Origin of the sequence: Paracoccus cavernae (assembly GCF_042430175.1) — a bacterium.
In the GTDB taxonomy this organism is placed as follows: Bacteria; Pseudomonadota; Alphaproteobacteria; order Rhodobacterales; family Rhodobacteraceae; genus Paracoccus; species Paracoccus cavernae.
On record NZ_JBHMDZ010000046.1, the window covers coordinates 111710 to 155319 of the forward strand.

The window sequence follows — 43610 nt, forward strand, 5'->3', positions numbered from 1 at the left end:
CCATCCACCAGTAGCGCGAGCCCTTCGGGGCCGTCGTCGAATTCGTGATTGCCGACCGCCATCGCGTCAAAGCCGATCGCCTTCATGAATTCGACGGTCTCTTTGCCCTTGTAGGTCGTATAGAAAAGGCTGCCCTGAAATTGGTCGCCCGCATCCAGAACTATCACGTTCTGGCCATCCGCCTTCAGCTGGTCGCGCAGCTCGCGCAATTTGCTTGCAAGCCGCGCCACGCCGCCAAAGCACTCGCCCTTGGCTTCGGTCTCGGCGTCACAGGTGCTGTCGAAGCTGTTGATCGCCTCGATCCGACTGTGGAAGTCGTTGATATGAAGGATATGCAGCGTGTAATCGGCCTGCGCCGCACCTGCCCAAAGAGCGATGCTCGCGGCCGAGACCAGAAACCAGCGTTTCATCGTTATGTCCTACCTTCAGATACCGAATTTCAAAGGCAGATTGGTTGAAGCCCGTGACGTGGTCAATCGCTGGTGCATGACTTCCCCGACAGAAGTAAGATAACGGCGCGACTTTCGTGCCATGCCGAAACGCGACTCGCCCTTGACCCTGCCACCCGCTCAAAGCAAGAAACCGCCATGCTGATCTATAAAGTCCTTCGTGAACCGGAATTCCGCGACTTCGACACGGCGGGCCGCACTGCCGGCTCTGCGGTCGATCTTGCCGATGGCTACATCCATTTGTCGACCGCCGACCAACTCGCCGGCACGCTCGCCAAGCATTTTACCCGGGAAGAGGGGCTGGTGCTGCTCGCGCTCGAGGCGGATGCTCTGGAGCCGCTGAAATGGGAGCCCTCGCGTGGCGGGGCGCTCTTTCCCCATCTCTACCGCGAGATGACGCGCGCCGACGTGCTCTGGTCGCGCCCCCTGCCCCTCGGCCCCGACGGCCATGATATCGGAGAGATCGCATGAAGCTGATCGAGAAACTCGGCCTGAGCGCGCTGCACAAGTTCAAACCCGAGACCGCGCATGACCTGTCGATCAAGGCCTTGGCCATGGGCCTCGTGCCGCTTCCGGGCGCCCCTTTCGGCACCGAGCGTCTGGCCTGCGAGATCGCGGGGCTCAAACTTGCGAATCCCTTGGGACTGGCGGCAGGTTTCGACAAGAACGCCCGCGTGCTCAAGCCTTTGATGGGCGCGGGTTTCGGCTTCATCGAAGTCGGCGCCGCCACGCCGCGGCCCCAGCCGGGCAATCCCAAGCCGCGGCTTTTCCGCCTGTCGGCAGAACGCGCGATCATCAACCGTTTCGGCTTCAACAACGAAGGGGTCGAGGCGATTGCCGCAAGGCTCGCCGCGCGTCCCAACGCCTATCCGTCGGGCATTCCGGTCGGCCTGAATATCGGCGCCAACAAGGACAGCACGGACCGCAGCGCCGATTTCGCCGAAGTCGTGCGCAAAGCCGGCAAGCATTGCGATTTCGTCACGGTCAATGTCTCGTCGCCCAATACCGAAAAGCTGCGCGATCTTCAGGGCCCTGCCGCATTGGCCGCACTGCTTGACGGGGTGCTGGCAGCGCGCGACGCCATTGGCAAACCCCTGCCCGTTTTCATCAAGATCGCCCCCGATCTCGAGGCCGATGCGCTCGCCGATCTGGCGGGCGTGGCGATGAATGCGGGGATCGATGCGATCATCGCGACCAATACGACGCTCTCGCGCAGCGAAGTCGCCGATCTTCAAGCCCGCGAGACGGGCGGGTTGTCCGGGGCGCCGCTCTTTGACCGCTCGACGATGATTCTCGCGCATCTCTACAAGCTGACCGGCGGCACCATTCCGTTGATCGGCGTTGGCGGGATTACTTCTTCCGATGATGCCTGGGAAAAGATCCGCGCCGGAGCAACTGTCCTGCAGATCTATTCGGCGCTGGTTTTCCAGGGCTTCTCCCTGATCGACGAAATTCTGCAAGAGCTCGACGAGCGCCTCGCCCGCGAGAAAATCTCGCTGCAGGAGCTGACCGGCAGCGGGGTCGAAGACTGGCTCTGAGATCCGGCTCCGATGCGTTGTCCGGGCTTATGAACGACAAAAACGCGCGCGGGACATCCCGCGCGCGTTTTTGATTTCACGGTGAATGAAAAGGCTCAGAACAGCCCTTCATGCCCCAAAAGCTGGTTCATCGACCCCGACGGGTCCGAACAGCCCGCATCGCCGACGATCCGCGCCGGAACGCCCGCAACCGTCTTGCCGGGCGGCACATCGCTCAGCACGACCGAGCCGGCGGCAATGCGCGAATGCGCGCCCACGCGGATATTGCCCAGAACTTTAGCCCCCGCGCCGATCAGAACGCCGTTGCCGATCTTGGGATGACGGTCGCCGTCTTCCTTGCCGGTACCGCCAAGCGTCACCGAATGCAGCATCGAGACATCATTACCGACCACGGCCGTCTCGCCGATCACGATGGAATGGGCATGGTCGATCATGACTCCGGTGCCGATTCTCGCGGCCGGATGGATATCGACGCCGAAGGCCTCCGAGCAGCGCATCTGCACGAAATAGGCCATGTCGTGACGCCCCTCCTGCCACAGCCAATGACCGATCCGGTAGGCCTGCAAAGCCTGATAGCCTTTGAAGAACAGGATCGGTTGCATCATGCGATGGGTCGCGGGATCGCGGTCGAACACCGCCTCGATATCGGCGCGCGCCGCAGCCGCCAGCTCGGCAGAGCTCGCATAGGCCGCATCGGCGATTTCGCGCAAAATCTGTTCGCTCATCTCGCGCGAGGCCAGTTTGAGCGAGAAACGATAGGCCAAAGCGGCCTCGAAAGTGGCGTGGTGCAAAAGTCCGGCGTGAATCAGCGCGCCAAGCAGCGGCTCTTCGCGCACGGCAACCCGCGCTTCGCGCTGGATGCGGGTCCAAAGCGGATCAACCTCCGCTGCGCCGTGCGATGTTGCCACTGCACCCATTTCTCCGTGGAGGTTCATTCGATATGCCCGTCCTGTTTCACATTGTTCTTAACGGAAACGGACGGGCACGGAAAGTCACTGCTCAGTCAGGGATGCGCAGCTCCAACCAATGGGCGACCAGACGGACCTTGCCGGAGGCGAAACTGCCCCCCGTCGCGCCCAGCCTGATGGTGGCGGGATCCCAATAGGTCATGGGCTGGGACAGGATCCCGCGCCCCCAGGACCCGAGCCCCTTGCCCAAGCCCTCGCCAAAGCGGTTTTCGGCCCCGACCGTCCCCAACCGCCACGAGGTCAGGCTGCCGGTGATCGCGCCGGTGACCCGCGCCGTCACGCCGAGGACCATCGCTCCCGCCGGAATGATGAGCGTCGAATCCATCGTCGTGCCCGCCGCCAGCGTGACCTCGACGCTGTCTTGCCGCGCAATCAGACCCGATCCGTGCGTGCCCATTGTCAGCGCACCCGTCACCCAGATCTGGCCGGTATGAACAGCCTGCACGCCGCGGTCTGCGACAAAGGCGCGGCTGCCCATGCGCGGCGGCACAAAGACCCAGCCGCCATTCGCGCCGATCGCGATCTGTCCCGCGCGGCCCTCCCAGGCATTGACCGCGCCCTGCGGCACCGCCCAGCACAAGCCGTCCGCGACCGTGGCGGGCGGCGTGCTGCGCTCGGTGCTTTGCAGGACCAGATCGACCATCCCGTCGAGGCGCTGCAACGCCTCGTTCACGGTGACATGCTTTTGCGCCTGCGCCGGCATCAGCAACGGCAAAGCGTGATTCGAGGTCGCGTTCTCAGACATTGATCATTCTCCCGATAAATGGACCCGGCCCGTACTCGTCGGACAATTGGGCAACCTCTGCATGGAAAGCGCCGCCGGCGACGGCCGCCGACCAAAGTGCTGCGGGAATGCTCCAGCGTGGTTCGGGCAGCACCGCCTGCCCCAGAACCGAGCCGTTGCGCACGAGCCGCGCCAGATAACGTTCGCGCGACTCGCCCAGGGGAATATCCGGCCCCTCCCAGCCATCGGCCGCAATCCGGCCGCGCCTGATCCAGCTCATCTCCTGCCCGCTGATCGCGAGATGGCAAGGCGCAAGCGGACGCAGCCCCGCGCCGCGGAAGGCTTGCTGGATATGGCGGTAGCTCGGATCGTCCGGCCCCCGTACCGCCGGTCCGATCCGCCAATGCCGCGACTGGTTGCGCACCGAAGGTGCCAGATCGACCTGCTTGGCATTTCCGTCGAGCAGGACGACGAGGCTGCCGACAGGCCAGACCGCCGGCATGAAAGCATCGGTCCCGCCCTGTCCGCGCAGCCGGTGGCTGATTTCCCACAGCCCCGCCGAGACCAGCCGCGCCTGGGAAAACTGCATCAGCTCCCAGCCCTCTGCCGTCCCGTCCCCGATCGCGAGAAGGTTCGCCCCCGCCATCAGCGCCCCCTCGTTTGCCGAACGAAGCGCACCGCCCTTGACCCGCACACGCAGGGCAGGCCCGCGATCCCAAAGACCCGCGCGCGCGGCATCGAGCGGCGTTTCCGTCACCCCCATGACCGAGCGTGCCGCGATGGTCGTGTTGAGCTGGTAGCCCCCGCTCGCCTCCTCCGACATCCAGACCGCCGCCTGCCCCGGCCAGGGCGTGGCCGTTACGGCAAGATGCGGCGCATGCGGGCTCTCGTCGCCCCGCATCAACGGCAGGTCCAAAAAGACCGGCCAGACCGGAATCGCCGGTTTGAAGGCGCGCAAAGGTGCCGCTTCGTCGATGCCGCGCGCGGGGCGGTAAACTCCGCTTTCGACCCTCACCGCATCGACGACCGTCACCGCGCCGCGCTCGATCCGGTCGACCCGCCAGCGGCGCGGAACGCCCTTGCCCTCGTCGACCCGCAAGACATCGCCAGCGCCGATCCCCCTGCGCGAGGGCGCCAGCGCGAACCGCATGCTGTCGCGCGCAACTCCTGCCTCGGAAAGCCAGCGCTCGGCCATGGAGCGGCCTTCGGCACGGGTCAGCGACATCGGCAATTCGCTTTCCGAGATAGCTGCGAAATCCGCGCCAGGCAGCATGGCTTCGACGGTCGAGGCCGCGTAATCCGCGCCGTTCTCGACATGGGTCAGACGGATCCGTCCCGCGAGTTCGGCATCCGGCGCGCGCAGGACCTCGATCCCCTGAACATCCTGCGAAAGCGCGAGATCATCGACCCCGACTTCGCCTGCGACCCGTGCATCGCGCATGCGAAAACACAGCGTGCCGTCGCGCTCGACCGCATCGAAACCATGGGCCAGCATCAAAGGCTGAAGCGCTGCACGACCGCTTTGCCCGCCCCCCGGCGCATAGCCGCGCACCAGACCCGAAAGCCCCCCGGTATCAAGATGGACAATCCCCGCCTCGCGGCAGATCTCGGCCACGACATCGGCGAGAGGCACCGCGCTCGCGCGACCGTTGAGCCAATGGCCTCGCTCCCAAGCAGGGCCGTCCGACCACAGGTCGGCACGGCCGGGAAAGGCCGGATAGGGCCGCGCGTCCCAGCACCAGACATGGGCCCGCGACATGTCGATCATCCGCCCCGCGCCCGTGCGCCCATGGGCCGGACGCGACGGGTTATGCGCCGGATCGCCCCAATACTCGACCATCGCGCGCAGATAGGCCGCCTGAATGGCGTCATCGCGCCGACCCTCGGAGAAATGGGGCAGCACCGATTCCGAGCTCATCGCGTCAAGAAACTTGTTCGGCTGGTTGGTGGCCTTGTCCAGGGCCGCACAGCCCATTTCGGTGAACCAGATCGGCTTCTTGCCCGGAACCCAAGCGGTGGGCTGGGTTTGACGGATGCCGTCGATCCGGTCGTGATGCGGGTTCTGCCACCAGTTGCGGATATCCTTGTAGCGCCAGACCCATGCCTCGCCATATGCGCCATCGGTGATCGGCTCGCGGCTCTGGCGCTCGCGGTCGATCTCGCGCGGGTAATACCAGTCATAGCCCTCGCCACCTGCGACATTGGCGCGCAGATAGGCGGGGTTGTCGATCCGGCCCCAATGGGCGTCGCAGTGCTCTTCGCCGTCGCGCCAGTCGGACAATGGCATGTAATTGTCGATGCCGATGAAGTCGATATTGGCGTCCGCCCAAAGCGGATCGAGATGGAAATGCAGATCGCCATTGCCGGGGTGATGCCCGAAATACTCCGACCAATCGGCAGCATAGCTGATCTTGACACCATTGCCCAAAATCTCGCGTACATCCGCAGCGAGCCTGCGCAACTCGGCGACCGCCGGAAAGCTGTGACCTGCGCCCCTGATCCGCGTCAGCCCCACCATTTCCGAGCCGATGAGGAAGGCATCGATCCCGCCCGCCTCGGCGCAAAGATGCGCATAATGCAGAATGAAGCGACGATAGGACCATTCCTGCGGGCCGCTATAGCGGATCTCGCCACCGCTGCGCGAAAAGTCCGAGGCCCCGGCCGTGCCGAAAAACGCCAGAACTTCGGCCTCCGCCGCAGCCGTACCGTCGGGGCTGCCCTGAACACCTGCCGCGACCGAGCTCGTGATGCGCCCGCGCCACGGCATGACGGCTTGCGCCCCGGCCCCGCCCCATGGATCGGGCAAGGCATTGCCGCGCAATTGTTCCATCAGGATGAAGGGATAGAACACCGCTTTCTGACCCGCAGCGGCAATCGCACGCAAAGCCTCGATCACCGAAGCATCGGCAGGTGTTCCGCCATAGATCGGACGGCCGTTGTTGCGCGCAACCTCCCTTGCTTCGCCGCGGGTGATCCCGCCCGCGCGCCATGCCATCTCCTTCGCGCCAAAGTCGCGATCCTCGACCTTGGGGCGGATGCTGCAATGATTGGCGCGAAGATCGTCTCCGAACCACGACACCACAAGTGAAACCGAGCCGACCTTGGGCAGTTCGCGGCGCAAGCTCCGCATGGAAACCGCGAAATCCGTGACGCCCGCGGGCAGGTTGCGGTTGATGACGCGGGTCTCGCCCAGCCCCAGATCGACGCTGACCGGCGTGGTCGCCAAAGCATATTCGCCCGTCGCGGGGATCAGCGCGACCGCCTCTACCTCGCGGGCCAGACCACGGCCGCCCTTGGCCTGACGCAGCACCTCGAAGCTCAGCTGCGGCACACGATTGCCCCAGCGCTCGAGCGCCAGATCCTCGAGCACGACATAGGCAATCCCGCGATAGGCGGGCGCGAAATCGCCCTCTTGCGCGGCAATCGCCGGATCGGGAAGCTGATCCTCCGAGCCGGTATAGACCCGCATGTCAAGGTCATCGACCGAGATCTCCTCGCCATCCGCCCAGACACGCCCGACCCCGAGGATCGGTCCCTCGCAAAGCGCGAGGGCGACATTGAGGCGATAGCTGAATTCGGTGACGCGCGGCCCCGCTCCCTTGCCGCCGCGCTGTTCGCGCCGGATCTCGGAGAGCGGGCTGGCCCAGATCACATGGGCAGGCATGCGCATCTGACCCCAAAGCTTGGCGATCGGCGTGCCCTCGCCCGCAGTCTGTATGCGCAGGCGGTCGACGCGGCCTGTCTCGACCGCTTTCGAGCCCTGCCCCAGAATGCGCTGGTCAATGGCGCGTCCGATCGTCGCGCCGACCGCCCGACCGATGACCGCGCCGGAAAGCCCGAGCACCGTTCCGCCAAATCCCGCGCCGAGCGAAGCCCCGACCGCTGAAAGCAGTATCGTTGCCATTGCATCCCTCCTTTTCGTTGATCGCTAGAGACGCGGAAAGGCAAAGCGCCCCGCGATTTTCGCCCGCCACGGCCCCGTCAGCGGGCTCTCGACCACGCCATGGCGCTCGTAGGCGTGGACAAAGCTGGCCTCGGGACCGGTTTCGGCCTGAATGGCCAAATGTTTGGCCACCGCCCCGCTGCGCATGGCAAAGACCAAAACGTCACCCGCCTGTTCATGCACGCTCTGTTCAAGAAAGCGCTGTGCACCCGCGAGCAAAAGCTCCTCGCCCCCGACCTCGCCCCAGTCCGGCGTATAGGCGGGGACCACCAGCGGCTCGGCCCCGTAGAGCGCGCGCCAGACGCCGCGGATCAGCCCGAGGCAATTGCTGCCCGCACCAAGGCTCGAGGCCTGATGCACATAGGGCGTGCCGAGCCAGCCACGCGCGGCGGCGACGACATCGGCCCTCATGTCCGCGCTCCCGCCGCAAGATGGGGCGCGAGCAGCCAGTCTTCGGTGGGCAAATGCGGAAAGCCGCGGAAGTTCAGGAAATTGGCGAATTTCAGGCGGCATGTCTCGGCGCGTTTGTCGCAACCCGCGCTCAGCCGGACCTGATCGCCCGCGACAGGCGCAATCCCCAAGGCCGCCCAAAGCTAGATGTCGCGTTGCCCGCCGGCAGTCGGCAGATCGTTCTTGACCATCCCGCTCAACCCCTTGGCCGCGCCGCTGAGAACCTCGAACCGGCCGCGCTCGAACCAGCCCGCATCATGGCCGGAAAAGCCCGAAAGCCGGAAGCGCTGGCCCTCGCCGCCCGAGATGACCCGCCCCTCGGCGCGGTAGCCGGGACGGCCAAGGTCCATGCGGCAGGCGCCGTCTCCCAGATCGGCGGCGCAGCGCGGATGGAAGACCCGTCCCTGAACGCGGTTAAGCGGCTCGGACAAGCCGCGCAATTCGGCGCGAAAGGCGGCACCATTACGCGAAATTTCGCCCAGATGGCCGCGAAAGACGAGGTGACGGTCGGCGGGGTTGGCCCAGTCGAGCTCCCACAGACGGACCTCGGCACCATCCCAACGCCCCGCCATCAGGTCGATCTCGGTGATCGCATCATCCGAAAGGATCCCCGCGGCTTCGGTATTGTCGACCGAAAGCCCCGCCCCCTGCACCACGGCCGAGGCGCTCAGCCCGCTGTCGGGACGAAAACGCAGCCCCTCGAAGTCAAGGCTCCGGTCGTGGTCGGTAAAGCCCAGCACGAAGCCGTCCTTGCGGGTCACGGCCCAGGCACGCGCCACGGTTTGCGCCACGGTTTGCACCGTCGTTAGGCCTGCTGTTTGAACCGTGCTCATAGCCGCACCTCGATGATCGGAACCTGCGGCAGATCGCCCGCGCGAAACGAGGCGACCGAAACCGCGATGTGATCGGCGTCGAAGCGCACCGGAACGTCGAATTCGAACCCTGCCGTCACCGCCGCCCCCTCTCCCGGAGGCGCGGCAAAGGTGATTACCCCCTTGTCGTGATCGACGGTGAAATCCACCGCCTCGCGCATCTGGTCTGCACCGATTCCGACCAGAACCGTGCCCTCGACCGGCTTGGAGATCGGACGCGCATAGCGTCCCGGCCCCGAGGCATAGGTTTTGCTCAGCTGGAAGCTGACGCGCCGACCGTCGCCATAGCCCAGATGCTGGTCTTGGAAATGCGGCACACCGTTGGGCTGGCCGCTTTTGAAATCCGCCCAATCCTTCCAGCGAAAGCCGTGAAGCTGACCCGCGCGTGCCTCGAAAAAGGCGATGAGGGTCGCAACATCGTCCAGCGAGCGCAGCCCGAGCCCCGCATCATAACGCCTGCGTGAATGGGCCCAAGGCGTGCGCCGCTCCTCGTGGCCGTTGACCATGGCGACGATTTCGGTGCGCCGCTCGGGGCCGCCGACCGAGCCGAAGGACAGGCTCGCGGGAAATCTGATCTCGTGGAATGCCATGGTCTCACCCGTTTCTGTCGCCGCGCGCCAAAAGGCGGCCCATCTGGGCGGCGATCTGGCCTTGGCTGCGTTGGAACCCCGCGACATCGGGGGTCGAAATATTGATCGTGACATTGGTCGTGCGCGCGCCGCCGCCGTCCATCGAGACGCCCAGACGGCCATCCGCCCCGCGCGAAAGCGGCATGATCGCCTCGGGTCCGGCCTCGCCCATGAGCCCAGTGCCGCCGCGCATCGGAAAGGCCGTGGCATGCGTCACGACGCCGCCGCGCGCGAAAGGCGTGACACGCCCCTGCACGAAAGCCCCGCCATTCGCGAAAGGCATCATTCCCGAAACCATTCCGTTCACACCCTGCGCAATTGCGCCGGCAAAGGCCTGTTCGATCGGCTTCATCGCCACCGAAAACGCGCTTTGCGCGATCGACTGCCCGACGGATTTCAGCGCATCGCCCAGCTTCATCCCGTCAAAGGCCAACCCTTCGAAGGCGCGGCGCAACCCGCCGCTGATGCCCGCGCTCAACGTGCCGACCTCGCGGCCGGTATAGAGCATAGACTGGCGCAGCCGCGCGAGCTCGGCCTCGAAGGCTGCGGTCATTTTGCTGCTTTGTTCGAGCCCCGCCCCGATCGCCTCACCGGAGTCGTCGAGCCGGTCAATCCCGTCCTTGCTTGCCACTCTGGGCCTCCTTTCGCTCAAATAAGATCAGTCAGAAACGTCCTCCCTCCGATCCGGAGGTCGCGGCACGGGTGCGCCAGCCGGCCCCGCTCCGGCGACCTGCCGGTCGGGAAACCGCGCCGAAAGCGCCGCAAGCCGGTCGCGGGTCATGGCACCCGTTCCGGCCGAAACGCCCAGCATCAGCGCAAGCTCGGCCGGGCTCAACGTCCAGAAATCGCCAGGATTCAGCCCCAGCCCGCCCTGCCCGCGCGGCCCCATGCCAACCCGCATGAGGCCCGACCAGTCGAGACTTTCGGCCGGACCCGCCGCAGCCCCTTGGGCGTCGCGACTCATGGTGCAGGCACCTGGAAGGCCCGCGCCAGAAGCTGGGCCGCAAGCTGCGCCGCCTCAATCGGGCCGCCGCGCAGATCGGCATGAGGCAGGTCCGAGGCGCAGCCCTGCCAGCCGCCGCCGCGCAGCCCCGCCGCCAGAACCGCCATCACGTCGCGGCTGCCGAAACGCCCGCTCTCGAAGCGCTCGACCAGCGCGATCATGCTGCGCTCGCCCAGATCCTCCTCGAGCTCGGCGAGCGTTCCGAGCGTCAGTTTGGCGCGGTAGCGCCGCCCGCCCAGCCAGATGCCGACCTCGCCCGCCAGCGGATTGACGGGCGAATTGCCCGCCACCGCGCCCCCGCCCGCCACCGTCTGCGCCCCCGTCACAGCGCGACAAAGCTCAGCGCGCCGGCGCTTGCCAGCGACAGCTCGTAGCTCGCCTCGCCGTTGTAATTGCCGGCATATTCAAGGCTGGTGACCTGAAACGGCCCCTCGATCGTGCCGAAATCGGGAACGACCACCTGAAAGCGCGGCACTTCGCCGTCGAAAAAGACCTGCCGCGCGCGCTCGTCGGTGGTGGCATCACGAAAGACACCCGAGCCCGAAATCGCGGCCGAGCGCACCCCTGCGCCGCCCAGAAGCTCGCGCCAGCGGCCTTCACTTTCAAGGCTCGTGACATCGACCGTCTCGGCGTTGAAGGCGATACGCGACCTCATCCTGCGCGGCGCAGGCAAGCCAGGCGGCGCCCGATTTCGTCTCGTGCCGCGTCAAGGTCGAGCGCGCCTGCGCCGACACTTCCGGCAGCGTCCTTGCGAAGTTTGTCAACGCGGTTCCTTTCTTCCAAAACAAGCTGCGTTGCCGCCCGCAAATCGCGAACCAGCTTGGCGCTTTCCTTGATCTCGTCGGTCTCGCCCGCCTGGATCTTGCGGCGCAGCCGCGTCAGATCCGCCGCGCAGGCGTGGAACAAATCATCCGCGATGGTCACAACATCCAGCGCGGTCTCGGCCTCAAACGGGCCCTCCGAAGGTCCTGCCTCCGGATCGAAAATGATCGTCATGCAAATGCCCTGCCCCGGTGCCTGTCCGCACGAGCGAGCCATGAAAAAAGCGGCCCGGGGTCAGTGACCCGGCCGCTTGCCCATTTCTCCCAGCATGTAGAAAATCTACTTTCGACCGTTCGCCAAGTCAAAGCTTTCGCCAAAACCCCGTGGCGCATCCGATTATTTGTAAATATTTTCAATACGATAAAACGCGCAACACCCGATGCGCGCGTAGCGCCTTTCTGTTGCGCGCACCTGCGGGAATCACCCTTTCGCGCAACGAAAAGGCCCGCTCCTTGCGGAACGGGCCTCTCGCATCCGATGATCGAAAGAGCCTTACTGCGCGCCCTGAACCGGAGAATCGACCGGCTGGCCGCGCTGCGCCTCGATCTCGCGCCAGCGCGCGACATTGGCGTTGTGCTCCTCCAGCGTGCGCGCGAAAGCATGCCCGCCCGAACCGTCCGCCACGAAGAAGATGTAATCGCTCTCGCCCGGATGAAGCGCCGCCTCGATGGCTGCACGGCCGGGGTTGGCGATCGGGGTCGGCGGCAGGCCCTCGATCATATAGGTGTTGTAGCGCGTGCGCGTGCGCAGCTCCGAGCGGCGCAGCCCGCGATCGAGCACGCTTTCGCCGCGCGTCACGCCGTAGATCACCGTCGGGTCGGTCTCGAGGCGCATGCCGCGTTCAAGCCGGTTCACGAAGACCGAGGCCACCACCGGACGCTCGTCCGCGACACCGGTTTCTTTCTCGACGATCGAGGCCATGATCAGCGCCTCTTCGGGGCTGGCATAGGGCAGCCCCTCGGCGCGGCTGTCCCATGCGGCTTGCAGGATGGCGGCCTGGCGCGTGCCCATTTCGGTCAGCAAGGCCTGCCGGTCGGCATCCTTCTTGACCTCGTAGGTATCGGGGGCAAGCGAACCTTCCGCCGGAACCCGCGCGATCTCGCCGCTCATGAAGGTCGCGGCTTTCAGCCCCTCGGTGATCTGCCAGCTGGTGACGCCTTCCGCAATCGCGATGCGCAGACGGGCATCGGGCTTGCCGGCGGCGCTGGTGATGGCCTCGGGCGCGGGCGTGCTTGCGGGATCGTATTTCATCAGCTCGGCATATTCGCCGGTTGCCGGATCCATATCGCGCAGAATGACCGAGTTCTCGCGCACGCCGATGCGCACGGTCACTTCGGTGCCGCAGGTGCTGGGACCGCCCGCCGTGATCGTGGCGACGACCTGCTCCATCGTGGCGCCCGCGGGCATCAGATAGGAGCCGAATTTCAGCCCCCGCGCCTTGCCCGAATAATCGGCCCCGGCGCGGAAGATATAGGCGCTCGAAACGACGCCCTGATCAGCCAGTTGCTGGCTGATCGCATTGAGACTTGCCCCTGGCGCCACCTGCACACAGGAGGCAACCGTGCTCGGGCCGGTCGCGGAATATTGGTGTTTGGCCCAAGCAATCGCACCGGCCGCCACGACCAAGACCAAAACCAGAAGCGACAGCAGGTTGGACGCCAGGTTCCGCCACATCAGTCGGCAACCTTGCCCATGACCAGGCTGGCATTGGTGCCGCCAAAGCCGAAGCTGTTCGAGAGAACATAATCGACCTTGCGACGCACCGCCGCATTCGCGGCCAGATCAACCGGCGTTTCGCGTGCCGGATTGTCGAGGTTGATCGTCGGCGGGCAGATCTGGTCGCGGATCGCGAGGATGCAGAAGATCGCTTCGACCGCACCGGCCGCACCCAGAAGGTGGCCGATCGACGATTTCGTCGACGACATCACGACGTTTTTCGCGTCATCGCCCAGCAGCCGCTCGACCGCGCCAAGCTCGATCGTATCGGCCATGGTCGAGGTGCCGTGCGCGTTGATGTAATCAAGCTGGCCCGGCTCCAGACCCGCACGTTTCAGCGCGGCTTTCATCGAGCGGAAACCGCCGTCGCCGTCTTCGGAAGGCGCGGTAATGTGATAGGCATCGCCCGTCAGACCATAGCCGAGGATTTCGGCATAGATCTTGGCGCCGCGCGCTTTGGCATGCTCGTATTCTTCCAGAACGACGACACCCGCGCCTTCGCCCATGACAAAGCCGTCACGGTTTTCGTCCCACGGACGGCTTGCCTTCTGCGGCTCCGCCTCGCGGTCGGTCGACAGCGCCTTGCAGGCGTTGAAGCCCGCGATCCCGATTTCGCAGATCGGCGATTCCGTGCCGCCAGCGACCATGACATCGGCATCGCCCCACATGATCAGACGCGCCGCATCACCGATCGCATGCGCGCCGGTCGAGCAGGCGGTCACGACCGCATGGTTCGGACCCTTGAAGCCGAAGCGGATCGAAACCTGACCCGATACGAGGTTGATCAGCGCGCCCGGAATGAAGAAGGGCGAGACGCGTTTGGGGCCGCGTTCCTTGATCAGAACGGCCGTATCCGCGATCGAGCGCAGACCGCCGATCCCCGCGCCGATCATGACGCCGGTGCGCTCCTGCTCTTCGACCGTCTGGGGCTCCCAGCCGGAATCTTTCACTGCTTGCGTTGCAGCAGCCATTCCGTAAAGAATGAAATCATCAACCTTGCGGCGATCTTTCGGTTCCATCCAGTCGTCGGGGTTGAATGTCCCGTCCGTCCCGTCACCGAAAGGAATCTCGCAGGCATATTTGGTAATCACGTCCTTCGCGTCAAATCGCGTGATCGGACCTGCTGCGGATTGCCCTGCAAGCAGCCTCTCCCACGTCTCTTCGACACCTGACGCCAGCGGCGTGACCATCCCCAGACCGGTGACGACTACTCTGCGCATTACGGTTCCTTCCACGTTTCGACCCGCGTTTTCTACACGTCACCCGCCTGTCACGCAACGGACAGCCTCTGGCAAGACGGCAACACAGGAACTTTAGCTTTTCCGATGTCGTTGAACTGACTTGAAATCAGCCTATTCTCTGACCGCCGATCGCCCTGAAAGGACCACCGGAATGACCACTGAAACCCAGCGCAATGCGCAGGCCGCACTTGACGAGATCCAGACCGTGACCGCCGTGATCCTGCCCGAACCCGCGTCCCAGGTCGTCCCGCTGGAGCAAGCCGATCAGCCGGTCGCCGAGGAAATCCGCAAGCGCATCAACGAGATCGACCTGCGCGACACCGCCTCGATCGTCCATTTCGGCGCCCGCGCCCAGAACGAGCTTCAGGAAATCAGCCAGGCAATGCTGGCCGATGTGAAGAACAAGGATGTCGGCCCCGCCGGTGAATCCCTGCGCAATATCGTCACCACCATCCGCGGCTTCTCGGTTTCCGAGCTCGACGTGCGCCGCGAGCGCAGCTGGTGGGAGAAACTGCTGGGCCGCGCCGCGCCCTTCGCGAAATTCGTCGCGAATTACGAAGAGGTCCAATCCCAGATCGACAAGATCAGCATGGATCTCGACCAGCACCAGCATGTGCTGCTCAAAGACATCAAATCGCTTGACGTGCTCTACGAGCGCACGCTCGACTTCTATGACGAGCTCGCGCTTTACATCGCTGCGGGCGAAGAAAAGCTGCGCCAGCTCGACGCGACCGAAATCCCCGCGAAGGAAGCCGCCGTCGCCGCCCTCCCCGAGGCCGAACAGGTCATGGGCGCGCAGGAGCTGCGCGATCTGCGCTCCGCGCGCGACGATCTCGAGCGCCGCGTCCACGACCTCAAGCTGACCCGTCAGGTCACGATGCAGTCGCTGCCGTCGATCCGTCTGGTGCAGGAAAACGACAAGTCGCTGGTCACCAAGATCAACTCGACCTTGGTCAATACCGTGCCGCTGTGGGAAACCCAGCTGGCGCAGGCCGTCACCATCCAGCGCTCCTCCGAGGCGGCGAAAGCGGTGAAACAGGCCAACGACCTGACCAACGAGCTGCTGACCGCCAATGCCAAGAACCTGCGTCAGGCAAACCAGCAGATCCGCACCGAGATGGAGCGCGGCGTTTTCGACATCGAAGCGGTCAAGACCGCCAATGCCGAGCTGATCGCCACGATCGAGGACAGCCTGCGCATCGCCGACGAAGGCAAGGCGCGCCGTGCGGCCGCCGAACAGGATCTGCAGGCGATGGAAGTCGAACTGCGCAATACGCTGGCCGCATCGCAGGCCAAGCAAATTCCTCAAACCGGAAGTGCCCCGCGACCGTGACACAAACGCCCCTCTTGACCGCAACCCTGCCGGCTTTTGCCGGCCGGGTCCGTTATTCAGTCGCGGCCACGCTGGCTGCAACCTTGTTTCTGGCCGGTTGTGCCGAATTGAACACGCCTCCCGAGGCGCCGCCGATTTCGGCAGTAGCGCCCGCCAAACGCCCCGATCGCGCCTCGCTCGATCAGGCGCAGTTGCGGCGCGAGCGGGCCGAAAAGACCAAGGCAGCCAACGCCGCCGCCCAGATCGCGGTCGCGACCCCCGCCAGCACCAATATGCGCGGCTATCTGACCAATATCGAAGCGGCTCTGCTCGCACGCGGCAAGCTGCGTACCGATGACGGCAGCTCGGTCGGCCCGATCCGCGCCGAACAGCTGGTCGAGGATTTCATCCAGACCGCGCTGCGCGACGAATATTCGCGTCAGGGCGGCAAGCTCGTGCAGGGCAGCACGCCCGCACCGCTGCGCCGCTGGGAAAATCCCGTCCGCATGCAGATCGAGTACGGCACTTCGGTCGCGCCGGTCCAGCGCAGCAACGACCAGCGCTCGGTCGCGGCCTTTGCCGCGCAGCTGCAGGCCGCCACCGGCCATCCGGTCTCGCTGGCCTCGGGGACGGGCAACTTCCACGTCCTCATCCTCTCAGAAGACGAACGCCGCGCCATCGGCCCCCGCCTCGCGGCGATGGTCCCCGGCATTCCTCCCAGCGACATCTCGGCGCTGACCGATCTCGCGCCGCAGAATTACTGCACGGTTTTCGCCTATTCGCGGGGGAACGGCGCGACCTATGTGCAGGCCGTGGCGCTGATCCGCTCGGAGCTGCCGGCCAAAATGCGGTTGAGCTGCTTCCATGAAGAGCTCGCCCAAGGTCTGGGTCTGGCCAATGACAGCCCGACGGCGCGCCCTTCGATCTTCAACGACGACGAGGAATTCGCGCTTCTGACCAAGCATGACGAATTGCTGCTCAGGATGCTTTATGATCCCCGCCTGCGCCCCGGCATGACCGAGACCGAGGCCCGCCCGATTCTCGAACAGATCGCGGCCGAACTGGTCGCCGGCCAGCCCGCACTGGCGGCCAATGCCTCGACCCCGGGCGGCGTCTGAGCCGCCCGCGACCCGACGCGGATGTGACGGAACCCTGTCCGCCCGCCAAGACTTGTTAGGGTAAACCGCCCCGCCCCTGCCCCCACGAGGAACCCCATGGCAATTTTCGACTTCCTCTCCGGCGAGTTCATCGATGTCATCGAATGGACCGATGATACCCGCGACACGATGGTCTACCGCTTCCCGACCGTCGGCCATGCCATCAAATACGGCGCAAAGCTGACCGTGCGCGAAGGTCAGGCGGCCGTCTTCATCCACGAGGGCCAGCTCGCCGATGTCTTCGGTCCGGGCCTCTATATGCTCGAAACCAACAACATGCCGATCCTGACGCGACTCCAGCATTGGGATCACGGCTTCCGCTCGCCCTTCAAATCCGAGATCTATTTCGTCAATACGACGCGCTTCAACGATCTCAAATGGGGCACCCGCAACCCGATCACCCTCCGTGATCCCGAATTCGGCCCCGTGCGCCTGCGCGCCTTCGGCACCTATTCGATGCGCGTCTCGGATCCCGCGAAATTCATGCGCGAAATCGTCGGCACCGACGGCGAGTTCACCAGCGACGAGATCAGTTTCCAGCTGCGCAACGTCATCGTGCAGGAATTCTCGCGCATGATCGCGGGATCGGGCATTCCGGTGCTGGATATGGCAGCGAACATGCAGGATCTTGGCGGGCTGGTCGCCAAAGCCATTGCGCCGACCATTGCCGAATACGGCCTGACCATCCCGGAATTCTACATCGAGAACATCAGCCTGCCCGACGAGGTGGAAAAGATGCTCGACAAGCGCACCTCGATGGGAATCGTCGGCGACCTGAACCGCTTCGGCCAATATGCCGCCGCCGAATCCATGCTCAATGCCAGCAGCCAGCCCGGTGGCGGCATGGGCGCGGGGCTTGGTGCCGGAATGGGCGCGGCCATGGGTATGGGCGCGGCGATGGGTCAGGGCCCTTGGGGTCCGGTCGGCGGCGGCCAAAGCGGTGCCGCGGCCCAAACCCCGCCTCCGATCCCCTCGCAGGCAGCCAAGGAATGGCATGTCGCGCTTGACGGTGCGGCCTCGGGACCGTTCGGGGCGGTCGATCTGTCGCGCCTCGCGGCCGAAGGCAAACTGACCCGCGACACCCTCGTCTGGAGCGCGGGACAAGACGGCTGGAGCGCCGCCGGCAGCCAATCCGAGCTGGGCGCGATCTTCGCTTCGGCCCCTCCGCCGCTTCCCAAAGGCTGACACAAGCCTGCGTCACGGTGGCCCCGCAAGGGCCGCCGTTCCGCCGCCTCCGGCCCCGCGCAAGCGCGCCTCAAGCAGCACCGAGCGATCCATGCCTACGCCCCCGACCCAATACCGCTACCCTTGCGACAATTGCGGCGCGAGCCTGCAATTCTCGCCCGGCCAGCAAAAGCTGATCTGTCCCTATTGCGGCCACGAGCAGGATATCGGCCCCGGAGCCGCCCGCGCGCCCGCACGCCAGAAAAGCGAAGGCCCGTGGGGCGAACGGGCGATTCTCGCCGATCCCGAAACCGGCCGCGCCATTCAATGGGACGCGGGCCATAAAGCCCCCGAACTGGCCGAGATCCCGCTCGAGAGGGGCCTCAAGCTCGACCAGAACAGCGATCTCGCCGAAACCCACCGCCTGCTCTCCTGCCCCAATTGCGGTGCCAAACTCGAGATCACCTCGGAGAAGACCGCCTCGACCTGTCCCTTCTGCGCCACGCCGATCGTGACCGATACGACCAGCGCGCGGATGATCAAACCCCAAGGCGTGCTGCCCTTCGTCATCACCGAAGGCCAGGCCAAAGCCGCGCTCGACGATTGGATGAAGGGGCTGTGGTTCGCGCCCTCGGGGCTGACGGCCTATGCCAAACGCGGGCGGAAAATGTCGGGGATCTATTCGCCCTTCTGGACCTTCGATGCCGATACCCGCTCGCGCTATACCGGCCAGCGCGGCGATTATTACTACGAGACCGAATGGGTCGAGATGGAGGTCAACGGCCGCCGCCAGCGCGTCCAGCGTCAGGTCCAGAAGATCCGCTGGAGCCCGGCTTCAGGCCGGATCGCGCGCCATTTCAACGATGTGCTGGTGCTGGCCGCCAGCTCGCTGCCGCGCCGGTTCACCGATGCGCTGGCGCCTTGGGACCTCTCGCATCTCAACGATTACCGCCCCGAATATCTCTCAGGCTTCATGGCCGAGGGCTATACGATCGCGCTTGCCGACGGCCACCAGATCGCGCGCGAGGAAATGACGGGTGTGATCACCATGGATGCGCGACGCGACATCGGCGGCAACGTCCAAAGAGTGACCTCGCTCGAGACAGATTACAGCGCCGAGACCTTCAAGCATATCCTGCTGCCGGTCTGGACCGCCGCCTATCGCTATAGCGGCAAATCCTACCGCTTCGTGGTGAACGGGCAATCGGGCCGCGTGCAGGGCGAGCGCCCCTATTCGGTGTGGAAAATCGCCTTCGCTGTCCTGCTCGCGCTGATCGCGGTCGCGGTCTTCATGGCGGCTACGCAGGCCTATAGCCAGACGCCCGATCTGTCCGCCCAGACACCCCAGACGATCCTCGCCCGGCCCGAAACCCGAGTCCTGCCATGATCCTCTGCTCGGGCGAATCCCTGATCGACATGGTGCCCCAAGACGGCACCTTCCGCCCCCTCGCGGGTGGTGCGGTCTATAATACCGCCATCGCCCTCGGCCGGCTCGGCGTTGCGGCGGGCTATCTCTGGCCGCTCTCGTCCGACCAGTTCGGCGCCACGCTCCGCCAGCCCCTGCTCGAGGCCGGCGTCGCGACCGACCTCTGCCCGCAAAGCGCCCGACCGACCACTCTGGCCTTCGTCACCCTCGATCGCGGCGAGGCGCGTTATTCCTTCTATGACGAGGGCTCCGCCGGCCGGATGTTCGCGCAAAGCGATCTCCCCGAGCTGCCGTCCGAGACCCGCGCCCTCTTCATCGGCGGCATCAGCCTTGTTCCCGACCCCTGCGGCGCAACCGTCGAAACACTGGTCGACCACGCCCGCGACCGCGGCATTCCGGTGATGATCGACCCCAACATCCGGCCTTTCTTCATCACCGAAATACCCCGCTACCGCGCACGCCTCGAGCGGCTCATCGCCAAGTCGGCGCTGGTCAAACTCTCGGGCGACGACATCGCATGGCTCTGGCCCGATGCCGATTTTGCCGAAGTGTCCCGCGACCTTCTTGCCCGCGGACCCGATGCGGGGCCGAGCGTGATTTTCCGCACTCTGGGCGCCGACGGGGCCGAGGCGACGAGCGCGCGCCACCACATCACCCTTCCGGCCGCGCGCGTCGCGATCACCGATACGATCGGGGCGGGCGATACGTTCAATGCGGGCGTTCTGGCCGCGCTCGATCGCGCCGATGCCTTCGCCCGCCTTGATCATCTGGAACGGGAAACGCTCGAGGCCGCTTTGTCGCTCGGCATCCGCGCGGCGGCCGTCACCGTGTCACGGGCGGGGGCCAATCCGCCGTGGCGGCACGAGCTGGCCTGAGCGGCCAGCCCGAAGCTTGTCACAAAGCGCGGAAGCTCGCCGCCTGACGGGCGGTCCAGCGGACTTTGACGCTGACACCTTCCTCGGTCTGGCGCTCGCCGACCACGACGCCCTGCTGGTGCAGCCAGGCGCGACGGCGGCCGTCCTCGTGGCTCAGCAGAACCGCATCGTCTTCAAGCGGATCATCCAGCGCCAAGGTCAGCGCGGCATCGACCGCATCGAGCAGATCGGGAAGCCCCTCGCCGCTCAGCGCGCTGATGGCCTGCACGCCCTCGGTGCGGGCATCGGTGCGGCGCAAAGCCTCGCGGGTCTGCTCGCTCAGCTGGTCGATCTTGTTCCAGACCTCGATCAGCGCGACATCTTCGGCAACGCCCAGACTATCAAGGATATCGCCGACATCGCCGGCCTGCTCCTCGGTCTCGGGATGGCTGATGTCGCGGACATGCAGGATCAGATCGGCCTCGAGCACCTCTTCCAGCGTCGCGCGGAAGGCTGCAACCAGCTCGTGCGGCAGGTCAGAGATGAAACCCACCGTATCCGACAGGATCACCCTGCGGCCCGAAGGCAGACGCATCTGGCGCATTGTCGGATCCAGCGTCGCGAAAAGCTGGTCCTTGGCGACAACATCCGCGCCGGTCAAAACGTTGAAAAGCGTCGACTTTCCGGCGTTGGTATAGCCCACCAGCGCGACAATCGGATAGGGCACCTTGGCGCGCGAGCGGCGGTGCAGTTCGCGGGTGCGAACGACCTTTTCCAGCTGGCGGCGCAGGCGGATCATCTGGTCGTCGATGGCGCGCCGGTCGGCTTCGATCTGGGTCTCGCCGGGGCCGCCGACAAAGCCGAAACCGCCGCGCTGGCGTTCAAGGTGGGTCCATGCCCGCACCAGACGCGTGCGCTGATAGGCCAGCGCCGCTAGCTCGACTTGAAGCACACCTTCGCGAGTATGGGCGCGATCGGCAAAAATCTCGAGAATGAGGCCGGTCCGGTCAAGGATCTTGACGCCCCATTCCTTTTCGAGATTGCGCTGCTGGACCGGCGTCACCGGTCCGTCGATCAGGACAAGCTCTGCCCCCTCGCCATCGGCAACGGCTGCAAGCTGCTCGGCGATTTCGGCGCGTTTGCCCTTGGAAAACAGCATGCCCGCATCGGGGCTGCGCAGACGGACCACCTCGGCGCCCTCGACCGTGATCGCGGGCAAGGCATGCGCCAGCGCCACGGCCTCTTCGAGGGCGAGTTCGGGCTCGCGACGGGTGCGCGAATTTCCCAGATCGGGGTGGATTACATAGGCCCGCGTCGGGCGGGCCTGCGTCTCAGTGGCTTCGGCCAATCATTCCTCGCCTTCATAAAGGCTGATCGGTTGCCCCGGCATGATTGTCGAAATCGCATGTTTATAGACCAGCTGCGACTGGCCGTCGCGGCGGAGCAACACACAGAAGTTGTCAAACCAGGTGATCACACCCTGCAGCTTGACGCCGTTGATCAGGAAGATCGTGACGGGAACCTTGGCTTTGCGCACATGGTTCAGAAAAGCGTCTTGCAGATTTTGTTTATCACCGGCCATTCAGGCAACCTCCCGGCATTTTTCATTTTGTTTTTTTAATGTCTAAGGCAGCCTTAGCGTCCTTGCAAGGCAGCCTTTCTTGCATGATGCATTTGCCGCCACGCCGGTCAACGCCGCCATAATTCCGGATTGAAAAGCGCAAGGATCGCGAGGGTCTCGATCCGGCCGACGATCATCGCCCCCGCAAGAACCGCCTTGGTGAAATCGGGCAGACCCGCCCAGCCCGCCCAAGGCGCGCCGGCAATCCCCGCCGAGCCCTCGAAGGTCGGCGTCAGGGGAATGGCACCGGCCAAAGGTCCGGTATTGGTCATTGCCGCGACCGACAGGATCGTCGCGCTTTCGAATTCGATGCGCTGGAGCGAGACCAGCGCCACGACGACCGCCAGCGTAATGGCAAAGAGCATGAAGAAGACGAAGGCGAGAAACGCGCCCTCGGCCCGCAGCCTGCGCCCCATTCTTCCGCCGCCGCCGATCGAGTTGGGATGGACGAGCTTTTCCATCTCGCGCTCGGAATGGCGCAAAAGCGCATAGACCCGCAGCAGTTTGACCCCGCCCGCGGTGGTCGCGACGCCCCCGCCCATCAGGGCCAGCCCCGCGAGGATGAGCCCGGGCGAGGTCAGCCCCGACCAGCTGCGCGCCCCCTGCCATTCGACAGAGTTCCAGCCGGTCGTGGTCAGATAGCTCAGACCGTTGAAAAGCCCGCCCCAAGCCGCGGCCAAAGCGCCGCCCTGACGCGCGCCACCCTCGCCGCCGTGGGCCAGCGTGATCTCGATCGCGCCGATGAAATGGCGGGCGAACAGCGCCAGAGCGACGACGCCCACCACCAATGCGGCAAGGCGCAATTCGGGGTCTTCGCGCCAAGTGTCGCTGGCGCGCAGCTCCCCGCCGCCGGGCCAGAAGCGGCGCGACAAGGCAGGCAGCAGAAACAGGAAAATCACGATCTCGCCCGCGACGCCGCTGGCGACGACATTGTTCGCCCCCGCATTGGTCGACAGCGGAGAGATCCCGCTGGTCGAAAGCGTCCCCATCGCGCGGGTGATCGCGACCAGACCGGTATCGCCCAGCATGAGCAGCAGCACCCAAAGCGCCAGCGTCAGCCCCGCATAGATCGGCAGCACGGTCTTGCCGACGCGGATGATGCGGCTGACGGGATCGGCCAGCTCGGTCTGGAAGGCGGGCGAGGACAGATGCGCCTGACGCTCGCGCTCGCGATCGGCACCGCGCGCACGGTCCGAACCGGGCAACCGCTCGATACGCTCCTCGCGGCCATAGGGCGAGGACAGGATCTCGAAGCCGCCGATGCGCAAGGGAGCGAGGATCGCGGTCGCCGCGACCAGCATGAACAGCCCGCCCATCCAGCCGACCAGTCCGCGCCACAGATGCAAAGGCGCCGGCAGCAGCTCGGCCGAGTAAAGCGAGGCGCCGGTGGTGGTGAGGCAGGACACCATCTCCCACCAGGCGTTGAAAAAGCCGGTATCGGGCAGCGCGAACATCAGTGGAACGGCGAAAAGCGCGGGCAAAAGCGTCACCGTACCCACCACGGTCAAAAGCATCGCCCGCGTCGAATCCCCCGAGGGAGCGGCGGCACTGGCAAAGCCCGTCACCACCACGAGAACCAGCAGCAAAAGCGCCGACATCGCGAAAATCGTCGCCAGCTCGTCCTGCCCCAAAGCCGAGGCATAGCCCGCAGGCACCAGCATGGCGAGCGTGCCCAGACCGGCCAGAAGCACCATCAGCGGAAGGCGGTTGAGAAGTGCCACCCCCGCAGCCCTAGAAGAAATCGATCGAGACCTGAAGCAGGCGCTCGACCTCGGGCACATCTTTGGCCATTGCGAAAATGACGATGATATCGCCTTCCTCGAGGCGCAGGTTGCCGTGGGGTTTCAGAACTTTGCCGCCCTTTTGCACCGCCCCCAAAAGCGCGCCCTCGGGGAATTCGATATCGCGCACCGAACGGCCCGCGATGGGCGAGGTGGACAGGACCTGAGCCTCGATCGCCTCGGCTTCGGCATCGCCGATCGAATAGATGTCGCGCACGCGCCCGTGGCGGACATGACGCAGAATGGTCGAGACCGTCGTGGCGCGCGGGTTGATGAAAGCATCGATATCGAGCGCGCTCATCAGGGGCATCATGGTCGGATCATTGACCAGCGCGATCGCGAGTTTCGCCCCCGCCTGTTTGGCGCGCACGCAGGCGAGGATATTGGTCTTGTCGTCCTGCGTCACCGCAACCACCGCATCGGCGCGCGGAATGCCCGCTTCCTCGAGCAGCTCGGACGAAAGCCCGTCGCCATGCAGCACAATGGTCCGGTCGAGCGCGTCGGCGGCCTCTTCGGCGCGTTCGCGATCCCGCTCGATCAGTCGGGTACGGATGCGCTCGGGGCGGCGCTCGAGCTCTTGCGCGACCGAAAGGCCGACATTGCCCGCGCCGATGATGACGATGCGCTCCTGCCGCTCGGTCGGCTTGCCGAAGATCTCCAGCGTGCGGCCGACGTCATGGGCATTGGTGAAGACATAGATCTGGTCGCCCGCAAACAACTGGTCGCCGGGATCCGGCGCGAAAAGCTTGCCGTTGCGCCGCACCCCCGCGACGATCGCGGTCAGGGTCGGAAACATCTCGTCGAGCTGGCGCAGAGGCGTGTTCAGCGCCGCGCAATCCTCGTCCAAAGCGATGCCCAGAAGCTGGAGCTTGCCCTCGAGGAAGGTCTCGGCATCGAAGGTCGAGGGCGCTGAGAGGCGTTGCAGCACGGCACGCGCCACCTCGCGTTCGGGGCTGATCACCACGTCGATCGGCAGGTGGTCGGTGCGGTAGAGGTCCGAATAGATCGCGTCGAGATAGGCCGAAGAGCGCAGCCGCGCGATCTTGCGCGAGACCTGAAAGACCGTATGGGCGACCTGACAGGTCACCATGTTCACCTCGTCCGAATGGGTCGCGGCGATGACCAGATCGGCATCGCGCGCCCCCGCGCGGTCCAACACATCGGGATGGCTGGCAAAGCCCGTGACGCCCTGCACGTCCAGCGCATCGGTGGCGCGCCGGATCAGCTCGGCATTGGTGTCGATGACGGTGACGTCGTTGCGTTCGTTCGACAGATGGCGCGCGATGTGCCAGCCGACCTGACCGGCGCCGCAGATGATGATTTTCATGTCCGTTCCGGTCGTTGCGCATTCCGCCCGTCAATCGGGCCCCTTGCCGCCCCTCTTATTGCGGCGTCGAGCTTCCGAAAAGGCCGATCAGGGCATCGAGGCTGATCGGCCCCGGACCCGCAAAGGTGAAATAGAGGAAGATGAAGCAGAAAAGAACCGAAGCCTCGCCGCCGTTGAGCACCGGATAGAAGTCCTTGCGGGCGTGGCCGACGAAATAGGCAAAGGCGCATAACCCCGAGGCGATGAAGGTTGCCGGCTGGGTGAAAAGCCCGATGGTGATCAGACCGCCCGCGACCAGCTCGATCACGCCGGCGACCCAATAGATCGAAAACAGCGTCGGACGATGCTCGGATTCGGGAAAGCCGAGGAATTTCATCGTGCCGTGGCACAGCAAAAGCGCCCCCACCATGATCCGCAGCAGACTGAGCATATAGGGCGTATAGGCACTGAGATCCATGAGCTGCTCCCGGCAAGCAATTGTGGTTTCTGCCACAATTCTCTCACCGAGAGCGCGCTAGCGAAAGGCCTATTTGCCCATGACCTCTTCCTCGATGCGGACACCGCCGACCACACCCAGCGATTTCAGCTTGCGGTGCAGCGCCGAGCGCTCCATGCCGACGAATTGCGCTGTGCGGCTGATGTTGCCGCCGAAACGGTTGATCTGGGCCAGAAGATATTCGCGCTCGAACAGCTCGCGCGCCTCGCGCAGCGCAAGGCTGGTGATCTGGGGACCGAGCGCCAGGGCGTCCCCGCCCTCGGACGAACCGTTCTGCGTCTCCAGCTCGACCGGCTGGATCGGGCCGGTGCCGTCGCCGAGGATCAGCACGCGCTCGATCACGTTGCGCAGCTGGCGGATATTGCCCGGCCAGCGCATCGCCTGAAGCGCGGCGATGGTTTCCTCGGGCAATTCGCGCAAGGGCAGGCCCTGCGAGCTGTGGAAGCCCGCGACGAAATGCTCGGCCAGCATGGCGATATCCTCGCGCCGCTCCGACAGCGAAGGCACCGCGATCGGCACGACATTCAGGCGGTCGTAAAGCTCCTGACGGAAACGGCCGGCGGCGATTTCCGCGGTCAGATCGCGATTGGTCGAGGAAATCACCCGCAGATCGACCCGCACCTTGTCGGTGCCGCCGGCGCGGGTGAATTGCTGCTCGGTCAGCACGCGCAGCAATTTGGGCTGCGTGCCGGGCGGCATATCGGCGACCTCGTCAAAATAGACCACGCCGCCATGCGCCTGTTCGAGCAGGCCGGTCTCGATCCCGCGCTCGGAGGTCTCGCGCCCGAACAGCACATCCTCCATGCGCTCGGGCTCGATCGTGGCCGAGGATACGACGATGAAAGGCTCCTGCGCACGCGGCGAATTGGCGTGGATATAGCGCGCGGCCAGCTCTTTGCCCGCCCCCGGCTCGCCGGTCAGCATCACGCGGCCGTTCGATTTCGCAACCTTGTCGAGCTGGTCGCGCATCCGTTTGAACGAGGTCGCATTACCCAGCATTTCGGCGGCCTTGGTCTCGCCGCGCTTGAGCGTCGCATTCTCGCGGCGCAGGCGGTTGGTCTCCATCGCGCGCGAGATCACCACCATGAGTTGGTCGATATTGAAGGGCTTTTCGATGAAATCGTAGGCGCCCTGCCGGATCGCGGCGACGGCGATCTCGATATTGCCGTGGCCCGAAATGATGACGACCGGCACGTCGGGATTGTTGCGTTTGACCTGTTTGAGGATGTCGATCCCGTCCATCTTGCTGTCTTTCAGCCAGATATCGAGGATCATAAGCGCGGGCTCCGCCGTATTGATCTCGGCAATCGCCTGATCGGAATTCGCCGCCATCCGCGTGGCGAATCCTTCATCCCTCAGGATATCCGAAACCAGTTCGCGGATGTCCTTTTCGTCGTCGACAATCAGAATATCGCTCATTTTACTGCTTCCTGCTCGGTTTTGTTATGCCGCCGGTTGGCCGTCCGGACAGCTTGTCGTTCTCGCAAAAGCCGGACCTCGGCCATGGCCCCATGCCCTTCGGGCGCATCGGTCAGAACAAGGCTGCCGCCATGTTCCTCGACGATTTTCTTGACGATCGGCAGACCGAGACCGGTCCCGCCCTGTTTGAGGGTGACATAGGGCTCGAAGAGCCGCGAACGGTCCTCGGGCAGACCCGGGCCGTTGTCGATGATGCGCACCGAGACATGATCGGGGGTAACCGCCATATCGACGCGGATGGCGGGTTGCCATCCATCGGGTGCTTCGGGCGCGAATTCGTCCACCGCCTCGCCCGCGTTTTTGAGCAGGTTGGTAAACACCTGCATCATCATGCCGGGGTCGCAATCGACCTTGACCGGCTGATCGGGAATATCCGTGACCAAAGCGCCGTGCAAAGCATCCTGCTGCATCACCGTCGCATCGCGCAAAAGCTTGGCGAGATCGGTTTCCTGCCGGTCGGGCTCGGGCATGCGCGCGAAACGCGAGAACTCGTCGACGATGCGGCGCAGGTCGTTGGTCTGGCGGATGATGACGCCGGTATATTGGTCCAGCGCCTCGAGATCCTCGCCCGAGGCGAGCTTGCCGAATTTGCGCTTGATGCGCTCGGCCGAAAGCTGGATCGGGGTCAACGGGTTCTTGATCTCGTGGGCCACGCGCCGCGCGACATCGCCCCATGCCGCCATGCGCTGCGCGGAAACCAGATCGGTCACATCGTCGAAGGTCACGACATAGCCTTCAAGCCCGCCCGCCGCGCCGCGCCGGATGGCGATGCGCACCAGAAGGCTCTCGATCTGGCCGCTACGCGAGAGGCGGATCTCGTCCTGCACCACCTCGGAGACGGTCTGGCCCTGTGCCAGCCGCTCGAAAAGGGGCGCGAATTCGGGCACGGCATCGGCCAGAAGCCGGTCGTGGTCGCGCGCCGGATCAAGGCTGAGGACACGCACGGCCGAACGGTTGATGAAGTCGATCTCTCCCGCCGCATCCAGCCCGATCACACCCGCCGTCACCGAAGACAGCACGGAATCAAACAGGCGGCGCTGTTCTTCGGCGGCGCCATAGCTTTTCATCAGCTCGACCCTTTGGGTTTTGAGCTGGCGGGTCATGCGGTTGAAGGACTGGCCCAAAGTCTGGATCTCGTCGCCGGTATCGGCCTCGGGGATCTGGAGATCGAGATTGCCCTCGCCGACCTCGACCGACGCGGCGGCCAGCCGTCCGATCGGGCGCGAGAGGCGCTCGGCGAACCACAGGCCCAGCCAGATCGCGGCTGCGACCAGCAAAAGCGCAAAGCCGAGATAGAGCAGCGAGAAATCGAACAGCACCCGCCCGCGCTCCTGTTCGAGGCGCTGGTAATCGCCGACCGTCTGGCGGGTGTCGTCCAGCAGCCCCAGCAATTTGCCGTCGACATCGCGGGTCACATAAAGGAAGCGGTCGGCCAAAGGCGACAGCGGCACGAGGGCGCGGAATTCGTTGTTGGGCCAATCCTCGATCAGCTCCATCCCCTCGGCCGTGGCGAGGTCGAATTGCTCCTGCGTGGGCATTTCGTACCAGAACTGGTAGCTGCGCTCACCCCGCGCGCGGATCGTGCCGCGACCGTCGATGACATAGGCCTCGCGCAGACCGCGCTGGATCAGCGCCTGCCCCTGCCCCAAGAGCATCCGCATCTCGCCGTCGTCGAGCATGGGATTTTCGCGCGCAGCCTGCCGCAGCGCGCCGGCGAGAAGCTGGGCGTCATTGGTCAGGTCGCGGCGGTGCTCTTCCTGATAGGCCTCGGCCGCGGCAAGCGAGCTCGAGACCACCGATTGCACGCGGTTCGAGAACCAGCCCTCGAGACCGATGGTGAAGGTCAGCCCCGCGAAAACCGCGACCAGCACCGTCGGAAACAGCGCGACCGCCGCGAAGACGCCGACAAGCCGCATGTGGAGCCGCGAACCCGCCGCCGATTTGCGCCGCGCGGCCACGATCTGGACCATGCGGGACGTCACCAGACCTGTCAGCAAAATCAGATAGATAAGGTCGCAAAGCAGGATCAGGCGCAGCGCGATATCGCCGCTGTCCTGCCCGATCTCGCCCATGACGAAAAAGGTCAGCACCGCAAGGACCGGTCCAAGCACGACCAGTCCCAGCGCAGAAATATTCTGAAGCCGGCGTTGGCGCCGCAGGCGCTCCAGCCGGGCCCAGGTTCGTTTCGACAACGTTCCCGACAACTGTTCCGTCTCCGCCACCGCTTTGCGCGGTTCCATTGTGGCCTCAGCGCGACTATTGCGCGACCATCTGTGGCGGTTTTACATCAGCTTGCGGCGTCTTGTCACCTCGATATTAAGCTCGGTGAGCTTCTTGCGCAGAGTATTGCGGTTTATACCGAGCAAATCGGCACATCTCAGCTGGTTTCCGCCGGTCGCATCGAGCGCGATCTGGAGCAACGGACGCTCGACCTCGGTGATGATGCGGTCGTAAAGGCCGGGCGGCGGCAGATGGTCGCCGTGTAGGTCGAAATAGCGCTGGAGGTGCATTTCCACCGATTGCGCCAAGGGCGAAGCCGCCGGATCGCCGGCGCGCGTCCCGGCGGGCGCGAAGACCGTTGGCTCGACCGGCACCGGATAGGGCGCGGCACCCGCCAAGGGGCGCGGCTGATGCGGGGCGGGAACCACGGCGGGCGCCGATTGGGCCAGAGCGGTCTCGACCTCGGCCAGCGAGATCTCGTTGCCCGCAGCCGTCAACGCCAACCGGCGCATGAGGTTTTCCAGCTCGCGGACATTGCCCGGGAAAGCATAGGCGCGCACGGCGGCCATCGCCGCATCCGAGAGATGGCGCAGCGGCAGGCCATGGGCGCTGGCGCGGGCCAGCAAATGGCGCGCGAGCGGCGGGATGTCGTCGACGCGGGCCCGCAGCGGCGGCACGGTGATCGTGACCCCCGCAAGCCGATAGTAAAGATCGGCCCGCAGCCTGCCCGAGGCGACATCGGCCTGCGGCTCTGCCGAGGTGGTCGAAACAAGACGCGGCGCATGAACACGGTCCGAGCCCGTCTCCCAGCTTTCGATGAAACCGATCAGCCGCGCCTGTGCGGCGCTGTCCAAAGCGGCCGGATCCTCGATCAGCAGCGTGCCGCCCCAGGCGCGTTCGCGGGCGCGCTGGATCGCGGCCTCGCTGGTATCGGCAGAGGTCAGGATCGCGAAACCCGCATCCTTGCGGTCCGAGAAATCGTGGAAAGAGCGCGCAACCATCGTCTTGCCGACGCCCGCCTCGCCCGCGACGATCACCGGCAGATCGGCATTGAGCACCCGCGCCACCATGCGAAACAGGTTCTGCATCGCGGGGGCATGACCGATCAGCGGCAGCTCGGGATCGCTGACTCCCGCCGCCGCGTCGGAGGGCGCGGGCATCGCCGCTCCCGCATGGGCCGCGCCTTCGTCGGCCGGGCGGAGCTTGCGCGGGCGGCGCGCCAGAGCCTCGCCCGAGCGCGCCATGAGGTCGGGCAGGTCGAAGGGTTTGGGCAGATAGTCGAAGGCCTCGGCCTCGGTGGCGCGGATCGCCGTCACGATGGTGTTTTGCGCCGAGATCACGATGACCGGCAAATCGGGCCGCAGTTTGCGGATCGCGGGGATGGTGTCGATGCCGTTGCCGTCGGGCATCATGACATCGGTAATGACCAGATCGGCGCGGCCTTCCTCGACCCAGCGCAGGAGCTGGGCAAGGCTTCCGGTGGCATGGACGCGGCAACCCGCCCGCGTCAGCGCCTGCGTCAGGACCGTGCGGATGGTGCGGTCGTCATCGGCAATCAGAACGGTTCCATCCATGGCGGTATCCTTAAGCTTTTGCGAGAGAAATTCGAAAGACCGTACGGCCCGGACGCGAGTCCGCATGCAGCCATGCGCCGTGATCGGTCAAAATCTTGCTGACCAGCGCGAGGCCAAGCCCCGTGCCGTTTTCGCGGCCCGAAACGAAGGGCTCGAAGACCTGATCGGCGATCGCGTCGGGGATGCCCGGCCCGTCGTCCTCGATCTCGATCTGGAGCGGCAGCGCGAGGCCGGCCGGACGGTCCTCGGTCGGGGAGATGCGCAAAGTGCCGTCGTAAAAGCTGCGCAGCCGGATCGTGCCGTCCGAGCGGCCCGCGCGTTGCAGCGCCTCGGCCGCGTTTTTGACGAGGTTAAGACAGACCTGCACCAGCTGGTCGCTATCGGCCAAAGCGGGCGGCAGCGAAGGGTCGTAATCGGTCACGAGCCGCATCCCGCGCGCAAATCCCACCGAAGCCGAGCGCCGCACCCGTTCGAGCACGTCATGGATATTGACCGGCCCGAGTCGGGGCGCGGAGGTATCGCCGAACCGCTCGACCTGTTCGAGCAGCGCCACGATCCGGCGCGATTCCGCGACAATGAGATCTGCGAGGTCGCGGTCCTCTTCGGAGAGGTTCATCGCCAGAAGCTGCGCCGCGCCGCGGATTCCGGCCAAAGGGTTCTTGATCTCGTGGGCGAGCATATCGGCCATGCCGATCGCGGTCCGCGCCGCAGAGCGCACAGCGACCCCCTGCCCCAGCCGCGCCGCGCCGTCGGTCTGGGCGATCAGCACCATGACCCCGCCCTCGGGGCTGGCGACGGGGCCGAGATGGACGGTCGCAATATGGTCGACATGGCCGCCGGCGCGGTCGCCGATTTCGAAACGCAGGCCGGTGCGGGTCAGCGCCTCGTGACCGTCGCGCGCCCGTGCCAAAAGCGGCGCCAGCGGCGGCACGATGCGCAGCCGCGAGGTGATGGCCGCGCCTTCAAGCTCCTGCCCGAGCGCGGATCTGGCGGAAAGGTTGAGAAAGGGCTCGGCCAGATCGCTCATCGCGGCAATCCTGCCCTCGCCGTCAATGATCAGCGCCGGAAGCGGCAGCCCGGACCAGTTCGGCCCGATTTCGGCCGGAAGGAAAAAAGGCTGCCGGCTTGCGCTCATGCGGAAAGCCTTTCGGGCTGGTTCTGGTCGTTCTCTGCCTCGCCCGCTTCGACAAGCGGATGGCCGGGCGCATCGGCAAAGCCCGCGCGGATCGCGGCAATCGTCGCCTCGATGCTGGGCGTGCGCAGCAATTCGGCACGGTTCGGCGCGCCGTTGGCATCGGCATACCAGCCCAGATGCTTGCGGGCGACGCGCAGGCCGAGCTCGGGCCCGTAAAGCGACAGGATATCGCGGTAATGTTCCTCGATCGCGGCAACCAGCGCCGCGCCGAGCGGGACGACAGGCGCGGGCGTGCCCCAAAGTTCATGCGCGATCTGCGCCAGACGCCACGGCGCGCCCTGCGCGCCGCGACCGACCATTACCGCGTCGGCCCCGGACGCGGCCAGCGCCGCCCGTGCCGAAGCCGCATCGATGATGTCGCCATTGGCGACCAGCGGCACCGGCTGCGCAACCAAAGCATCGCGCACCACGCGGATTGCCGACCAATCGGCATGGCCTTTGTAGAATTGCGCCCGTGTCCGGCCGTGGACCGTGATCATGCGCACACCAGCACCCACCGCGCGCACCGCAAGCTCGGGCGCGTTCAGGCAATCGCTGTCCCAGCCCAGCCGCATCTTGAGCGTCACCGGCAGATCGACCGCGCCGACCACCGCATCGACCAGCCGCAACGCATGGTCGAGATCGCGCATCAGCGCCGACCCCGACAGCCCGCCCGTCACCTTCTTGGCCGGACAGCCCATGTTGATGTCGATGATGCGCGCACCCATATCCGCGACGATTTTCGCGGTTTCGGCCATCGCCCCTGCCTCGCGTCCGGCGATCTGAACCGAGACCGGCAGAACGCCCTCGGTCAGCGCCTTGGCGCGGACGGCGGCGCGGTTCGAGGGCCGCTCGGTCACCATTTCGGACGAAGCGACCATCTCGCTGACCATCAGCCCCGCACCACCGTGACGCGCCACCGCGCGGCGGAAAGGCAGATCGGTGATGCCCGCCATCGGCGCCAAAAAGATCGGCGCGCCAAGCGGGATATCCCCCAGAAGGATCGGCTCGGGCAAAGTCATGGGCTTCTCGTTAATTTTCCGTGAGCGCCAGCGGAAGCGAAGGCAGTCCACCGCAGGCCGCGATTCCGGCTAGACCAACAGATTTGCCCGATTTAAATGCAAATTGCACGAAAAACGGGCAGCTTGTCCCTAACCAAATGTCGCAGCTTTGCTTTGAACCCGTCGCATACGGGCTGGCAAGCCTTAGATAGAATGGGCAGTCTGGCGACTGAAGTGAAGGAGACGCGCAATGTTCTTGTCGGTATTCGACATGTTCAAGATCGGGGTCGGACCGTCCTCGTCCCATACGATGGGGCCAATGGTTGCGGGGGCAAGGTTCCTCGACAAACTCCGGGCGCAGCCCTTCAAGGCCTACGGGCTGCGCGCCAGCCTGCACGGCAGCCTCGCCTTTACCGGCAAAGGCCATGCGACCGACCGCGCGACGATTCTGGGGCTCGCGGGCTTTGTTCCGGCGACGCTCGACGCCGAGAAGGCCGAGGCCGCGCTGGCCGCGAACCGCGAGACGCGCATCCTCGCCCCCGAAGGTCTGGGTGATCTGGTCTTCGATCCCGAAAAGGATCTGGTTTTCGATTACGACCGCGCTTTGCCCGGTCATGCCAACGGCATGATGCTGTTCGCGACCGACAGTCAGGGCGACGTTATCATTCAGGAGACCTATTACTCGATCGGCGGCGGCTTCGTCATGACCGAGGCGGAGCTTGCCTCCAAGGGCGACGACACCCGCACGGATGCGACCCCGCGCGTGCCCTATCCTTTCGCTCTGGCCAGCGAGATGCTGGAAATGGCCGAAAAATCGGGCAAAAGCATCGCCCAGATGAAGATGGAAAACGAGCGCGCCTATCGCTCCGAGCCCGAAATCCGCGACGGGATCCTCAAGATCTGGCAGGTGATGCGCGATTGCATGGACCGCGGTCTGACAACGGGCGGCACGCTTCCGGGCGGGCTCAATATCCGCCGCCGCGCGCCCGCGATCCTTGAAAGCCTCAAGCGAGAGGCGGGGATGAACCTGACTGCGCCCCATGTCATCAACGACTGGATGTCGACCTATGCGATGGCGGTGAACGAGGAAAACGCCGCCGGTGGTCAGGTCGTGACCGCGCCGACCAACGGCGCGGCGGGCGTAGTTCCGGCAGTGATCCGCTATTGGCTCGACCATGTTCCGGGCGCGTCCGAGCGCAATATCCCCGACTTCCTGCTGACGGCGGCGGCGATCGGCGGGCTGGTCAAGCACAATGCCTCCATCTCGGGGGCGGAGTGCGGCTGTCAGGCCGAGGTCGGCTCGGCCGCTGCAATGGCCGCGGCAGGGTTGGCGGCGGTTCTGGGCGGCACGGTCGAGCAGGTTGAAAACGCGGCGGAAATCGCGCTGGAACATCATCTCGGGATGACATGCGATCCGGTCAAAGGGCTGGTGCAGGTACCGTGTATCGAGCGCAACGGCCTTGGCGCGATCAAGGCGGTCTCGGCCGCGAGCCTTGCCCTGCGCGGCGACGGCAAACATTTCGTGCCGCTTGATGCCGCGATCGAGACGATGCGCCAGACCGGCGCAGACATGTCGGAGAAATACAAGGAAACCTCGCTCGGCGGGCTGGCGGTCAACGTCCCGAACTGCTGAGAAGGCCGCAGGTGCAACAACGGGCCGCGCGGGCACCATCGCCCGCCGCCCGCCCCTTGGCGTTGTGTGCAAGCACCTTGGCGTTGCGATAACGCAGCCGTGAGAGGACGCCAATCGCGCCGCGCATACCCCCGACAATCGGGCAATCGGCCACAAAAGCCGCGGCTGTACTGCGCTTTTGCGGTCGCGCTTTCGGCATGTGCTCGCCCATATGATCTATCTGTTCTTGCTCCACGGCGGGGGTTCCTGTAGCGAGGAATAAAACAAAACCCACAGGAACCGGGACACGCGATCATGAAATTCCGCCCAGCATTTGCCGTGCTGTCGATGACCTTGGCGCTTGCCGCATGCGGTGGCGAACTGCCTTGGGAAAAGAAGGCCGCCGAGCCGGAGGCCCAGGGCCATTCGGGCCCGCCGACGGTCTCTCCGATTGATCAGCCGATCGAAACCGGCACCACGGGCGTCGCGATCTCCACCGCCGAAGCCTCGACCATGGCCACGAACATGTTCCGCGCCTCGGGTCAGGGCTGGGTTGCCACCGCCGGTGCCAAGTCCGTCGTCTACGAGCGTCCCGGCCAGAAGTCGGTCGGCGTCGCCACCCGCCGCATGACCTATGGCAAAGGCGTCGAATTCATCGGCGTCATGAGCGGCCGTCCCTTTGCGCTCAACATCCAGGCGGCGGAATGCACCGATGCCTCGGGCGCCAAACAACCCTTTACCGCGCGTCTGAGCACGGCCGGCGGCAAGATGAACGGCTGCGCCTCGGCGACCGATGTCATGCCGAAAGCCCAGACCCAAGCCTCGAGCGCGACCGCCAAGCCGAAAGCCGCAGCCCCCAAAGCCGCGCCGAAAGCGGCAGCGCCGGCAGCAGCCGCGGCCGCAACCACGGACACGGGCAGCACCGAGACGACGACGCCCGCGACCACCACGCCCGCGACGACTCCGGCTCCGGCGACCACCGCACCGGCGGCAACGACGCCCGCACCGGCCGTGACCGCACCGGCAGTCGATGCACCGGCAACTCCGGCGACTCCGGCGACTCCGGCACCCGCAAGCGACGCTCCGGCTGCAGCGGGAACCACCACGACGCCGGCAACCCCGGCACCGGCAACCCCGGCACCGGCGACGACCACGCCTGCACCGGCCGCTCCTGTGGTGACGGCTCCGGTCATTCCGGCACCTGTCGTCACGGCCCCCGTCGTCACGCCCGCACCGGCTGCGACACCTTCGACCGAGGGCGAGGCTGCGGGCAGCGCGAACTAAGCGCCGTCCGTTTTTGTCCGATCCTGTTTGATCCGCGCGGAGCTCCAGACCTTCCGGGCGGATCACCCACTTAAACCACTCTGCCCGGGAACCTGCGCGCCCCGAGAGGACCAACCAATGCCCATGCACTCGCCCCTGATCCGTCGATTGCTGACCTCGGCCCTGCCTGTGTCCATGCTGCTGGCCTCGGCCGCAGGTCCCACCAGTGCCGATCCGATGATCGGCACCGTGATGAACAGCTACGGCCTGCCCGGCGGGGTCGAGACCCCGACCGCCGAGGCCCTTCCCGACGGCACCCTTGGCGGAACGATTTCGGTCAACGAGCTCGCGCGCCGCAACAACCTTGTGTTCCAGCTCCACCCCCGCATCACCGGCGCCCTGCGCTATTCGCGGGTCGAGGGGATCAACGACCACAACGAGCTCGGCGGCCATATCTGGGACCGCTCGTTCGACTTCCGCTACCAGTTCCTCGACGAACAGGGCTGGCGTCCGGCAATGGCGGTCGGCCTGCAGGACTTCATGGGTACCGGCGTCTATTCGGGCGAATATATCGTTGCGACCAAGAACCTGACCCCGCGTTTGCGCGCCACGCTCGGCGTGGGCTGGGGCCGTCTGGGCGGCGACCAGCGCGCGCTCGACTTCGACGAGGGCGGCAAGCCCAATATCGACGACTGGTTCAGCGGCTCGGCCCGCCCCTTCGGCTCGCTGGCCTTTCAGGCAACCGACAAGATCATGCTGGTCGCCGAATATTCCAACGACGAATATGCCCGTGAAACCGAGGCCGGTTTCGAGGAAGCGCCGGGCAATCAGGTCAACCTCGGCGCCTATTACACCTTCGATCAGGGCTATCAGCTGGGGCTTTACACCCTTGGCGGCGACAAGTTCGGCGCGCAGTTCAGCGTCGCGCTGAACCCGCGCAACGCGCCCTATCCCTCGGGTCTGGAGAAAGCACCCGCGCCGGTACGTCCGCGCGTCGCGCCTTCGGCCGATCCCGAAGGTTGGGCAGGCCATTGGGCTCAAGACCCGACCGCACAGCCCGCGATCCAGAAATCGCTTGGCGACGCGCTCGCCGGCGAGGGCCAGCAGCTTGAAGCCATGGCGCTTTCGGCCAACCGTGCCGAGGTCCGCATCAACAACACCCGCTACATCCAGCAGGCCGAGGCCATCGGCCGCACCGCCCGCCTGATGAGCCGTGCGCTGCCGCCTTCGGTGGAAACCTTCGTCATCACCTCGACCAGCAGCGGCATGGCGACTTCGTCGGTGACGCTGAAACGCTCGGATGTCGAGCGGCTCGAGAATACCGAGGCCGGCCAGATCGCCGCCGTCGCGCAACTGACCGATGCCAATCCGCGCCCTGCCGACATGATCGAGACCGAGGATTTCTATCCGCGTTTCCGCTGGCGCCTCGGCCCCTATCTCGACATCGGCATCTTCGATCCGCAGGATCCGCTGCGCTATGAAGCCGGCGCCGAACTCCGCGCCAGCTACGAGTTTTCGCCCGGCCTCGTGCTGAGCGGCGCCGTCCGCCAGCGCGCGCTCGGCAATATGAAGCAGCGCGGCCCGGGCATCCCCGGCCAGCGCGGCGAGCATTACACCCCCGAGGAATATGTCGCCAATCCGGCGAACGAGTATTTCAACGGCGTGCCGCGCGTGCGTTCGGATACGCGGATGTATACCGGCAACCACAATCCGACCGTGCCCGAGCTGACGCTGGCCTGGTATGCCCAGCCCAGCAGCACGATCTACAGCCGCGTCACCGTCGGTCTGCTCGAGCGTGCCTATGGCGGTGCTTCGGGCGAGATGCTGTGGAAACGCGCCGACGCGCCCTTCGCCGTCGGCGTCGAGGTCAACCGCGTGCGCAAGCGCGACTTCGAAAAACCCTTCGAATTCCGCGATTACGAAGTCACGACCGGCATGGTCTCGTTCTATTACGAGCTGGGCGAGAACTACACCGCGCAGCTTGATGTCGGCAAATATCTCGCCGGCGACAAAGGGGCGACGATCAGCCTGACGCGCGAATTCGCCAACGGCTGGCGCATCGGCGCTTTCGCCACCAAGACCGACCTGAGCGACGAGGAATTCGGCGAGGGCTCCTTCGACAAGGGCATCACGCTGTCGGTTCCGATCTCCTGGGCGACCGGCTCGCCGTCGCGCGACCGCGCCAGCACCGAGCTCAGCTCGCTCTCGCGTGATGGTGGTGCGAAGGTCAATGTCAAAGGCCGGCTCTACGACAAGGTGCGCGACGCGCAATCTGTGAAACTCTACGACGGCTGGGGAAGGTTCTGGCGATGATCTCGGGACGCAAACACAAGCTCGCACTTGCGGCGGCGCTGATCACAACGCTGACCGCCTGCGGCAACGATACCTCGAGCAATGACGCCAATCCGGTGATGATTGCGGGCCAGATCGCCAAGGGGCTTGCCCAGCAGGCCACCAGCAAGGACCAGCCCGCCGCCGCCGCGCGCAGCCCCGAACAAATGGCTGCCGAGGCGATGTCGGTCAACAAAGGGCCGCTGGTGCTGGTCGGCTTTGAATCGCTTGGCCGCAATCAGGTCATGGCGATGACCGGGCAGAACGGTCCGACGCGCACCTATATGGCCCCCTCGGAAGAGGCGGTCATCCTGCGCGGCGGCATGCTGGTCGGAACGCGCGGCCTCGGCAACGACCTGTCGGTCGCCGAAGCGCCGCAGATCGAGGCTTTGGTGCGCGCGGGCCGTGCGGGTCAGGGCCAGCGGGTGATGCGCTACTTTACCGGAGACGGCAAAGAGCGCCCGCTCATCTTCACCTGCTCGGTCGGACCGGGCCCGAAAGCCGGCGTTCAGGTCGAAAGCTGCGAGGGCCACGGCGCCACGTTCCAGAACAGCTATATCGCCCAAGGCGGCCAGATCATCGTCTCGCGCCAATGGGTCGGCCCCAATCTGGGCTATATCACCGTCCAGACTCTGCGCTGAGCATCAGCAGGCCGAGGCCTGCGGAAACCATAGCAACCAACAAGCAAAGCCGGCCCAAGGGCCGGTTTTTGCATTGCTGCGAGGGGGATTTGGTGTTGGTTGAGGCCGCTTGTACCGGTCGGGAGCCTTCCGCTCGGGCAAGGCTCTGCGGCTCTCGTCACGCATAGGCGGATCAGCTGCAACGAGCTGCAAACAAAAGAAAAAGGGCCGCCCCGAAGGCCGGCCCTTGTTCTGTACAGAACCGAAGTCCTGTGCAGAGATTAGCTGTCGTCGTCGTCCGAAGCGACTGCAGCGATAACGCCGAGCAGCAGCAGGGCCGGGACAACCAGGCCTGCGTTCGACGACGCCGGTTTTTCTTCGACGACAACCGGCTCGACTTCGACGACCGGGGCAACGTAGCCGCCAGCGAGAGCGGTCGAAGCCGTCAGGCCCAGAGCGAGGGCGAAAGTAGCAAATTTGGTCATGATCATGCTCCGTTCAGAATTTTGAAAGCTGCTATTTCCAGCAACATCAACAGGACACTCGCATAAAGGCATGCAGTTGGAAAGCGGGATTGACTGTATACCTGCGCGGGTTTGCGCCAACTGTTGCATAATGGTCAGCACAGCTAACTGCGGGTTTAGATTGGGAAAAAGTTTCCTCACCTTTCTGTGACCGGCAAAGCACCGCCACCTTAACGAGCCTTCCTCCAACCCATTAGAGATATTGCATAAATTGCCGCCGCAGCCACGATGATCGAGGGTCCGGCGGGGGTATCGAAGCGCAGGCTCGCATTCAGGCCCGCAATCACCGAAACCGCACCAAAGAGGCTCGCGATAAAAGCCATCTGCTCGGGCGTGCGAGCGAAACCCCGCGCAGCAGCCGCAGGAATGATCAGCATGGCCGAGATCAAAAGCGCCCCGACAATGCGAATCGCAATGGCCACGACCAGTGCCATCGCAATGGCCAGAACCAGTCTTTCGACGCCCGGACGGATGCCTGCGGCCATCGCGAGCTCTTCGTTGACGGTCACGGTCACAAGCCGCTGCCAGCGCCAGATCAACACGCCCAAGACCGCGATTGCGCCGATCCAGATCCATGCGAGATCGCTCCGCCCGACCGCAAGGATATCGCCAAACAGAAACGCCTGAAGGTCGACCCTGAGGCTCGGAACGAAGCTCACGGCAACCAACCCCAGCGCCAAGGCCGAATGGGCGATCACGCCGAGCACGCTATCCATCGCCTGCCCGCGCCCCGCCAGCCAGCTCACCAGCAGCGCCATGCCGACCGCGACCAGAAGCGTGCCCATATAAAGCGGTACCGGACTGACAAAGCTGAGCGCGACGCCCAAAATCGCGGCATGGGCCAGCGAGTCGCCGAAATAGGCCATGCGGCGCCATACCACAAAAGAGCCCAAAGCGCCGGTCGCCAGCACCAGTCCGAGCCCCGCCAAGATGGCGCGGGTCATGAAATCATCGAGCATTCGTCTGGCCCTGCCTTTCGGGATCGGCATCGGTGGGGGTGTGATTCGCGCCGGATTGAGGCGCATGGCTGTCGTGATCATGGGCATGGCCATGATGGGCATGGCCGTCATGGCTATGGCCGTCGTGGGCGTGCCCGCCATGACCGTGCCCGTCGTGACTATGGCCGTCCGCGTGGTCATGATCGTGGTCGTGATGGTGCTGGTAAAGCGCGAGCATGCCTTGCGATTCCGCGCCGAACATCGCGCGATAGGCGGGCGCTGCACTCACATCCTGCGGCGTGCCCTCGCAACAGATATGCCCGTTCAGGCAGACCACGCGATCGGAGGCCCGCATCACCACCAAAAGATCGTGGCTGACCATCAGGACCGCAACGCCCGTCTCGGCGCGCACATCCTCGATCAGCTTGTAGAATCCGACCATCCCCGGTTGATCGAGCCCCTGCGTCGGCTCGTCGAGCACCAGAAGCTGCGGATCGTTGAGCAGTGCCCGCGCCAGCAAAACCCGCTGGAACTGGCCGCCCGACAGCGCGGCAAGCTGCCGGTTCTCGAGCCCCGGAACGCCCGTCCGCGCCAGCATCGCCTGCGCCTGCGCCGGATCGACGCGATTAGGCAGCGACAGGAAGCGCCCGACGGTCATCGGCATGTTGCGCTCGATATGGAGTCGCTGCGGCACATAGCCGATCCGCAGCCCCGCGCGATGCGAGACCTTGCCGCCCGAGGGCGCGAGATGGCCCAGCAGCGCGCGCACGAAGGTCGATTTCCCCGACCCGTTCGGCCCGACCACCGTCACGATTTCGCCGGGCCGGATCGCGAAAGAGACATCGTGCAGAACCGGCGCGGCGTTGCTTTGCGGACGCACCGTAAGACGGCTGGCCGAGATCAGGGGCTGCCCCCCGCCCTGCCCTATGGTTTGCCCCGCGCTCTGGTCCGCAGGGGTTGCGGCAGGCGGCAGGCCCGCGCTTTGCAATGCACTCATGCGTCCCCCGTCCCTGGGGTCGCAGCTTGCTCCTTGGCGGCTTCGGCAGCGCAGACCGAGCAGAGACCCAAGGCCTCGACCGTTGCGCGCTCGACCTGAAATCCGCCCGATTCGCCCAGATGGGCCAAGGCCTGACGCAATTCGGGCGCATCCGCTTCGGCAACCTTTTCGCAAGAGCGGCAGATCAGGAAGACCGGCGCGTGATCGCGATCGGGCGAGAGGCAGGCGGCATAGGCATTCAGGCGCTGGACGCGGTGGGCCAGACCGTTTTCGACCAGAAAATCCAGCGCGCGATAGGCCACGGGAGGCTGGTTGCCGAAACCGTCGGCTGCGAGCCGCTCGAGCACCTCGTAAGCGCCCATGGCGCGATGCGATTCGAGCAGGATCTCGAGCGCGCGCTTGCGCACCGGCGTCAGGCGCACGCCCTCGGCCTCGCTTTGCAGGATCGCACGTTCCAGCACCCGAATGGCGCAGGCGTCATGGTCGTGATCCTCGAACGGATCAACCGCGGCAGGCGGGGTCGCCGCAGGGGGCGGCACAGGTGGGGCGCTCATAATGTTATACTATCACAATTCTCTTGACTTGTTACTCTATAACATAGAACCATACCACCATTCCGCAAGTTCCGAGACGCCCATGACCCACCTTTCTCCCAGAAAATCCTCTGCTTTCCGCCGCCCGATCCGTGCCGTTCTGGCAGTGACGGGCGCAACGCTCGCGTTGGCGGCTGCCCCTGCCCTCGCCGCACCGCCGCGCGTGATCACCGATGTTCCGGTCACCGGCTCGCTCGTGGCGCAGGTCATGGGCGATCTCGCCACGCCCGAGACGCTTCTGCCCGCCGGAAGCGATCCCCATGACTACCAGCTGCGCCCGAGCCAGGCCGGTGCCTTGCAGGATGCCGATCTGCTGATCTGGGTCGGTCCCGCGCTGACCCCTTGGCTCGACCGCGCGGCGGGTAGCCTTGGCACGAACACCGAATCGCTCCAGCTTTTGGCTGTTTCGGGGGTGAAGTTGCGCGAATACGGCAACGAGGCCGCCGCAGCGCACGACCACGACCACGATCACGATCACGATCACGATCACGATCACGATCACGGTGACGCAGGCCATGAAGAGGGTCACGACCACAGCGGGGATTCCGAGGGTGCGCATGTCCATAGCGGCACCGATCCCCATGCCTGGCTCAACCCCGAGAACGGCAAGATCTGGCTTCATGCGATTGCCGATGCACTATCGACCAAAGATCCCGAAAATGCCGCGATCTATCAACGCAATGCCGGTATGGCGGCCGGTGAAATCGGCAGGATCGAAGGCGGGATCTCGGCGCGGCTTGCCTCGGCCCGTGGCAAGAAGTTCGTCGTGCTCCATGATGCCTACGGCTATTTCACCGAGCGATTCGGACTGGAGCCCGCCGTAGCCATTTCGCTCGGCGATGCCTCGACGCCCTCGGCCGCGCGTCTGCGCGAAATCAAGAGCGAGCTGGCCGCGGTGCAGGCGGTTTGCGCCTTCCCCGAACAAGGCCACGACACCCGCCTGATCGTTGCCGTGACCGAGGGTACGGCCACCCGTCAGGGTGCGGCTTTGGACCCCGAGGGCACCGCATTGAACACCGGCCCCGCGCTTTACACGGAGCTTCTGTCCAATCTCGGCAACAGTCTGGCGGAATGCCTCTCTGATTAAAATAAAAATAGTTTCAACGCCTTGCGCCGGATTTCCTCCGATCCGGCAGGGGCCATGAAGGGCGGCCGCAGAGAAATCTGCGGCCGTCTTTCAAATTCCCGACAAAATCCCTTTGACATTCCAGAGTGATTTAGTCAGATTACCCATAGCGCGACATCGAGAGGACAAGGAAATGACCGCGACACGCCCTGCCGACTTTTCCCGCCCCGGGATCACTGCATTGCACCGCCTGCCGGAACATGATGCCAACCAGCTGACCAATGGCGGCAATCAGGCGCTCATCGTCCTTGGCGATCAGGTGTACAACCTGCGCATCACCCGTGCGGGCAAACTGATCCTCACCAAGTGATTTCGAACTCTTCCTGACCGCACCCCTCTGCGGTCTCTCATGGAACGCGCTCCACTATGTCGGGGCGCGTTTCCTTTTGTGCGCGTTGCGCGGCAAGCGGCCATGAAAAATGCCGGCAAGGTTTCCCCTGCCGGCATGAACGGTTCAGATGTTTCCCGCCTTAACCGCGGGGCTTGTAGGGTGCCTTGCCGCCCGAGCGCGGACCGTTGGACGGGCCACCCGCACGCGGACCACGCGGCGCGCCGTCACGCGGAGCGTAGGGCTTGCGGTCGCCATCTTCACGCTTCGCCCAAGGCTTGCGGTCGCCATCCTGACGCGCACCGTAGGGTTTACGCTCGCCGTCGCGCGGAGCGTA

Annotated in this window: 39 protein-coding genes and 3 pseudogenes (1 of these 42 cut by a window edge); 13 read left to right on the forward strand and 29 right to left on the reverse strand. The window is 65.2% G+C overall.

Features of this window, described 5'->3' with window-relative positions; all coding sequences use genetic code 11:
• Window positions 1–410, reverse strand: partial view of a bifunctional metallophosphatase/5'-nucleotidase gene (locus ACFFUC_RS15805; protein ID WP_377687801.1) — the 5' end (the start) only. It extends 1261 nt beyond the left edge of the window; 410 of the gene's 1671 nt are visible here — the first part of the coding sequence; its start codon is at window positions 408–410; the stop codon falls past the left edge of the window.
• A 177-nt stretch (window positions 411–587) separates the two neighbouring features.
• Between ACFFUC_RS15805 and ACFFUC_RS15810 the strand changes: the two genes are divergently transcribed.
• Together ACFFUC_RS15810 and ACFFUC_RS15815 are read left to right on the forward strand one after the other, a co-directional pair.
• On the forward strand, window positions 588–920 hold the full coding sequence (locus tag ACFFUC_RS15810) for a DUF952 domain-containing protein (RefSeq protein ID WP_377687802.1): 333 nt from the start codon (window positions 588–590) through the stop codon (window positions 918–920).
• On the forward strand, window positions 917–1987 hold the full coding sequence (locus ACFFUC_RS15815; protein ID WP_377687804.1) for a quinone-dependent dihydroorotate dehydrogenase: 1071 nt from the start codon (window positions 917–919) through the stop codon (window positions 1985–1987). The genes ACFFUC_RS15810 and ACFFUC_RS15815 overlap by 4 nt, the downstream gene beginning before the upstream one ends.
• Before the next feature lie 95 nt (window positions 1988–2082).
• On the opposite strand, the gene cysE is transcribed toward ACFFUC_RS15815, so the two are convergent.
• From cysE to fabF, 13 genes and pseudogenes are all read right to left on the reverse strand, one after another.
• Window positions 2083–2895, reverse strand: coding sequence for a serine O-acetyltransferase (cysE, locus tag ACFFUC_RS15820; RefSeq protein ID WP_377687805.1), 813 nt, complete (start codon window positions 2893–2895; stop codon window positions 2083–2085).
• A gap of 91 nt (window positions 2896–2986) precedes the next feature.
• Window positions 2987–3700, reverse strand: coding sequence for a DUF2793 domain-containing protein (locus ACFFUC_RS15825; RefSeq protein ID WP_377687807.1), 714 nt, complete (start codon window positions 3698–3700; stop codon window positions 2987–2989).
• The gene (locus ACFFUC_RS15830) at window positions 3693–7583 is read right to left on the reverse strand and encodes a baseplate multidomain protein megatron (protein WP_377687808.1); all 3891 of its coding nucleotides are present in this window, start codon (window positions 7581–7583) and stop codon (window positions 3693–3695) included. The genes ACFFUC_RS15825 and ACFFUC_RS15830 overlap by 8 nt, the downstream gene beginning before the upstream one ends.
• A 24-nt stretch (window positions 7584–7607) precedes the next feature.
• Window positions 7608–8033 carry a C40 family peptidase gene (locus tag ACFFUC_RS15835; protein ID WP_377687810.1) on the reverse strand — a complete coding sequence of 142 codons (426 nt, stop codon included), beginning with the start codon at window positions 8031–8033 and terminating at the stop codon, window positions 7608–7610.
• Window positions 8030–8905 (reverse strand): annotated as a pseudogene (locus ACFFUC_RS15840) (phage/gene transfer agent baseplate hub protein). Before ACFFUC_RS15840 ends, ACFFUC_RS15835 begins: the two are co-directional and overlap by 4 nt.
• Window positions 8902–9534 (reverse strand): phage distal tail protein, Rcc01695 family, encoded by a 633-nt coding sequence (locus ACFFUC_RS15845; RefSeq protein WP_377687812.1) that lies wholly within the window; start codon window positions 9532–9534, stop codon window positions 8902–8904. Before ACFFUC_RS15845 ends, ACFFUC_RS15840 begins: the two are co-directional and overlap by 4 nt.
• A 4-nt stretch (window positions 9535–9538) precedes the next feature.
• Window positions 9539–10204 carry an RcGTA-type gene transfer agent tail tape measure protein gene (locus ACFFUC_RS15850; protein WP_377687813.1) on the reverse strand — a complete coding sequence of 222 codons (666 nt, stop codon included), beginning with the start codon at window positions 10202–10204 and terminating at the stop codon, window positions 9539–9541.
• Window positions 10205–10231: 27 nt separating this feature from the next.
• The gene (locus ACFFUC_RS15855; RefSeq protein WP_377687814.1) at window positions 10232–10537 is read right to left on the reverse strand and encodes a phage tail assembly chaperone; all 306 of its coding nucleotides are present in this window, start codon (window positions 10535–10537) and stop codon (window positions 10232–10234) included.
• Complete coding sequence (locus tag ACFFUC_RS15860) at window positions 10534–10902, reverse strand: gene transfer agent family protein (protein ID WP_377687815.1); 369 nt, start codon at window positions 10900–10902, stop codon at window positions 10534–10536. The genes ACFFUC_RS15855 and ACFFUC_RS15860 overlap by 4 nt, the downstream gene beginning before the upstream one ends.
• Complete coding sequence (locus tag ACFFUC_RS15865) at window positions 10899–11231, reverse strand: phage major tail protein, TP901-1 family (protein ID WP_377687816.1); 333 nt, start codon at window positions 11229–11231, stop codon at window positions 10899–10901. Before ACFFUC_RS15865 ends, ACFFUC_RS15860 begins: the two co-directional genes overlap by 4 nt.
• Window positions 11228–11572 carry a permease gene (locus ACFFUC_RS15870; RefSeq protein WP_377687817.1) on the reverse strand — a complete coding sequence of 115 codons (345 nt, stop codon included), beginning with the start codon at window positions 11570–11572 and terminating at the stop codon, window positions 11228–11230. The genes ACFFUC_RS15865 and ACFFUC_RS15870 overlap by 4 nt, the downstream gene beginning before the upstream one ends.
• 318 nt (window positions 11573–11890) lie before the next feature.
• Window positions 11891–13072 (reverse strand): endolytic transglycosylase MltG, encoded by a 1182-nt coding sequence (gene mltG / locus ACFFUC_RS15875; RefSeq protein ID WP_377687818.1) that lies wholly within the window; start codon window positions 13070–13072, stop codon window positions 11891–11893.
• A complete protein-coding gene (gene fabF / locus ACFFUC_RS15880; RefSeq protein ID WP_377687819.1) occupies window positions 13072–14334 on the reverse strand; it encodes a beta-ketoacyl-ACP synthase II in 1263 nt (420 codons plus the stop codon). The genes mltG and fabF overlap by 1 nt, the downstream gene beginning before the upstream one ends.
• A gap of 172 nt (window positions 14335–14506) precedes the next feature.
• On the opposite strand from fabF, the gene ACFFUC_RS15885 reads away from it, so the two are divergent.
• The 5 genes from ACFFUC_RS15885 to ACFFUC_RS15905 all read left to right on the forward strand — a co-directional run bounded on the left by ACFFUC_RS15885 (window position 14507) and on the right by ACFFUC_RS15905 (window position 20289).
• Window positions 14507–15688, forward strand: coding sequence for a toxic anion resistance protein (locus tag ACFFUC_RS15885; RefSeq protein ID WP_377687820.1), 1182 nt, complete (start codon window positions 14507–14509; stop codon window positions 15686–15688).
• Window positions 15685–16785, forward strand: a complete 1101-nt coding sequence (locus ACFFUC_RS15890) for a DUF2927 domain-containing protein (RefSeq protein WP_377687821.1) — start codon at window positions 15685–15687, stop codon at window positions 16783–16785. The genes ACFFUC_RS15885 and ACFFUC_RS15890 overlap by 4 nt, the downstream gene beginning before the upstream one ends.
• A 96-nt stretch (window positions 16786–16881) precedes the next feature.
• Complete coding sequence (locus ACFFUC_RS15895; RefSeq protein WP_377687822.1) at window positions 16882–18009, forward strand: SPFH domain-containing protein; 1128 nt, start codon at window positions 16882–16884, stop codon at window positions 18007–18009.
• Between the two features lie 91 nt (window positions 18010–18100).
• The gene (locus ACFFUC_RS15900) at window positions 18101–19375 is read left to right on the forward strand and encodes a TFIIB-type zinc ribbon-containing protein (RefSeq protein WP_377687823.1); all 1275 of its coding nucleotides are present in this window, start codon (window positions 18101–18103) and stop codon (window positions 19373–19375) included.
• Complete coding sequence (locus tag ACFFUC_RS15905; RefSeq protein ID WP_377687824.1) at window positions 19372–20289, forward strand: carbohydrate kinase family protein; 918 nt, start codon at window positions 19372–19374, stop codon at window positions 20287–20289. The genes ACFFUC_RS15900 and ACFFUC_RS15905 overlap by 4 nt, the downstream gene beginning before the upstream one ends.
• Before the next feature lie 19 nt (window positions 20290–20308).
• Here ACFFUC_RS15905 and hflX read toward each other — a convergent pair whose 3' ends face one another.
• The 10 genes from hflX to dusB form a co-directional block, all read right to left on the reverse strand.
• The gene (gene hflX / locus ACFFUC_RS15910; protein ID WP_377687825.1) at window positions 20309–21616 is read right to left on the reverse strand and encodes a GTPase HflX; all 1308 of its coding nucleotides are present in this window, start codon (window positions 21614–21616) and stop codon (window positions 20309–20311) included.
• Entirely contained in the window at window positions 21617–21850 is a 234-nt protein-coding gene (gene hfq / locus ACFFUC_RS15915) for an RNA chaperone Hfq (RefSeq protein WP_377687827.1), read from the reverse strand.
• 107 nt (window positions 21851–21957) lie between these two features.
• Complete coding sequence (locus ACFFUC_RS15920) at window positions 21958–23610, reverse strand: potassium transporter TrkG (protein WP_377687829.1); 1653 nt, start codon at window positions 23608–23610, stop codon at window positions 21958–21960.
• 10 nt (window positions 23611–23620) lie between these two features.
• A complete protein-coding gene (gene trkA / locus ACFFUC_RS15925; RefSeq protein ID WP_377687831.1) occupies window positions 23621–24997 on the reverse strand; it encodes a Trk system potassium transporter TrkA in 1377 nt (458 codons plus the stop codon).
• Window positions 24998–25052: 55 nt separating this feature from the next.
• Entirely contained in the window at window positions 25053–25454 is a 402-nt protein-coding gene (locus ACFFUC_RS15930) for a DoxX family protein (RefSeq protein WP_377687832.1), read from the reverse strand.
• A 69-nt stretch (window positions 25455–25523) separates the two neighbouring features.
• Entirely contained in the window at window positions 25524–26912 is a 1389-nt protein-coding gene (gene ntrX, locus ACFFUC_RS15935) for a nitrogen assimilation response regulator NtrX (protein ID WP_377687833.1), read from the reverse strand.
• Window positions 26909–29212 carry a sensor histidine kinase NtrY-like gene (locus ACFFUC_RS15940; RefSeq protein WP_377687834.1) on the reverse strand — a complete coding sequence of 768 codons (2304 nt, stop codon included), beginning with the start codon at window positions 29210–29212 and terminating at the stop codon, window positions 26909–26911. Before ACFFUC_RS15940 ends, ntrX begins: the two co-directional genes overlap by 4 nt.
• 42 nt (window positions 29213–29254) lie before the next feature.
• Window positions 29255–30766, reverse strand: a complete 1512-nt coding sequence (locus ACFFUC_RS15945) for a response regulator (RefSeq protein WP_377687835.1) — start codon at window positions 30764–30766, stop codon at window positions 29255–29257.
• Window positions 30767–30776: 10 nt separating this feature from the next.
• On the reverse strand, window positions 30777–31901 hold the full coding sequence (locus tag ACFFUC_RS15950; protein ID WP_377687836.1) for a two-component system sensor histidine kinase NtrB: 1125 nt from the start codon (window positions 31899–31901) through the stop codon (window positions 30777–30779).
• A complete protein-coding gene (gene dusB / locus ACFFUC_RS15955) occupies window positions 31898–32962 on the reverse strand; it encodes a tRNA dihydrouridine synthase DusB (RefSeq protein ID WP_377687837.1) in 1065 nt (354 codons plus the stop codon). The genes ACFFUC_RS15950 and dusB overlap by 4 nt, the downstream gene beginning before the upstream one ends.
• 229 nt (window positions 32963–33191) lie before the next feature.
• On the opposite strand from dusB, the gene ACFFUC_RS15960 reads away from it, so the two are divergent.
• The 4 genes from ACFFUC_RS15960 to ACFFUC_RS15975 all read left to right on the forward strand — a co-directional run bounded on the left by ACFFUC_RS15960 (window position 33192) and on the right by ACFFUC_RS15975 (window position 38788).
• On the forward strand, window positions 33192–34574 hold the full coding sequence (locus ACFFUC_RS15960; protein WP_377687838.1) for an L-serine ammonia-lyase: 1383 nt from the start codon (window positions 33192–33194) through the stop codon (window positions 34572–34574).
• A 294-nt stretch (window positions 34575–34868) separates the two neighbouring features.
• Window positions 34869–35837, forward strand: coding sequence for a hypothetical protein (locus tag ACFFUC_RS15965; protein WP_377687839.1), 969 nt, complete (start codon window positions 34869–34871; stop codon window positions 35835–35837).
• A gap of 117 nt (window positions 35838–35954) precedes the next feature.
• A complete protein-coding gene (locus tag ACFFUC_RS15970; protein ID WP_377687840.1) occupies window positions 35955–38129 on the forward strand; it encodes a YjbH domain-containing protein in 2175 nt (724 codons plus the stop codon).
• Window positions 38126–38788 carry a YjbF family lipoprotein gene (locus ACFFUC_RS15975; RefSeq protein WP_377687841.1) on the forward strand — a complete coding sequence of 221 codons (663 nt, stop codon included), beginning with the start codon at window positions 38126–38128 and terminating at the stop codon, window positions 38786–38788. Before ACFFUC_RS15970 ends, ACFFUC_RS15975 begins: the two co-directional genes overlap by 4 nt.
• A gap of 260 nt (window positions 38789–39048) precedes the next feature.
• Here ACFFUC_RS15975 and ACFFUC_RS15980 read toward each other — a convergent pair whose 3' ends face one another.
• The 4 genes and pseudogenes from ACFFUC_RS15980 to ACFFUC_RS15995 all read right to left on the reverse strand — a co-directional run bounded on the left by ACFFUC_RS15980 (window position 39049) and on the right by ACFFUC_RS15995 (window position 41780).
• Window positions 39049–39252 carry a hypothetical protein gene (locus tag ACFFUC_RS15980; protein ID WP_377687842.1) on the reverse strand — a complete coding sequence of 68 codons (204 nt, stop codon included), beginning with the start codon at window positions 39250–39252 and terminating at the stop codon, window positions 39049–39051.
• Window positions 39253–39461: 209 nt separating this feature from the next.
• The gene (locus tag ACFFUC_RS15985; RefSeq protein ID WP_377687843.1) at window positions 39462–40250 is read right to left on the reverse strand and encodes an iron chelate uptake ABC transporter family permease subunit; all 789 of its coding nucleotides are present in this window, start codon (window positions 40248–40250) and stop codon (window positions 39462–39464) included.
• 154 nt (window positions 40251–40404) lie between these two features.
• Window positions 40405–41133: pseudogene (locus tag ACFFUC_RS15990) on the reverse strand (metal ABC transporter ATP-binding protein); the annotation flags it as partial.
• A gap of 89 nt (window positions 41134–41222) precedes the next feature.
• Entirely contained in the window at window positions 41223–41780 is a 558-nt protein-coding gene (locus ACFFUC_RS15995) for a Fur family transcriptional regulator (RefSeq protein ID WP_377687844.1), read from the reverse strand.
• Window positions 41781–41862: 82 nt separating this feature from the next.
• On the opposite strand from ACFFUC_RS15995, the gene ACFFUC_RS16000 reads away from it, so the two are divergent.
• Complete coding sequence (locus tag ACFFUC_RS16000; RefSeq protein ID WP_377687845.1) at window positions 41863–42906, forward strand: zinc ABC transporter substrate-binding protein; 1044 nt, start codon at window positions 41863–41865, stop codon at window positions 42904–42906.
• Window positions 42907–43078: 172 nt separating this feature from the next.
• Window positions 43079–43255 (forward strand): hemin uptake protein HemP, encoded by a 177-nt coding sequence (gene hemP / locus ACFFUC_RS16005; protein WP_377687846.1) that lies wholly within the window; start codon window positions 43079–43081, stop codon window positions 43253–43255.
• A 160-nt stretch (window positions 43256–43415) separates the two neighbouring features.
• On the opposite strand, the pseudogene ACFFUC_RS16010 reads toward hemP, so the two are convergent.
• A pseudogene (locus ACFFUC_RS16010) lies at window positions 43416–43610 on the reverse strand (hypothetical protein); the annotation flags it as partial.

Excerpts from the sequence above, each read along its gene's own strand:
- ACFFUC_RS15810 (WP_377687802.1), top strand. The coding sequence starts at position 588 with ATGCTGATCTATAAAGTCCTTCGTGAACCGGAATTCCGCGACTTCGAC.
- ACFFUC_RS15815 (WP_377687804.1), top strand. The coding sequence starts at position 917 with ATGAAGCTGATCGAGAAACTCGGCCTGAGCGCGCTGCACAAGTTCAAA.
- ACFFUC_RS15825 (WP_377687807.1), bottom strand. The coding sequence starts at position 3,700 with ATGTCTGAGAACGCGACCTCGAATCACGCTTTGCCGTTGCTGATGCCG.
- ACFFUC_RS15830 (WP_377687808.1), bottom strand. The coding sequence starts at position 7,583 with ATGGCAACGATACTGCTTTCAGCGGTCGGGGCTTCGCTCGGCGCGGGA.
- ACFFUC_RS15835 (WP_377687810.1), bottom strand. The coding sequence starts at position 8,033 with ATGAGGGCCGATGTCGTCGCCGCCGCGCGTGGCTGGCTCGGCACGCCC.
- ACFFUC_RS15845 (WP_377687812.1), bottom strand. The coding sequence starts at position 9,534 with ATGGCATTCCACGAGATCAGATTTCCCGCGAGCCTGTCCTTCGGCTCG.
- ACFFUC_RS15855 (WP_377687814.1), bottom strand. The coding sequence starts at position 10,537 with ATGAGTCGCGACGCCCAAGGGGCTGCGGCGGGTCCGGCCGAAAGTCTC.
- ACFFUC_RS15865 (WP_377687816.1), bottom strand. The coding sequence starts at position 11,231 with ATGAGGTCGCGTATCGCCTTCAACGCCGAGACGGTCGATGTCACGAGC.
- ACFFUC_RS15870 (WP_377687817.1), bottom strand. The coding sequence starts at position 11,572 with ATGACGATCATTTTCGATCCGGAGGCAGGACCTTCGGAGGGCCCGTTT.
- mltG (WP_377687818.1), bottom strand. The coding sequence starts at position 13,072 with ATGTGGCGGAACCTGGCGTCCAACCTGCTGTCGCTTCTGGTTTTGGTC.
- fabF (WP_377687819.1), bottom strand. The coding sequence starts at position 14,334 with ATGCGCAGAGTAGTCGTCACCGGTCTGGGGATGGTCACGCCGCTGGCG.
- ACFFUC_RS15885 (WP_377687820.1), top strand. The coding sequence starts at position 14,507 with ATGACCACTGAAACCCAGCGCAATGCGCAGGCCGCACTTGACGAGATC.
- ACFFUC_RS15895 (WP_377687822.1), top strand. The coding sequence starts at position 16,882 with ATGGCAATTTTCGACTTCCTCTCCGGCGAGTTCATCGATGTCATCGAA.
- ACFFUC_RS15900 (WP_377687823.1), top strand. The coding sequence starts at position 18,101 with ATGCCTACGCCCCCGACCCAATACCGCTACCCTTGCGACAATTGCGGC.
- ACFFUC_RS15905 (WP_377687824.1), top strand. The coding sequence starts at position 19,372 with ATGATCCTCTGCTCGGGCGAATCCCTGATCGACATGGTGCCCCAAGAC.
- hfq (WP_377687827.1), bottom strand. The coding sequence starts at position 21,850 with ATGGCCGGTGATAAACAAAATCTGCAAGACGCTTTTCTGAACCATGTG.
- trkA (WP_377687831.1), bottom strand. The coding sequence starts at position 24,997 with ATGAAAATCATCATCTGCGGCGCCGGTCAGGTCGGCTGGCACATCGCG.
- ACFFUC_RS15930 (WP_377687832.1), bottom strand. The coding sequence starts at position 25,454 with ATGGATCTCAGTGCCTATACGCCCTATATGCTCAGTCTGCTGCGGATC.
- ntrX (WP_377687833.1), bottom strand. The coding sequence starts at position 26,912 with ATGAGCGATATTCTGATTGTCGACGACGAAAAGGACATCCGCGAACTG.
- ACFFUC_RS15940 (WP_377687834.1), bottom strand. The coding sequence starts at position 29,212 with ATGGAACCGCGCAAAGCGGTGGCGGAGACGGAACAGTTGTCGGGAACG.
- ACFFUC_RS15945 (WP_377687835.1), bottom strand. The coding sequence starts at position 30,766 with ATGGATGGAACCGTTCTGATTGCCGATGACGACCGCACCATCCGCACG.
- ACFFUC_RS15950 (WP_377687836.1), bottom strand. The coding sequence starts at position 31,901 with ATGAGCGCAAGCCGGCAGCCTTTTTTCCTTCCGGCCGAAATCGGGCCG.
- dusB (WP_377687837.1), bottom strand. The coding sequence starts at position 32,962 with ATGACTTTGCCCGAGCCGATCCTTCTGGGGGATATCCCGCTTGGCGCG.
- ACFFUC_RS15960 (WP_377687838.1), top strand. The coding sequence starts at position 33,192 with ATGTTCTTGTCGGTATTCGACATGTTCAAGATCGGGGTCGGACCGTCC.
- ACFFUC_RS15965 (WP_377687839.1), top strand. The coding sequence starts at position 34,869 with ATGAAATTCCGCCCAGCATTTGCCGTGCTGTCGATGACCTTGGCGCTT.
- ACFFUC_RS15970 (WP_377687840.1), top strand. The coding sequence starts at position 35,955 with ATGCCCATGCACTCGCCCCTGATCCGTCGATTGCTGACCTCGGCCCTG.
- ACFFUC_RS15975 (WP_377687841.1), top strand. The coding sequence starts at position 38,126 with ATGATCTCGGGACGCAAACACAAGCTCGCACTTGCGGCGGCGCTGATC.
- ACFFUC_RS15980 (WP_377687842.1), bottom strand. The coding sequence starts at position 39,252 with ATGACCAAATTTGCTACTTTCGCCCTCGCTCTGGGCCTGACGGCTTCG.
- ACFFUC_RS15985 (WP_377687843.1), bottom strand. The coding sequence starts at position 40,250 with ATGCTCGATGATTTCATGACCCGCGCCATCTTGGCGGGGCTCGGACTG.
- ACFFUC_RS15995 (WP_377687844.1), bottom strand. The coding sequence starts at position 41,780 with ATGAGCGCCCCACCTGTGCCGCCCCCTGCGGCGACCCCGCCTGCCGCG.
- ACFFUC_RS16000 (WP_377687845.1), top strand. The coding sequence starts at position 41,863 with ATGACCCACCTTTCTCCCAGAAAATCCTCTGCTTTCCGCCGCCCGATC.
- hemP (WP_377687846.1), top strand. The coding sequence starts at position 43,079 with ATGACCGCGACACGCCCTGCCGACTTTTCCCGCCCCGGGATCACTGCA.